At 69.8% G+C, this 47,772-nt stretch carries 46 protein-coding genes, 2 tRNA genes and 3 pseudogenes; 25 read left to right on the forward strand and 26 right to left on the reverse strand.

Annotated features, from left to right (window positions below):
- Positions 1-30: 30 nt before the first annotated feature.
- Positions 31-2,760: a pyruvate dehydrogenase (acetyl-transferring), homodimeric type gene (aceE, locus tag SSOG_RS31280; RefSeq protein WP_009718269.1), complete on the reverse strand. Its 2,730-nt coding sequence runs from the start codon at positions 2,758-2,760 to the stop codon at positions 31-33.
- A 495-nt stretch (positions 2,761-3,255) separates the two neighbouring features.
- On the opposite strand from aceE, the gene SSOG_RS31285 reads away from it, so the two are divergent.
- The 6 genes from SSOG_RS31285 to SSOG_RS31310 all read left to right on the forward strand — a co-directional run bounded on the left by SSOG_RS31285 (position 3,256) and on the right by SSOG_RS31310 (position 7,803).
- Positions 3,256-3,696 carry a DUF3052 domain-containing protein gene (locus SSOG_RS31285; protein WP_009718270.1) on the forward strand — a complete coding sequence of 147 codons (441 nt, stop codon included), beginning with the start codon at positions 3,256-3,258 and terminating at the stop codon, positions 3,694-3,696.
- A 110-nt stretch (positions 3,697-3,806) separates the two neighbouring features.
- A complete protein-coding gene (locus SSOG_RS31290) occupies positions 3,807-4,265 on the forward strand; it encodes a peroxiredoxin (RefSeq protein ID WP_009718271.1) in 459 nt (152 codons plus the stop codon).
- Between the two features lie 138 nt (positions 4,266-4,403).
- A complete protein-coding gene (locus SSOG_RS31295; protein WP_009718272.1) occupies positions 4,404-4,979 on the forward strand; it encodes a TerD family protein in 576 nt (191 codons plus the stop codon).
- 149 nt (positions 4,980-5,128) lie between these two features.
- Positions 5,129-5,704 (forward strand): TerD family protein, encoded by a 576-nt coding sequence (locus SSOG_RS31300; RefSeq protein ID WP_009718273.1) that lies wholly within the window; start codon positions 5,129-5,131, stop codon positions 5,702-5,704.
- 51 nt (positions 5,705-5,755) lie between these two features.
- Positions 5,756-6,934, forward strand: a complete 1,179-nt coding sequence (locus tag SSOG_RS31305; protein ID WP_009718274.1) for a DUF475 domain-containing protein — start codon at positions 5,756-5,758, stop codon at positions 6,932-6,934.
- A gap of 143 nt (positions 6,935-7,077) precedes the next feature.
- Positions 7,078-7,803 (forward strand): TerD family protein, encoded by a 726-nt coding sequence (locus SSOG_RS31310; protein ID WP_039942022.1) that lies wholly within the window; start codon positions 7,078-7,080, stop codon positions 7,801-7,803.
- 24 nt (positions 7,804-7,827) lie between these two features.
- Here SSOG_RS31310 and SSOG_RS31315 read toward each other — a convergent pair whose 3' ends face one another.
- On the reverse strand, positions 7,828-8,904 hold the full coding sequence (locus SSOG_RS31315) for a TerD family protein (protein ID WP_009718276.1): 1,077 nt from the start codon (positions 8,902-8,904) through the stop codon (positions 7,828-7,830).
- A gap of 223 nt (positions 8,905-9,127) precedes the next feature.
- Between SSOG_RS31315 and SSOG_RS31320 the strand changes: the two genes are divergently transcribed.
- The 4 genes from SSOG_RS31320 to SSOG_RS31330 are packed head-to-tail and all read left to right on the forward strand — an operon-like array spanning position 9,128 to position 14,241.
- On the forward strand, positions 9,128-10,315 hold the full coding sequence (locus tag SSOG_RS31320) for an HpcH/HpaI aldolase/citrate lyase family protein (RefSeq protein ID WP_009718277.1): 1,188 nt from the start codon (positions 9,128-9,130) through the stop codon (positions 10,313-10,315).
- Position 10,316: 1 nt separating this feature from the next.
- Positions 10,317-10,847 carry a phosphoribosyltransferase domain-containing protein gene (locus tag SSOG_RS47725; protein WP_245606417.1) on the forward strand — a complete coding sequence of 177 codons (531 nt, stop codon included), beginning with the start codon at positions 10,317-10,319 and terminating at the stop codon, positions 10,845-10,847.
- Between the two features lie 24 nt (positions 10,848-10,871).
- Positions 10,872-13,346, forward strand: a complete 2,475-nt coding sequence (locus tag SSOG_RS47730) for a cysteine protease StiP domain-containing protein (protein ID WP_281048134.1) — start codon at positions 10,872-10,874, stop codon at positions 13,344-13,346.
- 34 nt (positions 13,347-13,380) lie between these two features.
- The gene (locus tag SSOG_RS31330) at positions 13,381-14,241 is read left to right on the forward strand and encodes a hypothetical protein (protein ID WP_009718279.1); all 861 of its coding nucleotides are present in this window, start codon (positions 13,381-13,383) and stop codon (positions 14,239-14,241) included.
- Here SSOG_RS31330 and SSOG_RS31335 read toward each other — a convergent pair.
- On the reverse strand, positions 14,210-14,842 hold the full coding sequence (locus SSOG_RS31335; protein ID WP_039939134.1) for a DedA family protein: 633 nt from the start codon (positions 14,840-14,842) through the stop codon (positions 14,210-14,212). The two genes, SSOG_RS31330 and SSOG_RS31335, sit on opposite strands and share 32 nt — an antisense overlap.
- A 135-nt stretch (positions 14,843-14,977) precedes the next feature.
- On the opposite strand from SSOG_RS31335, the gene SSOG_RS31340 reads away from it, so the two are divergent.
- From SSOG_RS31340 to SSOG_RS31350, 3 genes are all read left to right on the forward strand, one after another.
- Entirely contained in the window at positions 14,978-16,144 is a 1,167-nt protein-coding gene (locus tag SSOG_RS31340) for a sensor histidine kinase (RefSeq protein ID WP_009718281.1), read from the forward strand.
- On the forward strand, positions 16,123-16,782 hold the full coding sequence (locus SSOG_RS31345; protein ID WP_425385439.1) for a response regulator: 660 nt from the start codon (positions 16,123-16,125) through the stop codon (positions 16,780-16,782). Before SSOG_RS31340 ends, SSOG_RS31345 begins: the two co-directional genes overlap by 22 nt.
- A gap of 81 nt (positions 16,783-16,863) precedes the next feature.
- Positions 16,864-17,478 (forward strand): O-methyltransferase, encoded by a 615-nt coding sequence (locus SSOG_RS31350; RefSeq protein ID WP_050800368.1) that lies wholly within the window; start codon positions 16,864-16,866, stop codon positions 17,476-17,478.
- 202 nt (positions 17,479-17,680) lie between these two features.
- Here SSOG_RS31350 and SSOG_RS50480 read toward each other — a convergent pair.
- The 3 genes and pseudogenes from SSOG_RS50480 to SSOG_RS31365 all read right to left on the reverse strand — a co-directional run.
- Positions 17,681-18,301 (reverse strand): annotated as a pseudogene (locus SSOG_RS50480) (DUF4383 domain-containing protein); the annotation flags it as partial.
- A gap of 90 nt (positions 18,302-18,391) precedes the next feature.
- On the reverse strand, positions 18,392-18,613 hold the full coding sequence (locus tag SSOG_RS49195; protein ID WP_009718285.1) for an FmdB family zinc ribbon protein: 222 nt from the start codon (positions 18,611-18,613) through the stop codon (positions 18,392-18,394).
- 64 nt (positions 18,614-18,677) lie between these two features.
- The gene (locus tag SSOG_RS31365) at positions 18,678-19,928 is read right to left on the reverse strand and encodes a coiled-coil domain-containing protein (RefSeq protein WP_009718286.1); all 1,251 of its coding nucleotides are present in this window, start codon (positions 19,926-19,928) and stop codon (positions 18,678-18,680) included.
- A 156-nt stretch (positions 19,929-20,084) separates the two neighbouring features.
- On the opposite strand from SSOG_RS31365, the gene SSOG_RS31370 reads away from it, so the two are divergent.
- The 4 genes from SSOG_RS31370 to SSOG_RS31385 all read left to right on the forward strand — a co-directional run bounded on the left by SSOG_RS31370 (position 20,085) and on the right by SSOG_RS31385 (position 21,180).
- Positions 20,085-20,159: transfer RNA gene (locus tag SSOG_RS31370), tRNA-Val, on the forward strand.
- A gap of 228 nt (positions 20,160-20,387) precedes the next feature.
- Positions 20,388-20,636 carry a type II toxin-antitoxin system CcdA family antitoxin gene (locus SSOG_RS31375; protein WP_009718287.1) on the forward strand — a complete coding sequence of 83 codons (249 nt, stop codon included), beginning with the start codon at positions 20,388-20,390 and terminating at the stop codon, positions 20,634-20,636.
- Positions 20,633-21,031, forward strand: a complete 399-nt coding sequence (locus SSOG_RS31380; RefSeq protein WP_009718288.1) for a hypothetical protein — start codon at positions 20,633-20,635, stop codon at positions 21,029-21,031. Before SSOG_RS31375 ends, SSOG_RS31380 begins: the two co-directional genes overlap by 4 nt.
- A gap of 68 nt (positions 21,032-21,099) precedes the next feature.
- Positions 21,100-21,180 (forward strand) — tRNA-Val (locus tag SSOG_RS31385).
- Positions 21,181-21,316: 136 nt separating this feature from the next.
- Here the strand turns inward: SSOG_RS31385 and SSOG_RS54105 are convergent.
- The 8 genes from SSOG_RS54105 to SSOG_RS52660 all read right to left on the reverse strand — a co-directional run bounded on the left by SSOG_RS54105 (position 21,317) and on the right by SSOG_RS52660 (position 30,547).
- Complete coding sequence (locus SSOG_RS54105) at positions 21,317-21,463, reverse strand: hypothetical protein (RefSeq protein WP_167542524.1); 147 nt, start codon at positions 21,461-21,463, stop codon at positions 21,317-21,319.
- Positions 21,464-21,500: 37 nt separating this feature from the next.
- Entirely contained in the window at positions 21,501-21,956 is a 456-nt protein-coding gene (locus SSOG_RS31390; RefSeq protein ID WP_039939136.1) for a glycine-rich domain-containing protein, read from the reverse strand.
- Between the two features lie 109 nt (positions 21,957-22,065).
- Positions 22,066-22,392 carry a hypothetical protein gene (locus SSOG_RS31395; protein WP_009718290.1) on the reverse strand — a complete coding sequence of 109 codons (327 nt, stop codon included), beginning with the start codon at positions 22,390-22,392 and terminating at the stop codon, positions 22,066-22,068.
- A 181-nt stretch (positions 22,393-22,573) separates the two neighbouring features.
- Positions 22,574-22,990 (reverse strand): hypothetical protein, encoded by a 417-nt coding sequence (locus tag SSOG_RS31405; protein ID WP_039942031.1) that lies wholly within the window; start codon positions 22,988-22,990, stop codon positions 22,574-22,576.
- A gap of 102 nt (positions 22,991-23,092) precedes the next feature.
- Positions 23,093-24,289 (reverse strand): helix-turn-helix domain-containing protein, encoded by a 1,197-nt coding sequence (locus SSOG_RS31410; protein ID WP_039942034.1) that lies wholly within the window; start codon positions 24,287-24,289, stop codon positions 23,093-23,095.
- A gap of 378 nt (positions 24,290-24,667) precedes the next feature.
- A complete protein-coding gene (locus tag SSOG_RS31415) occupies positions 24,668-26,056 on the reverse strand; it encodes an IS4 family transposase (protein ID WP_245606649.1) in 1,389 nt (462 codons plus the stop codon).
- Between the two features lie 418 nt (positions 26,057-26,474).
- Positions 26,475-29,816: a hypothetical protein gene (locus SSOG_RS52655; RefSeq protein WP_154686004.1), complete on the reverse strand. Its 3,342-nt coding sequence runs from the start codon at positions 29,814-29,816 to the stop codon at positions 26,475-26,477.
- Between the two features lie 404 nt (positions 29,817-30,220).
- The gene (locus tag SSOG_RS52660; protein WP_009718295.1) at positions 30,221-30,547 is read right to left on the reverse strand and encodes a trypco2 family protein; all 327 of its coding nucleotides are present in this window, start codon (positions 30,545-30,547) and stop codon (positions 30,221-30,223) included.
- A 268-nt stretch (positions 30,548-30,815) separates the two neighbouring features.
- Between SSOG_RS52660 and gvpK the strand changes: the two genes are divergently transcribed.
- On the forward strand, positions 30,816-31,013 hold the full coding sequence (gene gvpK / locus SSOG_RS58560) for a gas vesicle protein GvpK (RefSeq protein WP_106516688.1): 198 nt from the start codon (positions 30,816-30,818) through the stop codon (positions 31,011-31,013).
- On the opposite strand, the pseudogene SSOG_RS31420 reads toward gvpK, so the two are convergent.
- Positions 30,955-32,148 (reverse strand): annotated as a pseudogene (locus tag SSOG_RS31420) (IS110 family RNA-guided transposase); the annotation flags it as partial. The gene gvpK and the pseudogene SSOG_RS31420 sit on opposite strands and share 59 nt — an antisense overlap.
- A gap of 674 nt (positions 32,149-32,822) precedes the next feature.
- A complete protein-coding gene (locus tag SSOG_RS31430; protein ID WP_039939138.1) occupies positions 32,823-33,494 on the reverse strand; it encodes an MBL fold metallo-hydrolase in 672 nt (223 codons plus the stop codon).
- Between the two features lie 162 nt (positions 33,495-33,656).
- On the opposite strand from SSOG_RS31430, the gene SSOG_RS31435 reads away from it, so the two are divergent.
- Positions 33,657-34,022: an MmcQ/YjbR family DNA-binding protein gene (locus tag SSOG_RS31435; RefSeq protein ID WP_009718298.1), complete on the forward strand. Its 366-nt coding sequence runs from the start codon at positions 33,657-33,659 to the stop codon at positions 34,020-34,022.
- A 6-nt stretch (positions 34,023-34,028) separates the two neighbouring features.
- On the opposite strand, the gene SSOG_RS31440 is transcribed toward SSOG_RS31435, so the two are convergent.
- Positions 34,029-34,502, reverse strand: coding sequence for a nitroreductase/quinone reductase family protein (locus SSOG_RS31440; protein ID WP_039939140.1), 474 nt, complete (start codon positions 34,500-34,502; stop codon positions 34,029-34,031).
- 96 nt (positions 34,503-34,598) lie between these two features.
- Positions 34,599-35,273 carry a restriction endonuclease gene (locus SSOG_RS31445; protein WP_342634358.1) on the reverse strand — a complete coding sequence of 225 codons (675 nt, stop codon included), beginning with the start codon at positions 35,271-35,273 and terminating at the stop codon, positions 34,599-34,601.
- 73 nt (positions 35,274-35,346) lie between these two features.
- Between SSOG_RS31445 and SSOG_RS31450 the strand changes: the two genes are divergently transcribed.
- Positions 35,347-36,273 (forward strand): phosphotransferase, encoded by a 927-nt coding sequence (locus tag SSOG_RS31450; RefSeq protein WP_106516487.1) that lies wholly within the window; start codon positions 35,347-35,349, stop codon positions 36,271-36,273.
- Here the strand turns inward: SSOG_RS31450 and SSOG_RS31455 are convergent.
- Positions 36,259-37,344: a methyltransferase domain-containing protein gene (locus SSOG_RS31455; RefSeq protein ID WP_039939141.1), complete on the reverse strand. Its 1,086-nt coding sequence runs from the start codon at positions 37,342-37,344 to the stop codon at positions 36,259-36,261. The genes SSOG_RS31450 and SSOG_RS31455 overlap by 15 nt on opposite strands.
- Positions 37,345-37,761: 417 nt before the next feature.
- Here SSOG_RS31455 and SSOG_RS31460 point away from each other — a divergent pair, with 417 nt between their 5' ends.
- Positions 37,762-38,274, forward strand: a complete 513-nt coding sequence (locus SSOG_RS31460) for a DinB family protein (RefSeq protein ID WP_009718303.1) — start codon at positions 37,762-37,764, stop codon at positions 38,272-38,274.
- A gap of 35 nt (positions 38,275-38,309) precedes the next feature.
- Positions 38,310-38,654: a hypothetical protein gene (locus SSOG_RS31465; protein ID WP_050800030.1), complete on the forward strand. Its 345-nt coding sequence runs from the start codon at positions 38,310-38,312 to the stop codon at positions 38,652-38,654.
- On the opposite strand, the gene SSOG_RS31470 is transcribed toward SSOG_RS31465, so the two are convergent.
- Together SSOG_RS31470 and SSOG_RS31475 are read right to left on the reverse strand one after the other, a co-directional pair.
- A complete protein-coding gene (locus SSOG_RS31470; RefSeq protein WP_009718305.1) occupies positions 38,621-39,208 on the reverse strand; it encodes a histidine phosphatase family protein in 588 nt (195 codons plus the stop codon). The genes SSOG_RS31465 and SSOG_RS31470 overlap by 34 nt on opposite strands.
- 50 nt (positions 39,209-39,258) lie before the next feature.
- Entirely contained in the window at positions 39,259-40,173 is a 915-nt protein-coding gene (locus SSOG_RS31475) for an MASE1 domain-containing protein (protein WP_009718306.1), read from the reverse strand.
- 325 nt (positions 40,174-40,498) lie between these two features.
- Between SSOG_RS31475 and SSOG_RS31480 the strand changes: the two genes are divergently transcribed.
- A complete protein-coding gene (locus SSOG_RS31480; RefSeq protein WP_009718307.1) occupies positions 40,499-41,278 on the forward strand; it encodes an alpha/beta fold hydrolase in 780 nt (259 codons plus the stop codon).
- Between the two features lie 40 nt (positions 41,279-41,318).
- Here SSOG_RS31480 and SSOG_RS31485 read toward each other — a convergent pair whose 3' ends face one another.
- The 4 genes from SSOG_RS31485 to SSOG_RS31500 all read right to left on the reverse strand — a co-directional run bounded on the left by SSOG_RS31485 (position 41,319) and on the right by SSOG_RS31500 (position 45,588).
- A complete protein-coding gene (locus tag SSOG_RS31485) occupies positions 41,319-41,990 on the reverse strand; it encodes a lytic transglycosylase domain-containing protein (RefSeq protein WP_009718308.1) in 672 nt (223 codons plus the stop codon).
- Between the two features lie 128 nt (positions 41,991-42,118).
- Complete coding sequence (locus SSOG_RS31490; protein ID WP_039939142.1) at positions 42,119-42,784, reverse strand: DedA family protein; 666 nt, start codon at positions 42,782-42,784, stop codon at positions 42,119-42,121.
- A 222-nt stretch (positions 42,785-43,006) separates the two neighbouring features.
- The gene (locus tag SSOG_RS31495) at positions 43,007-43,486 is read right to left on the reverse strand and encodes a DoxX family protein (protein WP_009718310.1); all 480 of its coding nucleotides are present in this window, start codon (positions 43,484-43,486) and stop codon (positions 43,007-43,009) included.
- Positions 43,487-43,626: 140 nt separating this feature from the next.
- Positions 43,627-45,588: an FAD/NAD(P)-binding protein gene (locus SSOG_RS31500; protein WP_009718311.1), complete on the reverse strand. Its 1,962-nt coding sequence runs from the start codon at positions 45,586-45,588 to the stop codon at positions 43,627-43,629.
- Positions 45,589-45,753: 165 nt separating this feature from the next.
- Between SSOG_RS31500 and SSOG_RS31505 the strand changes: the two genes are divergently transcribed.
- Together SSOG_RS31505 and SSOG_RS31510 are read left to right on the forward strand one after the other, a co-directional pair.
- The gene (locus SSOG_RS31505; protein WP_063631605.1) at positions 45,754-46,215 is read left to right on the forward strand and encodes a septal ring lytic transglycosylase RlpA family protein; all 462 of its coding nucleotides are present in this window, start codon (positions 45,754-45,756) and stop codon (positions 46,213-46,215) included.
- Between the two features lie 120 nt (positions 46,216-46,335).
- A complete protein-coding gene (locus tag SSOG_RS31510; protein ID WP_009718312.1) occupies positions 46,336-47,289 on the forward strand; it encodes an IS481 family transposase in 954 nt (317 codons plus the stop codon).
- A gap of 3 nt (positions 47,290-47,292) precedes the next feature.
- Here SSOG_RS31510 and SSOG_RS31515 read toward each other — a convergent pair.
- A pseudogene (locus SSOG_RS31515) lies at positions 47,293-47,772 on the reverse strand (alkaline phosphatase D family protein); the annotation flags it as partial.

A 47,772-nucleotide genomic window follows, 5' to 3' on the forward strand; every position in this document is an offset into this window, starting at 1 on the left:
GCTTTCCGGCTAACCGCCGTCGCAGACGGCTTACGCGTCGCCGCCCGCGGGGCCGGGGTCGGCGGCGGCCACGTCCAGGAGCTGGTAGCGGTCGATGGCCTGCTTCAGGAGCGAGCGGTCGATCTTGCCCTCCTTCGCCAGCTCCGTCAGCACGCCCAGCACGATCGACTCGGCGTCGATGTGGAAGAACCGGCGCGCCGCGCCACGGGTGTCGGCGAAGCCGAAGCCGTCGGCGCCGAGCGACTGGTACGTGCCGGGCACCCAGCGGGCGATCTGGTCCGGGACCGCGCGCATCCAGTCGGAGACGGCGACCTTCGGGCCCTCCACATCGCTGAGCTTGCGCGTGACGTAGGGGACGCGCTGCTCCTCCTCCGGGTGGAGCAGGTTGTGCTCCTCGGTCTCCACCGCGTCGCGGCGCAGCTCGTTCCAGGAGGTGGCGGACCAGACGTCGGCACGGACGTCCCAGTCCTCGGCCAGCATCCGCTGGGCCTCCAGGGCCCACGGAACCGCGACGCCGGAGGCGAGGATCTGGGCCGGGTGGGTGCCGCTCTCGCCCTGCTTGAAGCGGTACAGACCCTTGAGGATGCCCTCGCTGTCGACGTTCTCGGGCTCGGCCGGGTGGCGGATCGGCTCGTTGTAGACGGTGAGGTAGTAGAAGACGTCCTCACTGTTCTCGCCGTACATCCGGCGCAGACCGTCCTGCACGATGTGGGCGATCTCGAAGCCGAACGCCGGGTCGTACGCGACGACCGCGGGGTTGGTCGAGGCCAGCAGCTGGGAGTGGCCGTCCGCGTGCTGGAGGCCCTCACCGGTCAGGGTCGTACGGCCGGCGGTCGCGCCCAGGACGAAGCCGCGCGCGAGCTGGTCGGCCATCTGCCAGAACTGGTCGCCCGTGCGCTGGAAGCCGAACATCGAGTAGAAGACGTAGATCGGGATCAGCGGCTCGCCGTGCGTGGCGTACGCCGAACCGGCCGCGATCAGCGAGGCCGTACAGCCCGCTTCGGAGATGCCGTCGTGCAGCATCTGCCCGGTCGGCGACTCCTTGTAGGCGAGCAGCAGCTCACGGTCGACGGACTCGTACTGCTGGCCCAGCGGGTTGTAGATCTTGGCCGACGGGAACAGCGAGTCCATGCCGAAGGTGCGGTACTCGTCGGGCGCGATCGGCACGAAGCGCTTGCCGATCTCCTTGTCCCGCATGAGGTCCTTCAGCAGCCGCACGAAGGCCATGGTGGTGGCGATCTGCTGCTGGCCGGAGCCCTTCTTGACCGCCGCGTACGCCTTCTCGCCGGGGAGCTGGAGCGGCTTCGCGCGCACGACACGGGTCGGCGCGTAGCCGCCCAGCGCCTTGCGGCGGTCGTGCATGTACTGGATCTCCTCGGACTCCGGGCCCGGGTGGTAGTACGGCGGGACGCCGGACTCCAGCTCCTTGTCCGGGATCGGCAGGTGCATCCGGTCGCGGAAGCCCTTGAGGTCGTCGACCGTCAGCTTCTTCATCTGGTGGGTCGCGTTGCGGCCCTCGAAGCTCGGGCCGAGCGTCCAACCCTTGACGGTCTGGGCGAGGATCACGGTCGGCTGGCCCTTGTGGGCCTTGGCCGCCGCGTACGCCGCGTAGATCTTCTTGTGGTCGTGACCGCCGCGGCCCAGGTGCAGGATCTGGTCGTCGGTCATGCCCTCGACCATCTTGCGCAGCCGCTGGTCGTCACCGAAGAAGTGGTCGCGGATGTACGAGCCGGTCTCGGTGGCGTACGTCTGGAACTGGCCGTCCGGCGTCGTGTTCAGCTTGTTGACCAGGATGCCGTCGCGGTCCTGGGCGAGCAGCGGGTCCCAGGTGCGGTCCCACACCAGCTTGATCACGTTCCAGCCGGCGCCGCGGAACTGCGACTCCAGCTCCTGGATGATCTTGCCGTTGCCGCGCACCGGACCGTCGAGCCGCTGGAGGTTGCAGTTGACGACGAAGGTCAGGTTGTCCAGGCCCTCGCGCGCGGCCAGGGAGAGCTGACCGAGCGACTCGGGCTCGTCCATCTCGCCGTCGCCCAGGAACGCCCAGACGTGGGAGTTGGAGGTGTCGGCGATGCCGCGCGCCTCCATGTAGCGGTTCATCCGGGCCTGGTAGATCGCGCCGAGCGGGCCGAGGCCCATCGAGACGGTCGGGAACTCCCAGAAGTCCGGCATCGACCGCGGGTGCGGATAGCTGGACAGCGCGTGACCGAGCTTGGACTTCTCCTGACGGAATCCGTCCAGGTGGTCCTCGGACAGCCGGTCGAGCAGGAAGGCGCGGGCGTAGATACCGGGGGAGGCGTGACCCTGGAAGAAGATCTGGTCGCCGCTGTCCTGGTCCTTGCCGCGGAAGAAGTGGTTGAAGCCCACGTCGTACAGCGAGGCGGACGAGGCGAAGGTGGCGATGTGGCCGCCGACGCCGATGCCCGGGCGCTGCGCACGGGAGACCATCACCGCCGCGTTCCAGCGGGTCGCGTTCAGGACCTTGCGCTCGATCTCCTCGTTGCCGGGGAAGAACGGCTCGTCCTTGGTGGCGATGGTGTTGACGTAGTCCGTGCTGCGCATCTCGGGCACGGCCACCCGCTTCTCGCGGGCGCGCTCGATCAGGCGGAGCATCAGGTAGCGGGCCCGTTCCCGGCCTCGCTCATCGACGGCTGCGTCGAGCGAGTCGAGCCATTCCTGGGTTTCTTCGGGATCGAAGTCCGGGACCTGGCTGGGAAGGCCGCCAATGATGATCGGGTTGCGATCTGATCCGGAAGCCACGCTATTCCTTCGCTTTTCGGTCGTGCTGTGCACGGACATGGATACGTGCTCTGCGGCTGTGGCGCCGCTCTCCATCGTGTACCTCGGGTGCGGGATACGTCACCTCTACCGAGTGGTAACCAGCACCTGGTGAGACGGGCGCTCACCGGTCCGGACGGTACCGGTCGGCGTGCGGTCGGCGTCGCGACGGCCAAATCGCAACCTTACGCCCACGTCCGGGGGCACCTGCGTACGGCCGTTCGGCTCCGGTCGGCGTAGGGTGTCGATACACACACGTAAGCTGGGCATAACGGAGCAATCCGGGCAGCCGTACGCCGTTCCGTGCCGTTCCTCCATGATGGGAGTTGGGGCGACACGTCAACGTTTGGGCGGGATCGCTGGCCGGGTACTTGCGCGATCCGCCCGGCCCGTGTGGACTACGCCCCAATGCTTCGCGTACGCGCGCGGGGCGCCGACAGACTCGAAGAGTGAACGAAAGATGACAGGAGGCAATCCGTGAGCGCGACCGCGGACCACGCGGAGGAGCGGACCAACCCTGCCGCGAGGCTGGGTTTCCAGCCCGAGCAGGTGGTCCAGGAGATCGGCTACGACGACGATGTCGACCAGGAGCTCCGCGAGGCCATCGAGGAGATCACCGGCCAGGAGCTCGTCGACGAGGAGTACGACGATGTGGCCGACGCCGTTGTGCTGTGGTTCCGGGAGGACGACGGCGATCTGACGGACGCGCTGGTGGACGCCATCCAGATGATCGACGACGGCGCACCGGTCTGGCTGCTGACGCCCAAGACCGGCCGTGACGGCTATGTCGAGCCGAGCGACATCAACGAGGCCGCGACCACCGCGGGCCTCTCCCAGACGAAGAGCTTCAACGCGGGCAAGGACTGGACCGGCAGCCGCCTGGTCACTCCGAAGGCCGCCCGTTCGGGCAAGCGCTGAGGCCGAAGGCCTCTCCACAACCGAGCCCCCTGCCGTTCCCTTTCGGTGGGGGGCTCGGCGCGTAGGGTGGTCCGTGATCAGTCGACATGTGATGTGAAGGGATGGCTCCCATGGCCATAGAGGTCGGTACGAAGGCTCCGGACTTCGAGCTGAAGAATCAGCACGGCGAGTCGGTCCGGCTCTCCGACTTCCGCGGCGAGAAGAACGTCGTGCTGCTCTTCTACCCGTTCGCCTTCACCGGCGTGTGCACCGGCGAGCTGTGCGCGCTCCGCGACGAGCTGCCCACGTTCGTCAATGACGATGTGCAGCTGCTCGCGGTCTCGAATGACTCGCCCTTCAGCCTGCGGGTCTTCGCCGAGCAGGAGGGCCTGGAGTACCCGCTGCTGTCGGACTTCTGGCCGCACGGCGAGGCCAGCCGCGCCTATGGCGTCTTCGACGAGGAGAAGGGCTGCGCGGTGCGCGGCACCTTCGTGATCGACAAGGAGGGCGTCGTCCGCTGGACGGTCGTCAACGGCCTCCCCGACGCCCGGGACCTGAACGACTACGCCAAGGCGCTCGAGAGCCTGTGACGGGCGGCCCGAATCAGGCAGGTACGACGCCTGTATCGGGCGGGAACCGCTCACTAGGATCGACGCGTTGATCCTGGTGTGAAACCTCATGGAGATAGGGGCACGCAGTGCTCCTGACGAACCTTATTGGGAGGACTCGTGGGAGTCAGCCTCAGCAAGGGCGGCAACGTCTCGCTGACCAAGGAAGCCCCTAACCTGACCGCGGTCGTCGTCGGTCTGGGCTGGGACGCCCGCACCACCACGGGCACCGACTTCGACCTCGACGCCAGTGCCCTGCTGACGAACGCCGAAGGCAAGGTCGGCAACGACCAGAACTTCGTGTTCTTCAACAACCTCAAGAGCCCCGACGGCTCCGTCGAGCACACCGGTGACAACATCACCGGTGAGGGCGAGGGCGACGACGAGCAGATCAAGGTGAACCTGGCCGGTGTCCCGGCCGATGTCGCCAAGATCGTCTTCCCGGTGTCGATCTACGACGCCGAGACCCGCCAGCAGAGCTTCGGCCAGGTGCGGAACGCGTTCATCCGCGTGGTGAACCAGGCCGACGGCAACGAGCTGGCCCGCTACGACCTCTCCGAGGACGCCTCCACCGAGACCGCCATGGTCTTCGGTGAGCTGTACCGGAACGGGGCGGAGTGGAAGTTCCGCGCCATCGGTCAGGGGTACGCCTCGGGGCTGCGTGGCATCGCGCAGGACTTCGGCGTCAACGTCTGAACCGGCCGTGGCGCCCGGCCGGGCCGTGAGTCTTCGGCCGGGCACGCCGCGGCCGCCACGTCCGGCGCCGCACCCCTGCACTCGACGGGCGGGAGTGCGGCGCCGGATGCGCGTCGCACCACGCACTACCCCCGGGGAGGGACTTGATCATGGGCGTCACGCTCGCCAAGGGAGGCAATGTCTCCCTTTCCAAGGCCGCGCCGAATCTCACCCAGGTGCTCATCGGCCTGGGCTGGGACGCGCGCTCCACCACCGGAGCACCGTTCGACCTCGACGCCAGCGCGCTGCTGTGCGAGTCCGGGCGGGTGCTCGGCGATGAGTACTTCATCTTCTACAACAACCTCAAGAGCCCCGAGGGCTCGGTGGAGCACACCGGCGACAACCTCACCGGGGAGGGCGACGGCGACGACGAGTCGCTGCTGATCGACCTCACCAAGGTCCCGGAGCGCGTGGACAAGATCGTCTTCCCGGTCTCGATCCATGACGCCGACGCCAGGCGCCAGACGTTCGGCCAGGTCAGCAACGCGTTCATCCGGGTGGTGAACCAGGCCGACGGCAATGAGCTGGCCCGCTACGACCTCTCCGAGGACGCCTCCGGCGAGACCGCGATGATCTTCGGCGAGGTCTACCGGTACAGCGGCGAATGGAAGTTCCGGGCCGTGGGGCAGGGGTACGCGTCAGGACTCCGGGGCATCGCTCTAGACTTCGGGGTCAACGTTTCGTAAAGCCGCGTACAAGGCGCGGGGGAGACCGTTCGAAGAAGGATTGGGTTGCCAGTGCTCCTCAAAACCTTTGGTTGGTCGTTCGCCGTCACGGCGGGCGGTCTGGCCTTGGCCGGCGTCCTCTGGGGGTGGAAGGGGCTCGCGATCGTCGGGATCCTCTCGATCCTGGAGATCTCGCTCTCATTCGACAACGCGGTCATCAACGCGGGCATCCTGCGGAAGATGAATGCCTTCTGGCAGAAGATCTTCCTGACCGTCGGCATTCTCATCGCCGTCTTCGGCATGCGTCTGGTCTTTCCGGTGGTCATCGTCGCGATCACGGCGAAGCTGGGCCCGATCGAGGCCGTGAACCTTGCGATCAACGACAAGGAAAAGTACGAACACCTGGTGACGGGCGCCCACCCGGCGATCGCCGCCTTCGGTGGGATGTTCCTGCTGATGATCTTCCTCGACTTCATCTTCGAGGAGCGCGACATCCGCTGGCTGGGCTGGCTGGAGAAGCCGCTGTCCAAGCTCGGCAAGCTGGACACCTTCTCGGCCGTCATCGCCCTGGCCGTGCTGCTGGTCACCGCCACCACCGTCGCCACCGACGTGGCGCACGGCGGCGGCGACAAGAGCGCGACCGTACTGCTGTCCGGGGTCGCCGGTCTCATGACGTACCTGATCGTCAACGGGATCTCCGGCTTCTTCGAGGACAAGCTCGAAGAGGACGAGGACGAGGAAGACGGGGAAGGCGGCGCAGACGGCGAGGACGAGGCCGACGAGAAGAAGCCCGCCGAGAACGGCGGTGGACGCGGCAGCAGCGGCGCCACGGTGGTCGGGCTGGCCGGCAAGGCCGCGTTCTTCATGTTCCTCTACCTCGAGGTCATCGACGCCTCGTTCTCCTTCGACGGCGTGATCGGCGCCTTCGCGATCACCAACGACATCTTCGAGATGGCGCTGGGTCTGGGCATCGGCGCGATGTACATCCGGTCCCTGACCGTCTACCTGGTCCGCCAGGGCACCCTGGACGACTACGTCTACCTGGAGCACGGCGCGCACTACGCCATCGGCGCGCTGGCCGTGATCCTGCTCGCCACCATCAAGTTCGAGATCAACGAGCTCATCACCGGCTCGGTGGGCATCGCCCTCATCGGCGCCTCGTACTGGTCCTCGGTGATCCGCAACCGCCGGGAGGGACACGGCGGCGGAGCCGGATCAGAGGAGAAAACGGAAGTGACGTCCGGAGTCTGAGCAGTCCGACCGCCGGGGTGTGACGCACCGGCGTTTGAGGAACGCTCTCAGCGGGGCGGCCGAGGTCTTCCGACCTCCCGGCCGCCCCGCCGTAGTTGAGCGGCTTTGAGGCAGTGGGAGCCACGAAGGGTGGGGTGCGCACGATGGCGTTCTGGAGCAACTGGGGGCGGTCCGCGTGGCGCGAGTTCGAAAGCGGCGACGCGACCGGCGCGGTCGAGCTGACCAAGCGGAACTCGACCATCTCGCTGACCAAACAGGGCGCCGCCAGCGGCAACCTGCGGATCAACCTGTCCTGGCAGATGCGCACCTCGGACTTCAACAGCAAGGGGCCCAGCCTGCTGCGGCACCCGCTCCAGATGTTCAAGCCGCAGGTGGTGCAGGCCCAGGGGCCCGCCATGGTCAACGTCGACCTGGACCTTGCCGTCATGTACGAGCTGAAGAGCGGCGCCAAGGGCGTGGTCCAGCCACTCGGCGACTTCTTCGGCAACCTCAACGAGGCGCCGTACGTGAAGCTCAGCGGGGATGACCGGTTCGGCTCCGGCATGGGCGAGACGATCTACATCAACCTGGACCACAAGGACGACATCAAGCGTCTGCTCGTCTTCGTCTACATCTACGACGGCACCCCCGCCTTCGACCGTACGCACGGCATGGTCACGCTCTTCCCCAGCAACGGACCGCGGGTGGAGATCGCGCTCGACGAGCGGGCCCCGCAGGCCCGCTCCTGCGCCGTGGTCATGCTGGAGAACGTCAAGGGCGAGATCGTCGTCCGCCGCGAGGTGAAGTACGTGTACGGCTTCCAGGCCGAGCTGGACCGGCTGTACGGGTGGGGCCTCCAGTGGGGCCGCGGCTACAAGTCGAAGGTGTAGCCGCTGCCGCCACCGGCTGTCGCGCTAGCGGTTCTGGAACTGCGGCCCCTGCGGCGGCAGGGTGAAGTTCTGGTCCGGGAACGGCATCGGGAGCGGCGGCGGGGGCGGCGGATCGGTGCGCTGCACCTGCTGCGGATAGCCGTACGCGGGCGGCTGCGGGTATCCGTAACTCGGCTGCTGCGGGTAGCCGTAGCCGGGCCCCTGTGCCGGGGGCTGGGCGGGCGGCTGCGGATAGGCCGGTGCCGGGGCGTGGGTGGCGTGCGGCGGCGCCTGTGGCGGTGCGGAGGGCTGCGGCGGCAGATAGTAGTCACCGTCGCCCGCGCCGGTCGGGGTGGCGCCCTGCCCGGCGGCGAGCGGCTGGGTCGCCCTGCGGGTCCCAGGGATCGGGCTGCGGCAGGAGCTGTGGCTGCGGCAGAGCGGCCGTCTCGGCCTGGGCTCGGGGTCGGGCGAGGCGGGCGGGGCGGCGGGCCCGGCGACGGCCGCGGAGAGCGGCTCCGGGGCGGCCTCCGGCTCCTCGGGGCCCTGTCCCCGGTCCCGGACCGCGTCCGCGCCCTCGCCGTCGTCCACCGAGATGCCGTACTCCGTGGCGAGCCCGACCAGCCCGGTCTCATAGCCCTGCCCCAGCGCGCGGAACTTCCAGCTGTCCCCCCGCCGGTACAGCTCGCCGCAGATCAGCGCGGCCTCCTTGCCGGTCTCCGGCAGCACCGCGAAGATCGCCAGCGGCTCCTCGGAGGCCGACGGCGACGCGTCGTACAGCAGCAGGCTCAGATCCCGGACCTGCCCGAAGGTGCCACCGTCGGCCGAGGCCGCGAGCACCACCCGGTTCACCTCCGACTCCAGCCCGGTCAGATCGGCCTCGATGGTGTCCGTCAGCCCCTCGGGCGCCCGTTTCTTGGGCAGGTGCCGGACCAGGCCGGAGGGGTGCCGTGGCTGGTTGTAGAAGACGAAGTCCTCGTCCGATCGCACGCGGTCGTCCCCACCCAGCAGCAGCGCCGAGGCGTCGACGTCCGGCACGTCCGTGCCGGGGGTCCAGCGCAGCACCGCGCGTATGGCCGTGGCGTCCAGCGGGATGTTCGATCCCTTCAGCATCGCGTGCGTCATGGCCGTAATCCTGCCCTCCCGCCCGGTGCCGGGACAACGCAGGGGGGCGAGGCAGTGCTGGTGAGATGCGGCAGGACGGGCATGCCGGATACCGGAGCGACGCACAGGAGTTACGTGATTTTCACGTCCTTGGGGAACTTTTGACCCGGGCCCGGACGTACGATAATCGGCCACTCGAGGGTCGTGTGGCCCGGGTGGGGATACCGGCAGTGCGGGGAGATACATGCGGCATTTTGGACATCTGCCGGACGAGGTACGGACGCGCCTCTTCCATCAGCAGCCCGTTGAATTCTCGGTCGACTCACCGGCCCGGACCCTCGCCGTCGCACTCGGCGCCACCCTCTACAGTCCCGCCACCCGGCCGGTGCTTGCCGAGGACATCGTCAAACAGGCAGGTCGGGGCGTTGTCTCCATGGTGCTGTGCCTGGAGGACTCGATCCACGACGCCGAGGTGGCGGGCGCTGAGGAGAACCTCGTGCGGCAGTTCGCCGCCCTCGCCCGGCGTGGAGTGGACACCGATCCGCCGCTGCTCTTCATCCGGGTCCGCACCCCCGAGCAGATCGTCGACCTCGTCCGGCGGCTCGGACCGGCCGTTCGGCTGCTGTCCGGATTCGTACTGCCCAAGTTCACCGAGGAGCGCGGCGTTCCGTTCCTTGAGGCGCTGATATCGGCCGAAAACCGCGAGGTGGCCGAGGTATTGGGCGGCCGGCGGCTCTACGCGATGCCGGTCCTGGAGTCGCCGGAGCTGATGCATCGTGAAACTCGCACCGACACCCTCGCCGGGATCGGCCGGATCGTCGACAAATACCGGGAGCGAGTGCTGGCACTGCGGCTCGGGGTCACCGACCTGTGCTCCGCGTACGGGCTGCGCCGGGCGCCCGACATGACCGCGTACGACGTCCAGCTCGTCGCCTCCGTCATCGGCGACGTGGTGAACATGCTGGGCCGGGCGGACGGCACCGGATTCACCGTCACCGGGCCGGTGTGGGAGTACTTCAAGCAGCACGAGCGCATGTTCAAGCCGCAGTTGCGGCTCAGCCCCTTCTCCGGGCGGGCCGAATCGCTGCGCACCGCGCTCATCGAGCACGACATGGACGGGCTGCTGCGCGAGATCGAACTGGACCGGGCCAACGGGCTCCAGGGCAAGACCTGCATCCACCCCACCCATGTCGCCCCGGTGCACGCCCTGTCCGTCGTCAGCCACGAGGAGTTCAGCGACGCGGTGGACATCCTCGAACCCGAGCGCGGCGGGGGCGGTGTGCTGCGCTCCGCGTACACCAACAAAATGAACGAGGTGAAACCGCACCGGGCCTGGGCCGAGCGGACCTTGCAGCGCGCCGAGGTCTTCGGCGTCGCCCGGGAGGACGTGAGCTTCGTGGAACTGCTGGCCGCCGGCCTGCGGACCGCGTGACGTGAGACGAATCGAGGCAGACAGCGTGGTGTGGTCGGGACAGTGGGTCGCGGACCGGCTCGGCGTACGGCTCGACGGCGACGGGCGGTTGCCCGGGCTGCTCGGGCTCGCGCTGCGGCGCAACCCCAAGCGGGCGCATCTGCTCGTGTCGAACGTGCTGGGCAAACACGTCCCCCAGCGCCCCGCCGCTGTCCACGGCGCGGGCGTGGCGCTCGGGCGGGAGGTGCGCGCCCTGCTGGGCGACGAGCCGGCGGCCCGCGCCGTCGTCCTCGGCTACGCCGAGACGGCCACCGGCCTCGGCCACAGCGTCGCGGACGGGCTGGCCCTCGCCCCGTATCTGCACTCGACCCGCCGCCCGGTCGCGGGCGTGCCCACGGTGGGCGGCTTCGAGGAGGAGCACAGCCACGCCACGTCCCATCTGCTGCTCCCGGAAGACCCCCGGCTGCTGGCCACGGACGGCCCGCTGGTCCTGGTGGACGACGAGTTCTCCACCGGCCGCACCGTCCTCAACACCATCGCCGCCCTGCGATAACGCTTCCCGCGCGACCACTATGTGGTGGTCGCCCTGGTCGACATGCGCTCCCCCGAGGACCGCGCCCGCCTGGACGCCTTCGCGTCCGACCTGGGCGCCCGCGTGGACCTCGTCTCCGCCGCGACCGGCACGGTCCACCTCCCGGACGACGTCCTGGAACGCGGCCGCGCCCTGGTGGCGGCCCACGACCCGGACTCGTCGGGGAAGGGGGCTTCCGCTTCGGGCCTCGCGGTGCCCGCGGCGGATGCCGGGACGGCCTCGCCGGGCCCTGCGGTGCCCGCGGCGCCCTCCGCGTCACCGACCATCCCGCCTACCCCGGCGGCGGCCGGGGGCGCGGGCTCGGGCCTTGTGGCTGTCGCGCCGGGCGCGGGCTCCGGACCGGCTGCCCGGGACGCCGGGCCGGCCGAGGCCGTACGGCCTTCGACCACACCCGCCGACGTGACCGGCGAGCGCCCCGGCACCGCTCCCGTGGGCGCCCCGGAGGCCGTCCGGGTCGAGCTGGGCTGGCCCGAGGGGCTGCCGGACGGCGGCCGCCACGGCTTCACCCCCGCCCACCGCGCCCGCTTGGAGGCCGCGCTCCCGGCCATGGCGGCGCGCCTGGCGCAGGCGCTGACCGCCGATCCCGGCTCCGGGCCGGAACCCGCACCGGCCGAGGCCCTGACCGCCGCCGATGCCCCGGGGCCGCCGGACCGGGCGGGAGCGGCCCAGGCGCTGCCGCGCGGCGGGGCGCCCGGGTGGCACGATGGCGCCCCGGCCGGGGCGGGCGTGGCCGAGGCACGGCCGGGCTCACCTGCCCCAGCCGTGCCGCCTGCCGACGGGCTGGCGCCCACCGGGTCGGCGCCCGAACCGGACGGGGCGGTCGGCGCCGCCGGTGTCCCCGGGCTGCCGGACCGAACACCCCTCGCCGCCGGGCCGCGCAGCGTCCTCGTGCTCGGCTTCGAGGAGCTTATGTACGCCCCGCTGCGGCTCGCCGGGGCGCTGGACGACGTACTCGGCGGGGCCGAGGTGCGGTATTCGACCACCACGCGGTCGCCCGTGCTCGCCGTGGACGACCCCGGGTACGCGATCCGTACCGCGCTCACCTTCCCCGCCCATGACGCCCCCGCCGACGGGCCCGGTCCGCGCTACGCCTACAACGTGGCGCCCGGCACCGACCCCGCGCGCCGCTTCGACGCGGTCGTCGCCGTCGTGGACTCGGCCGCCGACACCCCCGCCCTGCACGCCCCCGACGGGCTGCTCGCGCGGCTGGCCCCGCACACCGACCGGTTGCTGCTGGCCGTCGTCCCCTCGTACGTACCAACTCCCCCCACAGTCACCGCTCCCGTCCCCGAACGACAGGCCCCCTCCATGCACCAACCGCCGCCCGAGCCGCTGCGCGGTCCCGCATTCTCGTCCTACGCCCCCGACGACGTCGGCTGGCTGCTCCAGGACTTCTCCCACGTCACCCTCGAGGCCCCCACCGAGGAGCGCGAGGAGGCGATCCAGAGCGGCGGGGCGCACTACGCCGAGTCGCTGCCCGTCGAGTACCAGCCCAGCGAGGCGTACCAGGAGCTGTTCCGGGCCGCGCTCGACACCTCCGCCGCCCGTATCGCCCGCGCGGTCGGCGCCGTCACCGAGACCGTGCTCGCCGAGCGCTCCCCGCGCCCGGTCCTGGTCTCGCTCGCCCGGGCCGGTACCCCCGTCGGTGTGCTGATGCGCCGCTGGGCGCGCCACGCCCACGGGCTGGACCTGCCGCACTACGCGGTCTCCATCGTGCGCGGCCGCGGCATCGACACCGCCGCGCTGCGCTGGCTGGCCGACCACCACGACCCGGCCGATGTCGTCTTCGTCGACGGCTGGACGGGCAAGGGCGCGATCACCCGCGAGCTGTCGGACGCCCTCGCCCCGTACCCGGACTTCGACCCGCGGATCGCCGTCCTCGCCGACCCGGGCCGCTGCGTGGACACCTACGGCACCCGCGACGACTTCCTCGTCCCCTCCGCATGCCTCAACTCGACCGTCTCCGGGCTGATATCGCGCACCGTGCTCCGCTCCGACCTCGTCGGACCGGACGACTTCCACGGCGCGAAGTTCTACCGCGAGCTGGCCGGTGCCGACCTCTCCGGCGCCTTCGTCGACGCCATCACGGCCCGCTTCGAGGAGGTCGCCGACGACGTGGCGGCGGGCGTGAAGGAGCTGGCCGCCGCCGACCGCACCCCGACCTGGGAGGGGTGGCGGGCCGTCGAGCGGATCAGCGAGGAGTACGGCATCCACGACGTCAACCTGGTCAAGCCGGGTGTCGGCGAGACGACGCGCGTGCTGCTGCGCCGCGTCCCCTGGAAGATCCTCGCCAAGCGGGGCGCGGGCGCGGACCTGGACCACGTACGGCTGCTCGCCGAGCAGCGCGGGGTGCCGGTCGAGGAGACGGACGGCCTGCCGTACACCTGCGTGGGGCTGATCCACCCGCGCTACACACGCGGCGCCACGGGCGCGGACGGCAAGGCGGTGGCGGCGAGATGAACGCAATGACGACCTACCCGGCGGAGGCGGCCCGATGACCGTTCTGGTGGCAAGCGATCTCGACCGCACGCTGATCTACTCGGCGGCGGCGCTCGGACTCGACATGCCCGACGCCGAGGCGCCCCGGCTGCTGTGCGTCGAGGTGTACCAGGGCAAGCCCCTGTCGTACCTGACGGAGGCCGCGGCCGGGCTGGTCGCGGAGCTGGGCCGTACCGCCGTCTTCGTACCGACGACCACCCGCACCCCCGAGCAGTACCGGCGGGTCCATCTCCCCGGCCCGCCCCCGCGCTTCGCGATCTGCGCGAACGGCGGCCATCTGCTGGTCGACGGCGAGTCCGACCCCGAGTGGCACGCGGCCGTGCGCGGCGCCCTGGCCGACTCCTGCGCCCCGCTGGAGGAGGTCCGCGCCCATCTCACCGCCACCGCCGACCCGGCCTGGCTGCTCAAGGAGCGGGTCGCGGAGGACCTGTTCGCGTACCTCGTCGTGGAGCGGAAGCTGCTGCCCGACGAGTACGTCAAGGAGCTGACGGTGTGGGCGGAGCCGCGCGGCTGGACGGTCTCGCTCCAGGGCCGCAAGATCTACGCCGTTCCGAAGCCGCTCACCAAGAGCGCGGCCGTCGCCGAGGTCAAGCGCCGCGCCGGCGCGGACGAGGTGCTCACCGCGGGCGACTCCTTCCTCGACGCCGACCTGCTGGAGGCCGCCGACCACGCCTGGCGCCCCGGCCACGGCGAACTCGCCACGGCGGGCTGGACGGCCCCGCACGTCACGGCGGTCGAGGAGCAGGGCGTCGCGGCGGGCGAGGCGATCGCCCGCGCCCTGTCCGAACACGCCTCCCTGCACTGGGCGAAGGCCCGCCGCGAGGTCATCCGCGCCGTTTCCCGCGGCCGGGACTGAGCAGCGCCGCGAGCCGGGTGACGGCGAAGCCGAGCGCCGCCAGTACGGCGGCGCCCAGCACGGCCTTGGAGTACGCCGAGACGTAGTCCGTCACCCGGTGCCAGTGGTCGCCGAGCGCGTAACCGGCCAGCACGAAGGCCGCGTTCCAGATCAGGCTGCCGAGAGTGGTGAGGGCGAGGAAGACCGGGACCGGCATCCGTTCGACGCCGGCCGGTACCGAGATCATGCTGCGGAAGATCGGGATCATGCGGCCGAAGAAGACCGCCTTGGTGCCGTGCCGCTGGAACCACCGCTCGGTCCGGTCGATGTCGGCGGCCCTGACCAGCGGCAGCCGCGTGGCGATCGCGCGGGTCCGGTCCCGGCCGAGCAGAGCGCCCACCCCGTACAGGGCGAGCGCGCCGACGACCGAACCGGCCGTGGTCCACAGCAGCGCGGCGTACAGGTTCATCCGCCCCTGACCCGCCGCGAACCCGGCGAGCGGCAGGATCACCTCGCTGGGCAGCGGCGGGAACAGGTTCTCCAGTGCGATGGCGGCGCCCGCGCCCGGCGCCCCGAGGGCGTCCATGAGGCCGGTGGCCCAGTCCGTGATGCGATCGGTCATGCCACGGAACGCTAGAAACGGGCCCGCCCGCCGGACCATGAGGCCGACCGCCCGGTCGTACGGGTCCCCACCGCACCCGCACCCTGCGGAAAACCTCAGTGTGCGGGGGCGTGGCGGCGGCTAGCGTTGCGGTCCATGGGGACGTCGGCGGGGAACTGGTCACGGCACGGGCTGCGGCTGGTGGCCGGGCTGCTGATCGGCGCGGTCACCGCCGTCGCCGAGCTGCTCTACACCGTGGCCGCCGGGCTGACCCTGCTGAGCGTGACCACCCGGCCCCGCGCCCGCGCCCGTGTCCTGCGCCCCCTGACGGCGGGCGCCCGATGGCTCACCGAGGCGGAACGCCGCAGGCTGGCCCGCTTCCTCGACGCCCGGATCACCTCCGAGTACGGCGGCGAGCAGGCGCTGCGCTACCTCGCCACGCGCTGGGCGCTCGGCCTGCTCGGCGGGGTGGTGCCCGCGCTGGCCGCGATCGGCGCTGGTTTCGGCTCGCTGCTGCTGTGGGGCGTACCGGTGCTCGGCGGCGACCACTGGTTCGACCTGATCATGACCGGGTTCGGCGGCGTGGTCCTGTTCATCCTCGCGGCGCAGGGCGTCGTGGCGGTCGCGGCCTGGGAGGCGCGGCTCGCCCGCCACTTGCTCGGCCCCAGCCCGCGGGACGCCCTCCACCACCGGATCGAGGAGCTGGCCGCCAGCCGCGCCGGGGTCGTGGACGCCGTGGACGAGGAGCGGCGGCGCATCGAACGCGATCTGCACGACGGGGTGCAGCAGCGGCTCGTCGCGCTCGGCATGCTGCTGGGCCGGGCGCGCCGCAGCCGGGACGCGGAGCGGGCGCACGCCCTGCTCGTCCAGGCCCACGAGGAGAGCCGCCAGGCCCTCAGCGACCTGCGCGAGGTGGCGTGGCGCGCCTATCCGGCCGCGCTGGACGAGGCCGGGCTGCGGGTGGCGCTGGAGGGGGTCGCCGAGCGGTCGGCGATCCCGGTCCGGCTGGAGTACGGGCTGGCGGCGGAGCCGGGTACGAGGGTCCGTACGGTCGCGTACTTCGTCGTCTCCGAGGCCGTGACGAACGCGGTCAAGCACTCGGGCGCGTCCCGTATCGAGGTGGCGCTGACGGATACAGCTGCGGGCGTTCTCCTCGTACGGATCACCGACGACGGCACCGGAGGCGCCGACCCGGCGGGCGGTGGTCTGCTCGGGCTGGCGCGCCGGGCCGCCGCGCTCGACGGCCGGCTCCGGGTGGTCAGCCCGCCCGGCGGCCCCACCACCATCACCGCGGAGCTGCCATGCCTGCCCCCTTGCGCCTGATCCTCGCCGACGACTCGACCCTGCTGCGCGAGGGCCTGGTGCGGCTGCTCGCCGACGAGGGCCACGAGGTGGTGACCGCCGTCGGCGACGGCACCGCGCTGCTCGAGGCCGTGGACCGGAACCCGGATGTGGACGCCGCCGTCGTGGACGTCCGCATGCCGCCCACCCACACCGACGAGGGGCTGCGGGCGGCCCTGGAGATCCGGCGGCGCCACCCGGCGGTCGGCGTGCTCGTCCTGTCGCAGTACGTCGAGAAGCGGTACGCGACCGAGCTGCTGAGCGGGCCGGGTGAGGGCGTCGGCTACCTCCTCAAGGACCGCGTCGTCCAGGTCGACGAGTTCCTCGACGCCCTGGAGCGGGTCGCCGCGGGCCGTGCCGCGTTCGACCCCGAGGTGGTCCGCCGCCTGCTCTCCCGCAGCACCCACACCGACCCGCTGGCCCGGCTCACCCCGCGCGAGCGCGACGTCCTCGACGCGATGGCCCAGGGCCACGCCAACGCCACGATCGCCGAGCGGCTGCACGTATCGCGCAGCGCCGTCGAGAAGCACATCAACGCGATCTTCGACAAGCTCGAACTCCCGGGAAGCTCGGGATACTCTCGCCGCGTTCTGGCGGTACTGCGCTACCTGGGAACCTAGGCAGAAGTCCGGCAAGAGAGGGAGGCCCACCTCGTGGCCGAGAGCAAGAGCACCCCGATCACCAGCGAGTTGTACGGCTACATGCTGGCCCACAACCCGCCGCTCGACCCCGTACAGCGCGAACTGGTCGAGGTGACGCACGCACAGCTGCCGCAGTACGCCGGGATGCAGTCCGCCGAGGAACAGGGCCCGCTGCTGGCGTTCCTGGTCCGGCTGACCGGCGCCCGCCACATCGTGGAGGTCGGCACCTTCACCGGCTTCTCCGCGCTGTCCATGGCTCAGGCCCTGCCCGCCGACGGCACGCTGGTCGCCCTCGACGTATCGGACGAGTGGACCGCGTACGGGCGGGCGGCGTGGGCCGAGGCGGGCGTCGCCGACCGTATCGACCTGCGGATCGCGCCCGCCCTGGACTCCCTGCGCGCGATGCCCGCCGAACCGCACATCGACCTGGCCTACCTCGACGCGGACAAGGGCAACTACATCCCGTACTGGGAGGAGCTGGTGCCGCGGCTGAACCCGGGCGGGCTGATCGTCGCGGACAACGTCTTCTACCACGGGGACGTCATCGACCCGGCGGCCACCGGTGGCGGCGCCGCGATCAAGGAGTTCAACGACCATGTGGCGGCCGACGACCGCATGGAGGCGGTCATGCTCACGATCGCCGACGGCCTGACCCTGGCTCGCCGCCGCCGCTGACCTGGCGCGTGCCCGTGCCGCGGTGGCGGCGGGGGAGATGGGGCCAGCGGTGCTTGGGGGAGTGGGCTTCCGCGTCCCCCGGCGCCCGGTCCAGCTTCCCCCACTTCCCGGGCGGCTGCCCGCCTTCCTCTTGGCGGCGATCGACGGCCTCCTCACCCCCCACCCGATCCACCGCGCTCCGCTGTGCGGGCTGCTCCGGCTGCCCCGGCTGCTCCGCGCCGCCCTCCGCGGCCCGCCGCCGGGCGGCCATGATCTCGCGGGCCCGGGCCTCGCGCTGGGCCTGCTCGGGGTGGCGGGAGATCCAGTACGGGTTGTCATGCGGCAGCTTGCTGCTGACCCGCCCGTACATCCCGAACCACATCAGCATCAGGCCCACCACAAAGCTGAACATCACGTTCTGAAGCCGGAAGGCCAGGAAGTTGAAGCTGGTCTCCAGCAGGGCGAGATTGACGAACCCGCTCAGCAGGAACAGCAGCCCGAGCACCATATTGAGCGTCGAGGCGAAGTTGCCGCCGATGACCATGCCGATGAAGAGCAGCAGCCCGATGGCGATGGACAGCACGCTCAGCGCGCCGTTGGTGTTCAGCCCGGCGGCGGTCGCGCCACCGGTGTCGAAGAACCCGATGTTGTCGGTCAGCCCGAGGATCCCGAACGCGACCAGGACCAGGCCCATCAGCCCCGCCCCGATGCGATAGACCGTGCTCAGCCGGTGATCCACCGGCAGATGCTCATCCAGCTTGGTGTGCCCGCCGATCCGCTCCGGAAAGTGCCGGGCGCTGCCCGCGGGGTGCGGACCGATGGGGGAGGGGCGGCCAGTAGCCATGTCGGCCTCCTAACCGGCGAGGCCGTACCCGCGGTGGGTACGCGGGGGTACGTGCCGTTTTACGTACCCCCGATGACGTACCTCCCAGGATCAGCCGCAGCACCCGCCCCCGCAACATCCGCCCCCACCACCGGCGGGCGCCGACGGTGCGGAGGAGGAGGCGGAGCCACCGGTGACGGCGACGGTCGACAGCAGCTTCACCGTGTCCTCATGCCCTTCCGGACACGAGGCGGGCGCCGAGGACTCGGCCATGGGCCGGTTCAGCTCGAAGGTGGTCCCGCAGGCGCGGCAGCGGTATTCGTAGCGAGGCATGTCAGGAGCATAACCAGCCCGAACGCCCCCAGAACCCCATTCCCGCCCCCGGTCCGTATCCGGCTCAGTGCCCGCCGCCCAGCTCATCGCGGATCTCCTGCACCACCCGGGCGACCGTCTGGCGGACCGCCTCCGTCTCCGTGAGGAAGTGCCACCAGTCCGGGTGCCGCCCCTCCAGCCCCGCGATCGCCCGCTCCAGCCGCGCCACCGCGTCGTCCAGCGGGCGGGCGTGGCGCGGGTCGGGGGTGCTGCGCCCGGCCATCGCCAGCCGCTGCGCGTCGCGGATCGCGAAACGGGTGCGCTCGATCTCCTTGTCCTGGTTGAACGACACCTCGTCCAGCCGCCGCAACCGGTCCCCGGCCGCCGACACCGCCTCGTCCGTGGTGTTCAGCAGCGCCCGTACCGTACCGAGCAGGGCCGTGGCATCCGGCCAGCGCTGCTCCTCGCGCGCCGTCCGTGCCTCGCCGAGCTTCGCCTCCGCCTGCGCCACGTCCCGCGCCGCCTGCCCGGGCACCGACTGGAGGTCCTGCCAGCAGGCCGCGCTGTAACGGCGGCGCAGCTCGCTGAGCACCGGCTCCACCTGGGCGGCCCTGGTGGTGATCGCCTGGGCGCGGGTACGCAGCGACACCAGCCGCCGGTCTATCTCGGCCGCCCGCTCCGGCAGCCGCTCCGCCTCCCCGCGGACGGCCTCCGCGCGCCGCAGCACATCGTCCGCGCGGCGGATGGTGTCCTGCACACCGTGCTGCCCGGCGCCCTGGTTCAGCTTGGTCAGCTCGGGCGAGAGCGCCGCCAGCCGCGCCGCGAGATCGTCCGCCCGCAACCCGGAGCCGCGCACCTCGTCCAGCGCGTTGGTGGCCGCCAGCAGCGCCTGCCGCGCCCGCTCCACCGCCGGGGCGAGCCGCGCGAGCTGCGTCTCGGCCTGCTGGAGCAGCGACCCCAGCCCCTGCCCGAACCGGTCCAGATCCGCCTTGGTCCGCTGCAGCTCGTCCCGCGCCCGGGTCAGCTCCGCCCGCGCCCGCCCGGCCGCCGCCGCGTCCAGCCCGTCGCGGTCCAGGTCATGCGCGTCCACCGCGGTGATGTAGTCGTGGCTGACCTGGTCGATCCGCTGCCCGAGCGCCGCGAAGTCGGCGGCGGCCCGGCGGGCGGCGGGGGAGTCGTCCACCGCCGTGATCGTCTCGATCGAGATCCGCAGATCCCGCTGCGCGGTGTCCAGCTCGTAGAACGCGGCCGCCGCGGCATCCTTCGCCGCCTGCGCCTCCGCCCGCTGGCTCTCCCCGCGTCCCCCGAACCACCGCCGCGCAGGTGTCGCCGCCACTTACCTCTCCCAATGGATCGCCCGGGCCCGGATGTCATTCTCCCACCCACCAGGGACGAACACAGAGGTCGGTACGGTTCGCGTCTCCGGCTTTCTTCCCACCACAACCGGATTGCGGCGCCGCCCCGCGAACAAGGTAGGCTGACAGCTCGCTCAGGGCGCATAGCTCAGCGGTAGAGCGCTGCCCTTACAAGGCAGATGTCGGCGGTTCGAACCCGTCTGCGCCCACCACCCCGAAGACCCCCAGCCGGTCCCGGCTGGGGGTCTTTGACATCTGTCGCTGACATCAACGACGACAGATGCCAGCGGCTTCTGAAGACCGTCGACAAGCAGCGCGAGCGCCGCGCCCTGCCACCGCCCACGGCTGATCAAGCTCCAGCTCCTCTGTCGCCGCCCCATCGGCCGTAATTGTCCGGACGCCCTGGCGTTCCGTCGCGCATACTGAAGTATGCTTGCTCCATGTCCAGCACGACGCGCATCACTGTCACCCTGCCTACCGACCAGGTCGACGAGTTGAGGAAGCTGACCGACAACGTCTCCGGCTACGTGGCCGAGGCAGTGGCCCGCCAGATCAGGCACCAGCTCCTCGGTGAAGATCTGCGCCGCCACCAGGAGGAGCAGGGCGCCTTCACGGACGAGGAACTGGCCGAGGCCCGCGCCAAGATCCTCGGGTCCGCCGATCAGGCCCACCACACGGACGCCGCGTGACCCATGTCGAGACGGTGGTCCTGGACTCACAAGGACTGTCCGCGTGGATCGCGCAGGACCGCAAACTCCTCGCGATGCTCCAGGTCTTCTACGAGATGGGGGCCGACACGGTGGTCGGCGCGAACACCATCGTGGAAGTCAGCCACAAGAGGATGAACCTCCCACGTTTGAACTGGACACTGTCACGCGTCAAAGTGGAACCGGTCACCGCGCACACAGCCAGAGCAGCAGCCGAACTCCTCAAGACGGCAGGACTGCACGGCCACAAGTACGCGATCGACGCAACCGTTGCAGAAGCGGCCCTCCGCCAACCGGCCCCGGTGGCGCTCCTCACTTCCGACACCGACGACATGGCAAAACTCTGCGGCGACCGGGTGCGTCTCATCGCGCTGTAACGACACCCGGGTGCCGACCCATGACCGCGTCCCCGGCATCCAGCCAAGCGGTGCCACGTATGAGGTGAGGGCGTAGCGTCATGGCTCAGCGGTAGAGCGCTGCCCCGACAAGGCAGATATCGGCGGTTCGAACCCGTCTGCGCCCACCACCCCAAAGACCCCCAGCCGATCCCGGCTTGGGGGTCTTTGGCATCTGCTGCTGACATCAACGACGGTCCCGGACCGATCGTGGTCCGGGACGTTTGGCATTCAGGCTGCTGTCAGCAGGGCTGCGCGGGATTCCGCTCAGCGCGGCCGCGGGTCGGGACCGGTGTCAGGGACGATGAACCCCCGGACCGGCCGGTCCTCGGACGGGTCCTGTTCGGAGGCGTCTGCCTGGGCCCGTCGCATGGTTGCGACCAGTTCGGCGTACTTCGGGTCGATCCACTCCATCGGTATCCTCCTTCTTCCGGCCCGGAGCCTACGCGGGTCAGCCCTTGGGCTTGGGGATGGTGACGATCGGGCCGCTGTCGTCCGAGTGCTGGCAGCTGGCCGCGACCGGGATGCTCTGGTCGGTGGGCACCAGCCACAGGGCGTCGTCCACGGGGAACCCGGCCTCGGCGATGCGCTGCCGGGTCCGCGTCAGTGCTTCGGGGTCTCGGCGCTGCGGGTCCGGCGTCTCTGGGACGTGGTGGACGAAGGCACCGAGGCGCTCGCACAGTTGGCGGCATGTGCGGGTGTGCAGGATCAGGGCGTGCCGGCCTTCGTCCACGACCCGTGACTGGGCGAGCGGCCGGGACGCTCCGGCCACCGCGGCGACGAACTTCACCGCCTCGTCGACGATCCGGCCTGCCGTGGCCTCGTCCATGCCGGGGTTGTTGCGCAAGACGGTGCCGATGACTTCGGCCCGCTGTGGCCGTTCGAGTAACGCAGTAACGTCTCGCATGTGCCTGCCTCTCTGAGTGGGGTGGTGCACGGTCTCCGTCCCGGTCGCCAGCCGTCCAAGCGCGCGAACCGGGGCGGGGCTTTGAGTTCGGCAGCGGCAGCCCCGCCGGTCATGGGGCCGTGGCGGTGAGGGCTTCCCGCACCGCATGGTGCAGTCCGTTCCCGACGGGGCAGCGCTGCCCCGCCCGGCAGTCGAGGCACCCCACGGCGTGGTCGAGGAACCGTCCCCAGGGCGTCGACTCGGGCGCGGCAGGGCGTACGCCGCAGGCGGGAGCACATGCCCACACCACGTACGTCGTCCATGTCGTCCCGTGGTCGATCGTGACGGTGTCCAGCGGCCGGTCGACGGTGAGGGGCGCGCCGCAAAGCACGCAGGCCCAGCCCTGCAACTGCTCGCGGCTGAGCGTGACCGGGTCCAGGTCGGCCGCGGCCGTCATCGCTGCTGCCTGACGGTGGCGGGGAGGGGCCGCTCGAAGGGGTCGCGCTGCTTCGGGAAGCTGTCGGCGCACGTGCCCGGACAGGCGTAGACGGTGCCACCGCCACCGCTCGCGCCATGCCCGATCGCGACGACAACCGGCTGCCTGGTTGTCCTTTGACAGCGGGCGCACACCTGGGGCATCACCGGCTGCCCTCCCCAGCGGCGTCGGACTCGGTGAGTGTGGAGTGGACCAGGGCTTTGTACAGCCGCCATGGGTCGGTCAGGTACCAGTCCTGTGTGAACGGCACACGCCAGTACGTCCCGGGTCGGGTCAGTCGGTGGGTGGGCGGTACGCCGAGGTAGGTGGCAACGCCCTCGGTCGCGGTGAGGACGTGCACGCCCCGCAGGTTCCAGGAGGCGGCGGCGCTCGGAGTGACGAGCCAGTACAGGGTGCTGTAGGTGTCCTGGATGACGGCGCCGGAGTGGCCGCCGAGGAACGCGAGGGCACGTTCTCCGATGGTGTCCGGCACCCGGACGGCGTCCCACCATTCGCCCGCTTGTAAGGCCACCGGATCGGGCCCGTTCGGCGGTGTCCACTGCTCGGCTCTGCTCGTCATGGTCGACTCCATGCACGGACGGTTCACTGACCGTCACATCGTGTCGACCACGCCCTACGCCGAGTTGCACAGAACAGTGCAACTCGACCACGACCGCGCGTGCTACAGGCCGATCCACTGCGCGAACTCGGCAAGCTCACTGCTACGCGACCGGTCACGTGACCGCAGCGTCACCACGGCCTCCCGAGCGGTCGGGTGATAGCGCGTCTGCTGAGGGGCCGTACGGCGGGCCCGTTGCAGACAGCGCAGTGCCTCATCCGCATCCTCCGTCCATACGTTGGCCCTGCCCAGGTCCAACCAGTGATGCCCGGCGCGGGACCGATCCCAGCCCTTGGGGAACCGAACGCCCTGCGCCAGCTCGACGGCCTGCCCGTACTCGTCCAGATCGCAGGCGATCGCGACAGCGTGAACGCCCACGTTGGTCGGACCCCACCCAACCCCGTAGGCCGCGGTCTCCCCGGTCCTCTCCGCGAGCACGCGAGCCTCGGACACACGAGCATCCACCGCGTCGGCGTCCCCCATCCGACCGGCGATCACCGCCGCCCGCAGCTGAAGCACGCCGGTCATCGCGGCCAGACCGGTCGCGTTGCGGGAGTCCAGTCCGGCCATGTCCCGTAACGTGCCGTCCACCACCCGCATCCCCAGGTCGTACCGGCTGGAGGACAGAGTGGTCTGGGCCCGCAGATACCCGTACATGGCAGCCAGCCCCGGCTCATCGGCCCGCGGCGCCGCCCACGCCAGACGTTGCAGCGCAACGGCGGCCAGGTCCACGTACCCGAAGGACCAGGCCAGCGTGAACACACACCGGAACGCCCACGCCAGACACTCATGCCCCTGCCGCCGCTCCTCACCGCTGGTGGTGTGGATGGCCTGCACGCACTCGTCGATGAGCGCGGGCAGATCGATGGCCATCGGCAGATACTCGGCCTGCCGACGCTGGACCAGGACCTTCTCCATGTCGGCCCGGATCAGCGCGACTGGGCGGGCGGGCACCTGCCAGTCGAGGGGGATGTCCCAGTTCTCCATGCTGACCCGGATCGGCTGTATCACCTCATCCAGCCGCTCGCGCCGCAGTTCCTGGGTGTAGGGCTGCCCGAGGAGGTCCGAGGTGGTGACGCTCAGCGCCCGCGCGCAGGCAGCGATCAGCGACGGCGAGGCGGGCTTCTGACCGCATTCGACCTTGGACAGCAGGGACTTCGAGACATTGGCACGCATCGCCAGACCCTGCTGAGTCAGACCACGCTCGCGACGAGTGCGAGCGATTCGTGCACCGGTGTGTTCCTCATTGCTCCGCGGCATGCTGAACTCCGTTCTGCCCTGGACACTCAGAACGGTACCCACAGCCGACCCGACGGCCACGGTCGAACGACCCATTCCGGTGGGCACCGTCGCGCACCCTTGACACGACGAAGCCCCTCCCTTGGCCGAAAGCCGGACGACGGGCACAGCACCAAGCGCCCAGCGGTGAGTTACAACCTTCCCTACGGGTTCAAGGCGGCTAGCTCCGCTCACCGCGCGCGGCCCGGCCCCGGGCCGGGTCTGCGCTCCAGCCTCCGCCCCGCTCCAGCCCAGTCGGTGCCCGTGCCGCGCGCACGGCAATCAGCCGCCTGATGCCAGAGAAGAGGTACGTCGTGGCTGGGGCGGCCGGCTCCACGGCTTTACGCCAAGACCGGGAAGTTAGGGGCTGCCCGTGCTTGTTGGGGCGGGTTGTGGTGTGAGGGTGATGGTGATCGTGGCGGGTGCCTTGCGACCGACGCTGCCTGCTGTCTTGTTGTAGGCGTAAGGCGAGAGGGTGCGTTTCACGCAGCGGGGGCTGACCCGAGAGCGTCTGCGCCGGTCGGTGAGGTTGCGGGGATGCAGCAGGACTGCCAGGGCCGTGGTGACTGAAGTGGCGGGGGCGGGGACAGCGGCGGTGATCACCGTGTGGCGTGCGGTGCGCACGGCGATGGCGAAGGAGAGGCGGTCGGGGTCGAGACCGGCGATGTGGGCGGTGTTGTGGATCGCGGTGCGGGTGAGTTGGAAGACGGTCAGCAGGGCATAGATCTCCTGCTCAACGCCTTGGACTGTGTGTGAGCGCAGGACGCGGTCGGATCCGCGGAGGGTGACTTTCAGTCCGTAGTAGGCGGTCTCGATCTCCCACCGCTGGTGGTAGAGCTCGGCCAGTTCGGCCGCGGGGTGACGGGCGGGGTCGAGCAGGGTGGTGATGAGCCGGACTGTGCTCGAGTGCTGTCGGCCGTCGGCGGTGGTGACGGTGACCTGGTAGCGGATGACACGCACGGCCATGGCGGTGAGCGCGGGCGGTGGTGTCGGGCGCTTGCGGCGCTGCCAGGCGGCCAGGCGGTCGCCGGAGCGGCGGTCGAGGATCTGGGAGAGGTGGCTGCCGTCGGGTAAGGGCTGGATGACCGGCAACAGGCGTCCGGACTGGACCCGCCACAGCAGGTCGGCTCCCGTGGAGGCCGCGTCCCGGATTGCTTCGTAGCCGTCGTATCCACGATCGGCCAGGAGCAGTATCCCCGGACGGAGAACGGGCAGCAGACGGCGGGCCTGCGGCAGTTCCTTGTCGTGCATGGGGCCAAAAACGGCCCCCATCAGCGCGCGCGTGCCGCATTCGACCAGGGCTGTCAGCCGCACCTGCGGATAGCCGGCCGGACGGCTGGTCGCCTTCCCATGGCGTCCGTAGTGCGCCACGTTCGCCGCACTGTCGGCCACCTCCACACTCGTGCCGTCCCAAGCCACCACCCGCAGGCCATGCCAGAAGACTCCCGGCGTCTCTTTGGTGCCTACCGGTCCGCACACTCGGTCGAACAGCAATGCCAACGGTGCGGTTCCCAGACGACGGCGGGCCTGCCGCAGTGCCGCCGCCGACGGGTCAGGCACCAGATGGCCGGGCATCCCGGCGGTCAGCGCCGCCCACACCCCCCGATAGCCACAGTCACCGAACAAGGTCATGGCCAGTACGAAGTACACGACCACCCGGGCCGGCAGCATCCGCACCCGCTTCTCGAACCGTCCGGTGGCGGCCAGCACCTCATCGACCAGAACCGGCGGCACCCACCGGGTCAGCACCCCCAACTGACCGGGCTTCCATACCCCGGACCGGCCACGCGACCGCGGCGCGGTGGCACACTGAACAGACAACGGAGCCCCCTCCGACTGCGACTTCGACACTCACAGTCCGACAGGGGCTCCGTTGCCACGTCAACCAAACCCAACGCGCCCTTGACACACCACGCCACCAGCTAACTTCCCGGTCTTGGGCTTTACGCACCTCCCCGGTCCGGGTCCCGCGTCGGGCAAGGCCAGCGGACCACTCGTGCTAATCCCGGGCAGATCCAAAGCCTGCCCGAGTTGCCGGGCCAGCGTATGGCCCCCTGGCTATGCCCGGCCCCAGACCGGGCAGGCCACCGCCCAAACCCGCTCCGCCAACCTCGCTGTAAATCACTAGCAAGATTCAGTGACCCGAGTAAGCCCGTCATTGCTTGATTTAATCTATGGCAATCCGGAGGGTCTCCAGTATCGCCTGAGATTGCCGCTGCCAACCTTCATTCTCTGGACCGCATTCCCACCCTGATGTCCATGATCGCATCTTAGCAACAAGCTCTTTAGACTGATTCGAGCTGAATCGTCCGCTACGGACCATTGCAGCTACTCTGGAAACTGTTGCACTATAGTAGGACCCTGGGGAACACTTAAGCGCAGCTGGATGAAAAATCCAAATTTGCAACACGTCGTCAAGTCGTGCAGCGCTGATTCCGCAGCAAAAGATGCGCAGCCTACATAGCTTCTCTAGCAAGCTATCCATTTCGGCTCTCGCGTTGACAGAACCCCCATTTTCGAAACCTTCAGAAAAATGCGCCTCAAGTGCAATGAGGGCCCATTTTGCGATGAGGGGATGGCTCTCGATTGACTTAGCGACTGCCGTCAGGCGCCAGGCGACGTCTTCGGCGCCTGGGTTATCGAGAATCCCTTTTATGATCAAAGCTGCCATTCTCGTTGTAATGAGGCCCTGCCGCCCAAGGTGCTTAGCCACGAATCCAACGTCAGAGCGCATTGAATGGCTGGAAATCCACCGCTCTACATCTTCCAGGAAAGCTGTACCAAAATTCACCGCACGATAGTTCGCCAGTAGAGGAGGTAGGACGAAGCCAGCTTCGATAGTGGTTCCATGCTGTCGCAGCCAGGAAAGGGTATGCTCGACTGCCTGTGCTGCGGGGTCTCCCTCCAATGCGCAACCCAACAACGGCGCCAGCACGAAGCCGCCTTCGATAGTGGTTCCATGCTGTCGCAGCCAGGAAAGGGTATGCTCGACTGCCTGTGCTGCGGGGTCTCCCTCCAATGCGCAACCCAACAACGGCCCCAGCACGAACTGCGCTTCTTGGGCGCTTTCGTGGAGTCGCAGCCAGGAAAGGGTATGCTCGACTGCCTGTGCTGCGGGGTCTCCCTCCAATGCGCAACCCAACAACGGCCCCAGCACGAACTGCGCTTCTTGGGCGCTTTCGTGGAGTCGCAGCCAGGAAAGGGCATGCTCGACTGCCTGTGCTGCGGGGTCTCCCTCCAATGCGCAACCCAACAACGGCCCCAGCACGAACCGCGCTTCTTGGGCGCTTTCGTGGAGTCGCAGCCAGGAAAGGGCATGCTCGACTGCCTGTGCTGCGGGGTCTCCCTCCAATGCGCAACCCAACAACGGCGCCAGCACGAAGCCGCCTTCGATAGTGGTTCCATGCTGTCGCAGCCAGGAAAGGGCATGCTCGACTGCCTGTGCTGCGGGGTCTCCCTCCAATGCGCAACCCAACAACGGCGCCAGCACGAAGCCGCCTTCGATAGTGGTTCCATGCTGTCGCAGCCAGGAAAGGGCATGCTCGACCGCCTGTGCTGCGGGGTCTCCCTCCAATGCGCAACCCAACAACGGCGCCAGCACGAAGCCGCCTTCGATAGTGGTTCCATGCTGTCGCAGCCAGGAAAGGGTATGCTCGACCGTCTGTGCTGCGGCGCTTTTTTCCAAATCGCAACCCAACAACGGCCCCAGCACGAAACCAGCTTCCAAGGAGGTTCTGCGGCACTCCAACCATGCGAGTGATTCGCTGACAAGGTGCTTGACGTGTGACGGTCCCACTGCCTTGAGACCTTTGTAGAGCAAGTGTCGCGCCGAAAGAGAGCGCCCATGTCTAGTTAGCCATGGCCCAACCAATTCACCCCAGGAGTTGAAGATATTCTGACCCCAGGCTGGATTATCGATAGCGGCGCCTAGCGCATAGGAGCCTTCGTCTTCATAAACTCCAAAGATTTCGCCGAGCTGAACAACGTGCTCACTGAACCAGGTTTCACAAAATCGAGATAGAGATTCCGCGCGTCCATCGATGTCTAGGTCGCGAAGCAACCTGCCAATGTTCGAGGCGTAGCGTCCGACAGTTCGACCTCGAGTCAAGCATCCGGAGAGTATAAGAGATGTTGCATCTCGTCGCACGGCATTACTCAGAGGGATAATAGCTGTGCGTTCCAACAGTTGATCGGCGACGATGTCATGAACAGTTGCCAGCCCCACGGGTGTGGAGATCACCCATCCCATCCGAAGCAGGGCGCCCAAGAGATGCTCAGCCTGTTCGTCGTCTTGATTGCAAACCTTTGTTCCGCAAGCAATCACGTCCGCCCGATCTTGAGGCATCGCTGCGGTCATCGCGGCGCAGGCTTGCATTGCGATTGACGAAGCCTGATTAGAATGCTCCCCTTGCTTTTCCTGTGAGAGTAGCCGATCGTCTTCATTTAGTCGACGAGTAAGCCAGTCAAGGAGTTGTCCGGGACGCACTCCACCAATTGAAGAAAGTTTTCCTTCCTTGGCCAGAGTTTCCGCTTCCACGGCGATAAGCATGGCGATAATCGGACGTCGGCCACATAGCTCGAAGAATCGATTTTTACCGATGATCGGAACTGCGGTCGGCGCCAACGAGCTTGCAATCTGCCGCCGGATACGGCCTTCATGCTCAGCGTCCGGCGATATGTCTAGCGCTTTGAATAGTGTCCTAGCAGGATAGCTTTCTGGGTGAAAATACCATCCTGGACGCGCTGATGCCAGAAATGCTACACGTGTGCCGCGGCTAGCGGCTTTACGCAATAGGCGGTGGCGTATTGCGGGAAAGTCCAAGCCGTGGCACTCGTTTATGTAGTCAATGATGAGCAAAACCCGAGGGTTAGCCAGCTTGTCCAGAACAGAGATTAGTTGATCGGTAGTGACGTGGGGTTCACCAGGCTTCACGTGCAGGACTGTCCAGCCCGCAGACAGTGCCCGGTCGCCAACTTCCAGGCAAACTCGGGTCTTTCCCGCACCAGCTGGCCCGAGTAGCAATATGCCGCTTTCTCCCGCAGTCTCCTCTAGTTGAGTGAGTATCTGGTCAGGATGGGCAGGGGAAGTATCGTTAGGTGCAACAAAGGGTAGCTGCTCGCTGCGAAGGTTGGCCGCTATTCCGATCAGTCCGCTGATTTCTTCACGGTGGTCGACTACCCCGTTGGGATATTCAATTCCCTCACTTGGGATGCCTTCGATCTGCCGCCCTTTGGGATTTACCAATGCGGCGAATGATGGATCCTCCATCAGAGCTGTGATTCGTACCGCTTCGATGCGACCTGTGGGGAAGGCTGCGGGATCAGATATTACAAGGCCGAGAACGATATGTTCTTCGCCTGTCAGCAAGGCGGCGCCTGACTGACCTGCCCATGGAGAAGGGCGCCGCTCGACGCCGCTAGCATCAATCTTTACGGGAATAGGTAGAGGAGCAATCAGGGCTGAGTTCAGTGCGTAGCGGTCATCTTCATAACCAGTCGAAGGCATCACCTTCCACCAGTGTTCCTCGATTTTTCGCTGACCAGCCGGGGATACTCTTGCTGAAGGATAGCCAATAGTTACACACTCGATCGGCTGAGCCCCTCGTAGTGCTCCGAAGCGAGTCGCAGTCTCACTTTCGGGCCACAGCGCTGTTCTGAGTCGTACCAGCGCGGCATCATGGCCAAGGTCATCCGCGCGCCAAGTGACAATGCCTTCGCTTGCGCTATCGCTGCCCCCAGGCCCCGGAAGTCGAACACGACAAGGATCTTTCACGCGCCCGACCACATGCCCGGCGGTAAGGATGAGGTCCGGCGCTACCGCGTAGCCTGTTCCCGTTCGCACGCCGATTACTTCTACAGCGCGCCTAACATGGTTAGGTTCTCTCAATTCCGGACCTCCCCCGCTTTTGAACTCTAGAGTTCGTCCCCGATCAGTGTTTCTTGACCTGGTGGGAGTGACGTATCAAGAGGCTTGATGTTTAGGGTGATTCGATGAGTGGCGGAATCCTCGTGCTTTTTGCCACCTCCGGCAGTTAGAATTTTCCATAGGGTGATCTTTCCGTTCACATCGCGTGTGGCCTTTGCGACGACTTCCAACTCCAAAGTAATCGAGTCGACGGAGAATCGCACCCGCTCTCGTTCGCCAGCCTCCACGGACTCTTGTAGCTCTGACCGGAGGTGACTCATCGCGTCGGAGAGGGAGATACTGTACTCATCCGGCAAAGCGCGTTCGGCAGTCATGCAGCCCCTCGTGATCGTGGTCGATCACATAGCGTAGCGGTTAGTGACCCGTTCGCGGGCCCGAACCAGTAACAGTTGGCAAACCTCGTGCGTTGGGCTGCTGCGCCTCGGCTTCGAATGCAGGTGCGGCGCGGCGCGATGCGGCCGCCGAGTCGTAGTCCTTCCTCTCACCCTTGTGGCCTCTGTGCACCAGTACTGCAGCGGCTGCCATTCCGCACGTCGGAGGCCTGCCGTGAGGGACGCGTCGCAACTCTGGTACCTGGAGACCATGGAGCTGGTGCTGATCGTCGTCGAGCTGTTGCGGCAGCTGATAGAGCAGCAGGCGCTGCGCCGGGTGGACCAGGGCGACCTGGCAGGGGGGTGCCTCTATGTTCTTCGTCAAGTCCGAGCTGGTCATGCGGTGGCTGCTTCGGGGTGCGTGGTTCGTAGAAGGTGCCGTCGCGGAGCATGGCGAACAGGACGCTGACGCGGTGGCGGGCGAGGCGGAGGAGGGCCTGGGTGTGGGTCTTTCCCCGGGCCCGGCATTTGTCGTAGTAGGTGCGGGAGGCGGGGTCGTGCAGGGCTGTGAAGGCCGAGAGGAACATTACGCGTTTGAGCTGTCGGTTGCCGCCTCTGGGCGCGTGTTCGCCGTGGATGGAGGTCCCCGACGATTTCGTGGCCGGGGCGAGGCCGGCGTAGGAGGCCAGGTGGGCGGCGGTGGGGAAGCTGGTGCCGTCGCCGACGGTGACCAGCAAGGTTGCGGCGGTCCTGGCCGCGATCCCCGGCATCGAGGTCAGGACCTGGGAAAGAGGGTGTGCCTCCAGCAGGGACGCGATCTGCGTTTCCAGAGCTCGGCGCTGTTCGTGAACAGCGGCGAGCGAGCGGGCCAGGGACGGGATCACGATGTCGAGGGTGCCCGTGCCGGGGACGGTGACGGTCTGCTCGTCGAGTGCGTCGAAGACCTCGTCGATCAGGCGCTGGGCCATGCGCGGGGCCTTGGGCCGGATCACCTCAAACAGCCTGCGTCGACCGGCTTTTCGCAGCGCGGCCGGGGATCCGTAGCGTTCCAGCAGCCAGGTGATGGCCTGGTGGTCCAGGCGCGGGCCGAGGACGCGTTCCAGGCTCGGGTGGAACTGGGTGAGCAGGCCGCGGATCCGGTTGGAGGTGCGGGTGGCCTCGGCCGCCAGGTCTTGGTCGAAGCCGACCAGAACGGTCAGCTCGGCGGTGATCTCGTCGGTCAGCTCCAGCGAGCGCAGGGTGTGGGGCATGGTGCGGGCCGCGTCGGCGATCACGGCCGCGTCCTTCGCGTCGGTCTTCGCCTCGCCCGGGTAGAGGTCGGCGATCCGCCGCATGGCAAGTCCCGGCAGGTAGGCGACCTTGCAGCCCGCATCCCGGGCCACCGTCAGCGGCAGAGCCCCGATCGAGGCGGGCTGGTCCACGATCACCAGGACGGTGCCGAACTTCGCGGCGAGCTTGTCGAAGACAGCCCGCAGCTTCGGTTCGCTGTTGGGCAGGGGCTTGTCGAAAACCTTCTTGCCGGCCGGGGTGAGCCCGTGCCCGTGGTGGGCGCTCTTGCCGACGTCCAGGCCGAGGAAGACGCCCACGTCGTCGATGTCGTACAACCCGTCCTCCAGAACAGGGCTCGTGCGGTGCTGGCCAGGGCTTCGGCGCCGTACGCGCGCATCCACGTTATGCAGACCTGCCGCCCGCAAGCGGCCCGGCGTTGCACCAGGCCAGGCGGTAGTCGGACCTCTTATCAGCGTCTCCAACGGCACCTCCCGGGCCCGGGGACACCACCCCCCAGGTCATCTGTTCGACAGGGGGGAACAGTCATGCCGGGCCCGGAGGCCAGCGATCCCGTTGCGGGACCGCGAAGAAGATAACGGGGGCAGGAGGAGCGGATTGGGAGACCCTGTGACGTTGTCAAGGACGCTTCCGCCACCTGAGAATCGGTTCGTGTTCGTCATCCAGGAAGCCGACTACGGCAGGTCGTGTCTCTGGCCGCCTTGGTGGCAGGCATGGAGAAGATAGGCATGACGTCGTTCCCGCCAGACATGTTCGTCGCCTTCCCTGGCACCTTGAAGGGCCTCACGTGACATCCACGCCTGACATCAACGGTGACGAACGCCGGCATCCGCCTATGGCCTTTGGCAGCCGGTGAGTGTCTGCGGATCCCCGGCGCAGCCGGGTATTGATCGAACTTACAAGGCGAATGTCGGCGGTTCGAACCCGTCTGCGCCCACCAGCCCAAAGACCCCCAGCCGGTCCCGGTTGGGGGTTTTCCATACCGCGGAGGTCACGTGGTTGCCGCCGACGCTTCCCGCAGGGCGGCCGCGGCAGCGTGGGTGATCGGGTCGCCGTGGCCGAAGGCCGCCGTGTCGACGTCCAGTTTGGCCAGACGGTGCAGCGACTCGATGGCCCGGGCGCGGTCGGTGTTGAAGACGCCCAGCATGGTCCGGCCGACGTTGGCGACCGCGTCGCCGGTGAACAGCACCCTCGGCCCGGGCAGGTGGAGCGCGATCGAGCCGTCCGTGTGCCCGGGCACCGCGACGACCGTCGCGCCGCCGCCGAACGCCAGCACATCGCCGTCCTCGACCTCGCGGTCCACTCGGCACGGCGGCGCGGGCGGCAGCGTCGGAAGGGCCGCCTTGATCGGTACCTCGAACTCCTCCAGTACCGGCGGCGCCCCCACTGCCTCACCCCGGATCACCGGGGCCTCCAGCCGGTGCGCGATGACCTCCGCGCCGTGCCGGTCGGCGAGTTCGGCTGCCGAGCCGGTGTGGTCCTCGTGCCAGTGCGTCAGCACGATCCGCCGCAGCGCCCCGTCCAGGGCGGCTTCGATGTCCGCCGCGCAGTCGGCCGTCCCGGTGTCGATGAGGGTCAGCTCGTCGCCGTCCCGCCACAGGTAGGCGGCCCCCACGGGAAAGCGGAGCATGCGCAGGCTCGGTAGTACCTCGATGACCTCCATGCGACGCACCCTGCACGACCGCCCGCACGGCCGTCCGGACCTTCGCTGAGGGCAGAGCGGAGAGGGACGCGGCAATGATGTGGCAGAGTCCGTCGCGGGCCTGGTAGAGCTGTGGTGCCAACCCCATCCCCACCCCACCGGCCGAGATCGAGGAGACCTGGAGTGACCCCCGAGCAGCTGCGGTCCTTTTGCGTGTCCTTCAACGCGGCCGCGGAGGAGTTCCCGTTCCCCCGCGTACCGGAGGTCTCGGCCTTCAAGGTGTGCGGCAAGATCTTCGCGCTGACGACCCTGGACGCGCGTCCCCTCACGGTGAACCTGAAGTGCGAGCCGGAGGCCGCGATGCGGCTGCGCGAGGACCATGCGGGGCTGATCGTGCCGGGGTGGCACATGAACAAGCGGCACTGGAACACGGTGACGGTGGATGGCGACCTCCCGGACCAGCTGGTCCGGGAGCTGATCGAGGACTCCTACGATCTGGTGGTCGCGGGGTTGCCGAGGGCCGAGCGCCTTCGTCTCGACCGGCCTTGAGCCTCTTCAGCGCTTGGCCGACAGGTGAAAGCGCGCGATGCGTACCCGGTCCGCCGCGGCCACCGCCTCCTCGTGGGTCGGGTGGCGGTCGCGCGGGAAGCCGACGAACGGGTCCCGGATCGCCCCGGGGCCCTTGCGCTGGACGAGTTCCTCCAGCAAGCGCGCCACCTCCTCCCGGTCCTCGACGGCCGTCGCCTCGGCGCGTACCTCCCGGCCGCGCAGCCGCAGACGTACGGTGCGACGGTTCCGGAAGTTGCTCATCCAGCCGGTCCGCGCGCCGAAGGCCCACACCTCGCCCGGGGCCGGGCGGTAGTAGGCCACCGGAATGGCGAAGGTGCGCCCGGACTTGGCGCCCTCGTAGGTGAGCAGCATGAGCCGACCGCTCACGAGCGGATGCAGCCGGGACCGGAGAAGCGGCCGGACCAAGCGGTTCGCGGCGTTGAAGAAGCGCTCCGGCGGATGCCATCGCGTACGAGCCATGGGTGACGGACTCCTCCTCGCCCTCGTCCCGTCGAACATCGTCCGCTCGCCAACCTAGGGGCGCGCTGCGGGTACTGACAATGCCTCAGGGCGCCGCTACGCCCCGCGCGCCCGGCGCCCGCGGGGTGGGCCGCTGCCCGCTCCGTTCAGCGGGATCATGGACTCCAGCGTGGCCCCCCTGACCCAGGCGCCGAGCAGGTTGCGGTGCAGGGCGAGGAGTCCGTGCTTCACGGCCAGGGCGCGGGCCGCCCGCGTGAAGTCGGCCGTGGTGACGAAGGCGGCGACATCCGCCCCGTGTTCGGCCTTCGCGGTGCCCAGGAACTTCTGCATGTCCCCGCTCGATACGGTGCGGTGCGCCGCGTAGTGCTTGCACTGGATCACCAGCCGACGGCCGTCCGGCATCAGGCCGGTGACGTCGGCGCCCAGGTCGCCCGACTTCCCGGAGACGACGACCTGGGTGCAGCCGTCGCGGCGGCACAGCTCCGCGATGTACAGCTCGAAACGCTGCCATGTCATGGCGTCGACCTCGGCCATGGAGCGCTCGCGCGCCTTGTCCTCCTCCTCGGCCTGCCAGGCGCGATGTCCGGCGACCGTCGTGCGGTGGGTCGTACGCAGCCACCAGACGGTGCCGCCGAGCAGCGCTACGAGGGCCGCTCCGAGGACGTACGGCCACACCGCGTCCCAGGTCAGGGCCAGGATGAGCAGCAGTGCGGCGCCGGTGGTCCAGGCCCCGCGGCGTAAGGACCGCTTACGTCCACGTCGTGTCGTCACCACGTCTCTCTCCCCCTCGCGAGCCGGGGAAATTCCGGTGACGGCGACGCGCGTCGTTTCTAGGGTGAGCCTTGTGCTGTCCCGTCCCTCCTTCATCACCGACGACGCGGTCGCGCGTGCGGTCGCCGCGCACTGGCTGCCCGAGGCCGCCGAGGCGGACTACCTGCCCTGGGGGTTCGGCGCCCACCACTGGCGGGTGGCCGGTGGTGGGACGAGCCTGTTCGTGACGTTGGACCAGTTGGCGCCCCGGCACACCGCGGCCTCGCTGGAGGCCGCCTACGCGGGGGCCGCGGCGCTGGCGGACGCCGGGCTGGGCGTGGTGTGCGCGCCGTTGCCCGCCCGGACCGGGCGGTTCACCGTCGACGTCGGGGCCGGAATGCTCAGCGTGACACCGTGGCTGGAGGGGCGGACCCCGACGGAGGCGGAGGCGCGCGAGCCCGGCCACCTGCGGGAGGTCCTCGCGGTGCTGGCCGCGCTGCACGGCGCCGCGTCACCGGACGGCCTGCGGCGCTGGGCCCCGCGCGTCGGCCCCGGTTTCGCCGACGAGCTGCGGGCCCGCACCGCCGCCCGGCCCTGGACGTCCGGCCCGCTGGCGGAGGAGGCCCGCACCGCGCTCGCCGACCACGGCGACGCGATCACGCGCTGGACGGGCCGGTACCACCAACTCGCCGATCTCGCCCTCGCGCACCAGGACTCCTGGGTGCCGACCCACGGCGAGCCGCACCACGCCAACCAGCTCGTGGACGCCCACGGGCTGAGGCTGGTCGACTGGGAATCGCTGGCCCTCGCACCCCGCGAGCGGGACTATGCCGACCTCCTCACCGCGGGCGCGGGCGACCGCCTGCACGCCGGCCCCGCGATGGTCGAGCTGTTCGCGCTGGACTGGCGGCTGTCCGAGATCGACGAGTACGCGCGCTGGTTCGCCGCTCCGCACACCGGCAGCGATGACGACCACACCGCGCTGGAGGGGCTGCACGAGGAGCTGTCAGCGGCCCTGTGAGCCAGGGGGCAGCCACACCTGCTGGCCCTCGGAGGTCACCGTCAGCCCGAACGCGTCGGCGCCCGGGCTCCCGGCGGCAACGAAGTCGTCGTAGACGGCCATGACTTCCTGCCACAGGTCGCGGGGGCCGTACTGCCACGTCTCCTGCGCGTTGACGGTGGCGGCCGAACCGCTTCGGTCGTGGAGCCACATCTGGTACGCGCCGTCCTGCGTCCCGTCGGCCATGACCACGCCCGGCAGCCGCGCGCCCGCGTAGAGGGCGAAGCCCAGGTCGGCCAGTGCGTCGAGGGGCAGTGGGCCCGGGGTGCCGCGGCGGCCGGTGCCGCTGTCCACGGGGGCGTCCGGGCGGGGGCGTTCGGAGCGCATCGGCATGAACTTGGCGCCTCCGACGAACCGGCCGCGGGCCGTGCCGTCCGCGGCCTTCTCGAGCCGTACCAGGGCGCCGGACCAGAAGTCCCCGGCCAGCGGCGCGACGATGATCCCGCCCACGGCGGTCTGTTGTACCCAGGCGTGGGGGACGCGGCGCACGGAGCAGGTGGCGATGATCCGGTCGTACGGCGCCGCGGGTTCCCATCCGCGCGCACCGTCGCCGCATACGACGCCGGGGCGGTAACCGGCCTCCTCGATGACCTTCGCGGCCCTCTCCGCCAGCACCTGATCGACCTCGATGCTGGTGACGTTCTCGCTGCCGAGCCGCTGGGCGAGCAGTGCCGCGTTCCAGCCGCTGCCGGTGCCGATCTCCAGTACGCGGTGCCCGGCGGCGATGTCGAGCGCGCCGAGCATCCGGGCCACCATGGTGGGCATGGAGTTGGACGAGGTCGCCAGCCTCGGGCCGTCGCCGTGTCCGTCGTCCACCTGGGTGACGATCGGTACGTCGCGGTAGACAAGGTCCCACCAGGCGTCGTCCGTCGTGACCGGCACGCAGGTGGCCTGCTGCTCCCAGATGTCCGCCGGGATGAAGAGGTGGCGCGGCACGACCTCGAACGCGCCGCGCCAGTCCGCGGACAGGGCCCCGGACGCCGTGAGCGCGTCCAGGAGCGCGGTGTGGCGCGCCTGCCACCGTTCGGTCAACGGGTCCTCATCTCTGCTTCGATGGCTGATCGCCGTCCGGCGGGGGAGGCGGCGGGGGCGTCCACGGTTTGATCGGGGCGGGGTCACCCTTGTGCTTGCTCTCGGCGATCACTGGCTACCTCCGGGGCATTCATTGTTGCGGAGCGGAAGGTGGGCGCGCAGGCCGGGCGAGTGTGGAGAGTGTGCCCGGCCGCGCTGGAGCTGTGCTTGATCGCGATGGCGACCGGCACCCGTGGGGGTGGTTATCCACAGGCTCCGGCGGTTGTCGGTGGGGGGCCGTACCGTGATTCCTGTCCTTATTCACGCTGCTGGGCTGCGCGTGACTCGGATGCGGAAGGCCGGGCCCTACAGCACGGGTCCGGCCTTCGTCCGGTATTCCGGTGCGGGGGGCAGGGGGGTGGAGTAGCGTCGGCGGGCATGATTCCTGCACGGGTACGGCCTGCGTACGGGGCCGATGAGCGGACGCAGTTGGTCGGCTGGCTGGATATGCAGCGGTCGATCGTCCACTGGAAGTGTGAGGGGCTGGCTCCCGAAGATGCCCATCGGGCGGTGCTGCCCGGTTCGCCGCTGATGACGATGGCCGGTGTGGTGTCCCATATGCGGTGGGTCGAGCACCTCTGGTTCGAGGTCGTTCTGAGGGGTGGGCCCAAGGAGGGGCCGCGGTTCGAGGAGGGGGTCGAGGACGCGGACATGCGGGTGGCGGGGATTCCGCTGGACCGGTTGCTCGCCGAGTACGAGCAGCAGTGCGCGGTGTCGGACGCGATCATCGCGGACCATGCGCTGGACGACGTCGCCCGGCGTATGGGCCCGTCCGAAGCCGCGCCCTCGCTGCGGTGGATCTTGTTCCACATGATCGAGGAAACCGCCCGGCACGCCGGGCATATGGATGCGATGCGGGAGCTGATCGATGGGGGGAGGGGCTACTACTGAGCGCCGAAGGCGAGGACTTCGTCGTACGGATCGGGGTGTACGCGACCGAGGGCGACCTCGCGCGGGTCGTCGACGGGTTCCGTCGGCTGCTGGACGAGGGCCCGGAGGCGTATGAGCTGGCGGTGGTGGCGGACCAGGGGGAGCTGGGTGAGCTGTACGAGGAGCTGCCGCAGCAGTGGCGGTGTCAGTATCCGGGCGCTGATCCGGGGGAGCGAGGGGTGTGGGAGATCCGGGTCGGGGTGCGGGCCGACCGGCAGCGGATGGACGCCCTGCGCGAGGCATTGACCCGGGTTGTCTGCCCGGACCCCGAGCATGCCTCGCCCTGTCCGGTCCCCTGGGCGGCCGGTTACACGACGGGCAGGTGGGACGTGTCGTTGTAGGAGACCAAGGAGGCGGGGAAGCCCGGGCGGTAGCGGAGGACGGTCAGGGCCGCGTTGTCGTGGTTGAGGCCCATCCAGCGCCAGGGCGGTGCGTCGAGCGCGGCCCGGACGAGCCAGCCGATGAGGAAGTTGTGGGTGACGACCAGTTCGTGGCGGTCCTCGGCGCCGGGCACCGGGCCGGTGAAGCGTTCCAGAGCCTCGTGGGCCAGCCGCGGGCCGTCGGCGCGCTCGTCGGCGGGGACGCGGTGGACGAAGTCGAGGAGCAAGTCGGCTGCGTCGGGCGGGAGTTCGTCGCGTTCCGGCGTATGCGGGACGTAGTCCCCGGCGGGTTCGCAGGCGTGTGCGGGTACGTCGTCGAGCTGGGCGGCGATCAGGTGTGCCGTCTGGGCGGCGCGCGGGAGCGGGCCGTGGTGGACGGCGGTCAGCGGGACGTTCCGGAGCCGCTTGCCGAGCAGGACGGCCTGGCGGCGGCCGTGGTCCGTCAGCGCGCGCTCGTCCGGGGTCGCCTCGCCGTGCCGGGTCAGATAGAGGTGGCGGGTCGCCGTCGCGGTCATGGGTTCCTTCGGGGGCCGGGTGTGAGCGTACGAACTGGTAGATGCCGTTGCTAGCGGCCCGGTTCCGGCTCGTCCGGGGTCAGCCGCACCACGGTTTCGGCGAGTTGGACGCACACCTGCTCGATCTGCCGCCGGGTGTGGTCGCGCTCGGCGATGATCGCCGCGAGGAGGAGGGCGGTCAGTGTCGTGGAGCCGTTGAAGGCCTGGAGGGTGACCATCTGCGTCAGCAGCGAGTGGCCCGCGAAGGGGCCGACGCCTTCGGCCGTGGCCTGGATCGCGAGGACGGTGACGATGAGCGAGCAGGGCGCGGCGCCGGGGAGCTGGAAGCGGAGAGCCGCCCAGATGAGGAAGGGGAAGACGAGGAAGAGCAGGCTGCCGGCCGAGCGGGTGGCCACCAGCATGACGCCCGCCGTGCCCAGCAGCAGCGCCGCCGCCTCCAGCCAGCGGTACGGGCTGACGCCGCGCGGGAGCCGGGCCCGGCGGGCGGCCAGCAGCAGGGGCGTGACGACCAGGACGCCCATCGCGTCCCCGGTCCACCAGACCGACCACGTGGGCCAGAAGGCGCTCATGGGGAGGGCGTCCGCGAGGACGAGGACGGCGGTGCCCAGGGTGGAGCTGATCAGCATTCCGGCCAGGGCGCCGAGGAAGACCAGGGCGAGGGCGTCCCGCAGCCGGTTCAGCTCCGTACGGAAGCCCGCCCGCCGCAGCAGCAGATACGCGCACAGCGGGGCCAGGGTGTTGCCCGCGACGATCGCGAGGACAGCGAGGGGCGCGGGACCGATGGGGGCGTTGACCGCGAGGGCGCCGAGGGTGATCCCGGGCCAGCTGCGCGGGCCCAGCAGGAGCAGGCAGGCCAGCGCGATCCCGGTGGGCGGCCACAGCGGGGTGACCTGGCCGCGTACGAGTTCCTGGAGCAGACCGAGCTGGGCGCCCGCGTAGTAGACGGCGGCCACGGCGAGGGTCATGACGGCGGTGCGCCGGGCGGTGGTGCGCGGGGGCGTGGGCGTGAGCGGGTGCTTCGGGGCGGCCTGCCGCCGCTCTCGTCCCCGCCGTCGCGCACCACAGCGGTCATGACACTACGGACGGCCCGGCGGGTACGACCGGACACGCGGGCCGGTGCGGGCGGCCCGCCGTACGGGTGAGCCGTCACGGTGGGCCGTATGGGTGACCCGTACGGATCACCCCCGGCGCATATGCGCACCGGGCTTGCCCACTTCCGCGCGAGACGCCACCGTTGTCCAGCAGCGGGCGCGCGCCGCGTGCCCGCATTCGACTGGGACCGGAGGTGCCATGGGACCGCTCGTTCCACCCCTCGTTCCACCGTATGAGACCGTCGGCGAGGGACCGCACCATGTCATGGCGGTGCACGGCTGGTTCTCCGACCGTGCCGCCTACGCCGCGATGCTGCCGCACATCGACCGGCGCGCCTTCACCTACGTACTGCCCGATCTGCGCGGCTACGGGGAGGCGCGTGACGTCCCCGGCGCGTACACCACCAGCGAGGCGGGCCGGGATCTGCTCGCGCTCGCCGACCATTTGGAGTGGGAGCGGTTCTCGCTGCTCGGGCACTCGATGGGCGGCGCCGTCGTCCAGCGGGTGCTGGCGGCGGCCCCGCACCGCGTCCAGCGGCTGGTCGGGGTGGCTCCCGTACCGGCGAGCGGGGTGCCGATGGAGGGTGAGCAGTGGGAGCTGTTCGCTTCGGCTGCCGACCGGCCCGAGTCCCGTCGGGCGATCATCGACCTCACCACCGGCGGCCGTCATCCGGACGCCTGGCTCGACCTGATGGTGCGGCATTCGCTGGAGCACAGCGATGCCAAGGCGTTCCGGGCGTGGCTGGACTCCTGGGCGCTGGAGGACTTCCACGAGGAGGTGGACGGCTCCCAGCTGCCGGTGCGGGTGGTGGTCGGCGCCCACGATCCGGCGCTCACCGCGGAGGTGATGCGCCGGACGTGGCTGCGCTGGTACGCCAATGCCGATCTGGTCGAGCTGGCGTCGGCGGGGCACTACCCCGCCGACGAGACGCCGCTGGAACTCGTCCGGGCCGTGGAGGATTTCATAGCGACTTCATAGCGACGTCGTAGCGATCTTCATGGCGACGTCTTGGCGACCTTCACAGCCGCTGGCGGGTGGTCCGTGCGGAGAGGGGCGAGGGAGGCGTGGGGGAGGACGAGGCGGAGGTGGGCGGTGAGGCGGAGCGCGTGCGATCGCGCTTCGCCTCGCTCCGCTGGTAGCGCGCCTCGCTCTTCCGGTACTGGGGCAGCAGCGTGTTGACGATGCGGTCCACGTAGCCGCGGGTCTCGTGGATGGTCGGGATGCCGCGCGCCCTGAGCACCGCGCCCGGTCCCGCGTTGTACGCGGCGAGGGCGAGCCGGGTCCGGTTGCCGGGGAGTCCGTCGACCACGCCGTACAGATGGCACATGTAGCGCGCCTGGGAGGGGATCGCGTCCCGGGGCTCCCAGACGTCGGCCTTTCCGTCGCCGCTGCCGTCACGCCCCCACTCCTTCCAGGTGTCCGGGGCGAACTGCGAGATGCCCTGGGCGTGTCCGGAGTCCGCGTCCGGCCGCCAGTTGCTCTCCGCGTGGATCTGCGCGGCCAGCAGCGGCACGCTCAGCGGTGAGCAGACCTTCGCCGCCCGCTCCACGATCGGACGCCGCGCGTCCGGGACGACGGGCAGCTTGGGCTCGGAGGGCGTCATGATCTGCCGTACGACGAGGACGACGGCGACGACCAGCGCGAGGCCGGCGACGAACGCCGCGAACATCCCGGCCGCACGGCTCAGCATGCCGGTGCCGGTGCCGGTGCCGGGACCGGTTTCGGGACCGGGGGGACGAAGTGACGCATGGGACGCATGAGTCGCATGGGGAGGACCGTAACCGCAATCGCACGGTGATCCGTAATCGGGCTGCGACTCTACGGTGCCGTGGCGACGGGGGCCGTGAGCGGTCCGGGCTCGTCCTCGGCCGGACGCTTCATCACATACGCCGCGCCCGCACCCGCGGCGAACAGCGCGAGGACCGACACCGCCGTGCCCAGCCAGCTGGCGCCGAGCCACTGGCCACCGACGTAGCCGAGCGCCACGCTGTACGCGGCCCAGGCCAGCCCGGCCACCATCGACCAGGGCAGGAACTCCGTCACCCGACGGTGTGCGGCGCCCGCGCTCAGGCTGACGACCGACCGTCCGGCGGGGGCGAAGCGGGCTATGACGACGAGCGGTCCGCCGCCGCGCACCAGCGCGGTGCCCAACTTCTCCTGGGCGGAGGTGAGTCGGCGGGAGCGGGCGATGGCCCGGTCGAGCCGGTCGCTGCCGCGCCAGGCCAGCCGGTAGGCGACCATGTCGCCGAGGACGGAGGCGGTCGCGGCGCACAGCAGCAGCGCGAACATCGCGGGGAAGTCGGCCGCGTCGGCCTGGCGCACCACGCCGACCGGGTCGACGGTGGTGCCCGCGGCGGCGGTGGCGGCGGTGATGACGATGAAGCCGCTCGGCAGGACGGGCAGAAAGACGTCTAGTAGGACCGAAATTGCGATGACTGCGTAGATCCATGGGGTGTTGGTCAGCGACCCCAAATGTTCCAACAACGTTCTTCTCCCGATCCCGTTCCCCCGCCGCCGCGTCTCGTCCGCGCGGGGCGGACGGGAGCGGCCTGTACAGCCATACAGCGTACGCCTGTGACTGTCGAGGATACCGGTAAGGGGTGACGATGCTGTTCGAATCACGCCATGCGGGGCACGTGGCCCCGCATGGCGCGATTCACCGCACGTTCACGGTTCGGACGTTCGTCTCGCCGATCAGAGCGCCGGTCAGACCGCGCTCGGCTGGCGCCGCGGTTCGGCTGCCGCCGCGGACGCGCGGGACGAGCCGAAGATCCGGTCCAGCGCCCAGGGGCCCGGGCCGGTGAAGACGATGAGGAAGAACGCCCAGCAGAACATCGCCGAGGCCTCGCCGCCGTTCTGAAGCGGCCACAGCTTCTCCGGCTGGTGCTCGTGGAAGTACGCGTAGGCCATCGAGCCCGAGCAGATGAACGCGGCGATGCGGGTGCCGAGGCCGAGCATCACCAGGGCGCCGCCGACGAGCTGGATGACCGCGGCGTACCAGCCGGGCCAGGTGCCCGCCTCGACGGTCTTGCCGGTGCCCATCGCGCCGCCCATCCAGCCGAGCAGCGACGAGGCGCCGTGGCAGAAGAAGAGCAGGCCGACGACGATCCGGAAGAGGGAGAGCACGTACGGTCTGCCGGTTTCCAGCAGGCCGTCGAGCGAGCGGGGGGAGGTGTCGGGAGACATGAGGGGATTGCTCCTTGTTCCTGGGGACGGAGAAACAACGGACCGACAGGTTAGGTTCCCCTCACCTTTTGTTGCAAGTTCAAGAACCTGCCAATGTGGGGGCCCGGGAAGGGCCTTCGGGGCGCCTCCGGGGCCGCTCCTCAGAGCCCTACGGCGCACATCGGCGCGGATTTCCGGTGCGGTTCGGGCGTCGCCGCGAGGCGCAGTACCGCCCGCGCCACCGCGTCCGTGTCGCACAGGGTGACGGAGTTCACGCCGGGGCGCGCCCCCGCCGCGGTCACCCAGTGGACGCCCTCCGTCGGCACCCCGACCGCGAACCGGCGTGGATGCGGCCGCCCCTGTGCGTCCACGATCCGGAACGGGGCCGGGGTGACGTCCAGTCCGCCCGTCTCGTAGCCCTCCACCCGGTGCGGTCGGCACTGCCCGGCGCGCAGCAGCCCGCTCAGCAACGCGTCATCGGTGCGGCGCAGATCCGGCTCCGGCAGCCGTGCCTCGATCAGCGTCCGGGCGATCACCGGAGGGCCGGGGACGAGCGCCGAGCGGGCGGCGAAGCCCGGCCTGTCTGACGACCCATCAGGTATTTTGGTCGTGACGTCCAGACCTGGACCCAGGATGTCGAGCACCCCCGCGTCGATCAGCGCGGCCATCTCCTCGATCCGGCGGCGCGGCGGGCCGATCGACAGGAACGCGTTCAGTGGGGTGTACCAGCGGTCGAGATGGGCCCGGCGCGAGACCCCGGAGAGCCCGCCGTGGTCGACGATCAGCCGCAGCTCGTTGCGGAGGTCGCGCAGGACGTCGAGCGCGGCCTTGACCGGACCGGCCACATTTCCGAGCCGGGCGTGGGCCGCGTCGGCGCGCGCGTACGTCAGCAGCCACCGCCGGAAGGCGTCACGCGTGGTGAACTTTTGTTCGCGGTGGGGCTGGGAGATCGTCTCCCAGCACCAGCGCCCGGTTGCCGGGATACCGAACGCCAGCAGCACATCGGCCTCTTCGGGGGAGCCGTGGGAAGTGGCCAAAAAGTGACGCCGGAAGTGTGGTGGGGCGCCCGGGCTTTGGCGGGACAGCAGGGCCTCGTAGTAGACGGTTTCGGCCTCCTTGGCGACCAGCGGCCACACCTCCGCGCGGAAGTCCGGCGGATCGCCGGAGTCCGCCCGCTTGCGGAAGGTCTCGAGGACGTCCTGGGTCAGCAGTAGCGGGGTGTGACGGCCGTGTGCGCCCTTCGCGTTGTCGCCGCGGGCGTGGTACGGGATGCCGCGCCGCGAACCCGCGTACAGCCGTGGCTCGCGGCCCGACGGGCGGTACACCAGCCCTTCCGCGACGGCGGTGTACGAACCGCCGCGGCCCTCGGTGAGCAGCGCCATGTGGTCGAAGAAGTTGAGGCCCAGGCCGCGGAGCAGCACGGGCTCGCCGGGCTCGATGGACGACAAGTCGACATCGGCGGGGTTGGCGGGCGGGTGGTAGCGCAGTCCGTGCCGGGCCGCGTGGGCGCCGAGCCGCTTCTCCGTCTCGTCGGGGGTCCGGGGCAGATGGCCCTGGGCCAGAACGACGGCGCGCAGTCCACCGAGGCGCGTGCCGTCGTCGAGGGCCAGGGTCTGGGTGCCGTCCGGTGTCTCCTCCAGGGCGATGGCGCGGGCCGGATGCGGGCGGACGGTGACGGTGCCGGGGGCGGTGCGGACGACCTCGGCGAACACCCACTCCAGGTAGTGGCCGTAGAGGGCGCGGCTCGGATAGTCGTCCGGGCCGAGGGTGGGGGCGGGGGCGTCGTCGCCGGTGGTGGCCCATTCGTACAGGCTCGGCCCGGTACGTATCGGTCCGTCGCATTCGACGCTCTCATCAGTGAACAGGGTCACCTGCGAGGCGACGGTGTTCATCAGCAACTCGCCCGGCTGTGCCGTCCGCCACACCCGCCCGGCGCCCGGCGGGGACGGGTCCACGATGTGCACGGTCAGCCCGGTCCCCGGTATCAGCTCCGGCGCGGAGGCACAGAGGCGCTCCAGCACGCTGGTGCCGCGGGGACCGGCCCCGACGATGGCTATGGCGTGGGGGTCTCCGGCCAAGGTGTTTCTCCCGGGGCAGATGTGACGCAGGATTTCGCCCATCATGCCGTTCGCCCGTCGGGTTTCCACCCGCGGGCCGGAACGTCCCCCTCCGTTGTGTCCCGTATCACTCCGGCGGCACCCGCGCACGGCCGATCGGGTGCGTGGCGCCGGTGGCGCGGGGGATCCGGCCCGCTCCGGGGGAAAGGACGTCGTCATGGTGGTGTCGTCATGGTGAGGCGAAAGCGCGCTCCGCTCGTCCGGGCGGCGGCCGGTGCCGCCGGGACGGCGGCGCTGTCCGCCACGCTGTCCGCCGCGCTGGGGTTCGCTCCGGCGCGCGACGTCCCGCCCGCGGGCAAGGCGTGCTGGGCCACCCACTACGGGCCGATGCGCGCCGGTGCCCGCACGGCGAGCGGCCAGCTCTTCGACAACTCCAGGTACACCGCGGCGACCTCGCTGAGCCGCAGGCCGCAGCTGCCGTTCGGGACCCGGGTGAAGGTCACCAACGTCGCGAACGGCAGGTCCCTGACCGTGCGCATCACCGACCGCGGCGCCTTCGCCTGGACGCGGGCGTCGCCCAAGTGCCTCGACCTGACCGACCGGGCGTTCGCCCGCCTCGGCGGGGTCCTCGACCCGGACGCCGGTCTCATCACGGTCCGGGAAAAGGTCCTCCGGAGCGTGAAGCGGCCCTAGATGTGTTGTCCCGGCACGTTGGTGACAGGCGACGCGCCGTGAGCGGTGCTTGAACGAGGCGAGGGCCTCCGGTTTCGGTGTGGATTGCGACATCTACCACCGGCACGCAGGAGGCCCTCGTTGATCCACCGTAACGCCCCGCTGACCCCGACCGGCAGGCTGCGTCTGGCCCGGTGCGTCGTCGACGACGGATGGCCGCTGCGGCGGGCGGCCGAACGGTTCCAGGTCAGCCACACCACCGCCACCCGCTGGGCCCAGCGATACCGTCGCCACGGGGCCGCGGGGATGAGCGACCGCTCTAGCCGCCCTCGCCGCTCACCACACCGGACGCCCGCCCTGGTGGAGGAGCGGGTGCTGCGGATCCGCCGTGAACACCAGATCGGCCCGCTGCGGCTGGCGGCCCGTGCCGACGTCGCGGCCTCCACCGCTCACCGCATCCTCCAACGCCACCACATGCCGCGCCTGGCTTCCTGCGACCGGGCCACCGGCGAACCCGTCCGCCGCTACGAACGGTCCCGCCCCGGCGAACTGGTCCACATCGATGTCAAGAAGCTCGGCCGCATTCCCGACGGCGGCGGTCACAAAGCCCTGGGCCGGGAAGCCGGCCGCAAGAACAAGAGCGGCACCGGCTATGCCTTCCTGCACACCGCCCTGGATGACCACTCCCGCCTGGCCTACACCGAGAACCTCCCCGACGAGAAGGCCCCCACCTGCGCCGGCTTCCTGGCCCGCGCCACCGCCTGGTTCGCTGCCCAGGGCGTGACCGTCGAGCGGGTGCTGACCGACAACGCCTGGTCCTACAGCAAGAACACCTGGCGGCAGACCTGCCGAGATCTGGGCATCAGTCCCCGCTGGACCCGCCCCTGGCGGCCCCAGACCAACGGCAAGGTCGAACGCTTCCACCGCACCCTGCTCGACGAATGGGCCTACCAGCAGCCCTACACCTCAGAAGCCGAACGCCAGGCAGCGTTTCCCAACTGGCTGGACTGGTACAACTACCACCGACCCCACACCGGAATCAGCGGCCACACCCCAGCCAGCCGCGTCACCAACCTCTCCGGACAACACACCTAGACCCTAGACCTCGGGCCAGGACGTCCGCAGCGGTGTGACCAGATGGGGCTCCGGGGCCTGGACGGCCTGGTCCAGGCGCAGGCCCGCAGTTCTGCCCTGGAGCGTCAGGGTCATCAGCTGGTTGCCGAACCAGGGGCCGCCCGTCTTGCGCCAGCTCAGCCGGGGCGCCGGGACGCGGCCGTGGCGGGTGAAGACGCGGCCCAGCGCGCGGCCCGCCCGGCTCCAGCCGAAGCGGAAGCCGAGGCGGATCGAGGCGTGGATGCTGTTGTGCACGGGGGAGCAGGTCAGCTGGCGGACCTCGCTGAGCGGGCGGCGCGGCCAGCGGGACCAGTCCGGTTCGGCGATGTACGCGTGGTGGACGTCACCCGACAGCACACTGATCGTGGCGGGCGCGTCGGCCCCCTCGCCGACCTCGGCGATCAGATCGGTCAGGGCGTCGAAGGACTCGGGGAAGGCCGCCCAGTGCTCCAAGTCGCCGCGCTG

Origin of the sequence: Streptomyces himastatinicus ATCC 53653 (assembly GCF_000158915.1) — a bacterium.
GTDB classification, from domain to species: Bacteria; Actinomycetota; Actinomycetes; order Streptomycetales; family Streptomycetaceae; genus Streptomyces; species Streptomyces himastatinicus.

Bases quoted from the DNA above. Each gene is read 5' to 3' on its own strand.
- SSOG_RS31390 (WP_039939136.1), bottom strand. From the start codon at position 21,956: ATGCGAGACGTTACTGCGTTACTCGAACGGCCACAGCGGGCCGAAGTC.
- SSOG_RS31485 (WP_009718308.1), bottom strand. From the start codon at position 41,990: ATGCTGAGCCGTGCGGCCGGGATGTTCGCGGCGTTCGTCGCCGGCCTC.
- SSOG_RS54105 (WP_167542524.1), bottom strand. From the start codon at position 21,463: ATGGAGTGGATCGACCCGAAGTACGCCGAACTGGTCGCAACCATGCGA.
- SSOG_RS31470 (WP_009718305.1), bottom strand. From the start codon at position 39,208: ATGACCGCGACGGCGACCCGCCACCTCTATCTGACCCGGCACGGCGAG.
- SSOG_RS31350 (WP_050800368.1), top strand. From the start codon at position 16,864: ATGCTGGCCCACAACCCGCCGCTCGACCCCGTACAGCGCGAACTGGTC.
- SSOG_RS31505 (WP_063631605.1), top strand. From the start codon at position 45,754: ATGGTGAGGCGAAAGCGCGCTCCGCTCGTCCGGGCGGCGGCCGGTGCC.
- SSOG_RS31310 (WP_039942022.1), top strand. From the start codon at position 7,078: ATGGCGTTCTGGAGCAACTGGGGGCGGTCCGCGTGGCGCGAGTTCGAA.
- SSOG_RS31395 (WP_009718290.1), bottom strand. From the start codon at position 22,392: ATGACGGCCGCGGCCGACCTGGACCCGGTCACGCTCAGCCGCGAGCAG.
- SSOG_RS31315 (WP_009718276.1), bottom strand. From the start codon at position 8,904: ATGACGCACGCGATGCTGAAGGGATCGAACATCCCGCTGGACGCCACG.
- gvpK (WP_106516688.1), top strand. From the start codon at position 30,816: ATGGAGCTGGTGCTGATCGTCGTCGAGCTGTTGCGGCAGCTGATAGAG.
- SSOG_RS31495 (WP_009718310.1), bottom strand. From the start codon at position 43,486: ATGTCTCCCGACACCTCCCCCCGCTCGCTCGACGGCCTGCTGGAAACC.
- SSOG_RS31430 (WP_039939138.1), bottom strand. From the start codon at position 33,494: ATGGAGGTCATCGAGGTACTACCGAGCCTGCGCATGCTCCGCTTTCCC.
- SSOG_RS31375 (WP_009718287.1), top strand. From the start codon at position 20,388: ATGTCCAGCACGACGCGCATCACTGTCACCCTGCCTACCGACCAGGTC.
- SSOG_RS31500 (WP_009718311.1), bottom strand. From the start codon at position 45,588: ATGATGGGCGAAATCCTGCGTCACATCTGCCCCGGGAGAAACACCTTG.
- SSOG_RS31300 (WP_009718273.1), top strand. From the start codon at position 5,129: ATGGGCGTCACGCTCGCCAAGGGAGGCAATGTCTCCCTTTCCAAGGCC.
- SSOG_RS31440 (WP_039939140.1), bottom strand. From the start codon at position 34,502: ATGGCTCGTACGCGATGGCATCCGCCGGAGCGCTTCTTCAACGCCGCG.
- SSOG_RS31345 (WP_425385439.1), top strand. From the start codon at position 16,123: ATGCCTGCCCCCTTGCGCCTGATCCTCGCCGACGACTCGACCCTGCTG.
- SSOG_RS31475 (WP_009718306.1), bottom strand. From the start codon at position 40,173: ATGACCCTCGCCGTGGCCGCCGTCTACTACGCGGGCGCCCAGCTCGGT.
- SSOG_RS31405 (WP_039942031.1), bottom strand. From the start codon at position 22,990: ATGACGAGCAGAGCCGAGCAGTGGACACCGCCGAACGGGCCCGATCCG.
- SSOG_RS31320 (WP_009718277.1), top strand. From the start codon at position 9,128: ATGCGGCATTTTGGACATCTGCCGGACGAGGTACGGACGCGCCTCTTC.
- SSOG_RS49195 (WP_009718285.1), bottom strand. From the start codon at position 18,613: ATGCCTCGCTACGAATACCGCTGCCGCGCCTGCGGGACCACCTTCGAG.
- SSOG_RS31460 (WP_009718303.1), top strand. From the start codon at position 37,762: ATGATTCCTGCACGGGTACGGCCTGCGTACGGGGCCGATGAGCGGACG.
- SSOG_RS31290 (WP_009718271.1), top strand. From the start codon at position 3,807: ATGGCCATAGAGGTCGGTACGAAGGCTCCGGACTTCGAGCTGAAGAAT.
- SSOG_RS31335 (WP_039939134.1), bottom strand. From the start codon at position 14,842: ATGACCGATCGCATCACGGACTGGGCCACCGGCCTCATGGACGCCCTC.
- SSOG_RS52660 (WP_009718295.1), bottom strand. From the start codon at position 30,547: ATGACTGCCGAACGCGCTTTGCCGGATGAGTACAGTATCTCCCTCTCC.
- SSOG_RS31340 (WP_009718281.1), top strand. From the start codon at position 14,978: ATGGGGACGTCGGCGGGGAACTGGTCACGGCACGGGCTGCGGCTGGTG.
- SSOG_RS31480 (WP_009718307.1), top strand. From the start codon at position 40,499: ATGGGACCGCTCGTTCCACCCCTCGTTCCACCGTATGAGACCGTCGGC.
- SSOG_RS31330 (WP_009718279.1), top strand. From the start codon at position 13,381: ATGACCGTTCTGGTGGCAAGCGATCTCGACCGCACGCTGATCTACTCG.
- SSOG_RS31410 (WP_039942034.1), bottom strand. From the start codon at position 24,289: ATGCCGCGGAGCAATGAGGAACACACCGGTGCACGAATCGCTCGCACT.